Annotated in this window: 63 protein-coding genes and 2 other RNA genes (2 of these 65 only partly in view); 36 read left to right on the top strand and 29 right to left on the bottom strand. The window is 65.9% G+C overall.

Going from position 1 to position 54600, the window contains the following annotated elements; genetic code table 11:
• From P0Y59_07895 to P0Y59_07865, 7 genes are all read left to right on the top strand, one after another.
• On the top strand, positions 1–667 hold the 3' end of the coding sequence (locus tag P0Y59_07895) for a hypothetical protein (GenBank protein WEK01585.1). The gene continues 944 nt to the left of window position 1, outside the view; the window shows 667 of its 1611 coding nt (coding positions 945–1611); the start codon falls outside the window, past its left edge; the stop codon is at positions 665–667.
• A 40-nt stretch (positions 668–707) separates the two neighbouring features.
• Positions 708–1796, top strand: coding sequence for an XrtA-associated ATPase (locus P0Y59_07890; protein ID WEK01584.1), 1089 nt, complete (start codon positions 708–710; stop codon positions 1794–1796).
• A gap of 6 nt (positions 1797–1802) precedes the next feature.
• Positions 1803–2642 (top strand): DUF3473 domain-containing protein, encoded by an 840-nt coding sequence (locus P0Y59_07885; protein WEK01583.1) that lies wholly within the window; start codon positions 1803–1805, stop codon positions 2640–2642.
• Positions 2639–3712: a FemAB family PEP-CTERM system-associated protein gene (locus P0Y59_07880; protein ID WEK01582.1), complete on the top strand. Its 1074-nt coding sequence runs from the start codon at positions 2639–2641 to the stop codon at positions 3710–3712. Before P0Y59_07885 ends, P0Y59_07880 begins: the two co-directional genes overlap by 4 nt.
• Entirely contained in the window at positions 3712–4923 is a 1212-nt protein-coding gene (locus tag P0Y59_07875; GenBank protein ID WEK01581.1) for a TIGR03087 family PEP-CTERM/XrtA system glycosyltransferase, read from the top strand. The genes P0Y59_07880 and P0Y59_07875 overlap by 1 nt, the downstream gene beginning before the upstream one ends.
• Positions 4920–6467, top strand: a complete 1548-nt coding sequence (xrtA, locus tag P0Y59_07870; GenBank protein ID WEK01580.1) for an exosortase A — start codon at positions 4920–4922, stop codon at positions 6465–6467. Before P0Y59_07875 ends, xrtA begins: the two co-directional genes overlap by 4 nt.
• An 89-nt stretch (positions 6468–6556) precedes the next feature.
• Positions 6557–8449: an amidotransferase 1, exosortase A system-associated gene (locus P0Y59_07865; protein WEK01579.1), complete on the top strand. Its 1893-nt coding sequence runs from the start codon at positions 6557–6559 to the stop codon at positions 8447–8449.
• A gap of 169 nt (positions 8450–8618) precedes the next feature.
• On the opposite strand, the gene P0Y59_07860 is transcribed toward P0Y59_07865, so the two are convergent.
• From P0Y59_07860 to P0Y59_07850, 3 genes are all read right to left on the bottom strand, one after another.
• Entirely contained in the window at positions 8619–9050 is a 432-nt protein-coding gene (locus tag P0Y59_07860; GenBank protein ID WEK01578.1) for an MAPEG family protein, read from the bottom strand.
• Positions 9051–9228: 178 nt separating this feature from the next.
• Positions 9229–10278: a deoxyhypusine synthase gene (locus tag P0Y59_07855; GenBank protein WEK01577.1), complete on the bottom strand. Its 1050-nt coding sequence runs from the start codon at positions 10276–10278 to the stop codon at positions 9229–9231.
• A gap of 145 nt (positions 10279–10423) precedes the next feature.
• Entirely contained in the window at positions 10424–11644 is a 1221-nt protein-coding gene (locus tag P0Y59_07850; protein ID WEK01576.1) for a type III PLP-dependent enzyme, read from the bottom strand.
• 134 nt (positions 11645–11778) lie between these two features.
• Between P0Y59_07850 and P0Y59_07845 the strand changes: the two genes are divergently transcribed.
• Entirely contained in the window at positions 11779–12747 is a 969-nt protein-coding gene (locus P0Y59_07845) for a threonine/serine dehydratase (GenBank protein ID WEK01575.1), read from the top strand.
• Position 12748: 1 nt separating this feature from the next.
• Positions 12749–12949, top strand: coding sequence for a hypothetical protein (locus P0Y59_07840; GenBank protein WEK01574.1), 201 nt, complete (start codon positions 12749–12751; stop codon positions 12947–12949).
• A 112-nt stretch (positions 12950–13061) separates the two neighbouring features.
• On the opposite strand, the gene P0Y59_07835 is transcribed toward P0Y59_07840, so the two are convergent.
• Entirely contained in the window at positions 13062–13718 is a 657-nt protein-coding gene (locus tag P0Y59_07835; protein WEK02533.1) for an alpha/beta hydrolase, read from the bottom strand.
• Positions 13719–13827: 109 nt separating this feature from the next.
• Here P0Y59_07835 and P0Y59_07830 point away from each other — a divergent pair, with 109 nt between their 5' ends.
• The 6 genes from P0Y59_07830 (at position 13828) to ffs (ending at position 16927) form a co-directional block, all read left to right on the top strand.
• Positions 13828–14898 carry an aminotransferase class V-fold PLP-dependent enzyme gene (locus P0Y59_07830; protein ID WEK01573.1) on the top strand — a complete coding sequence of 357 codons (1071 nt, stop codon included), beginning with the start codon at positions 13828–13830 and terminating at the stop codon, positions 14896–14898.
• Positions 14895–15989 (top strand): cysteine desulfurase family protein, encoded by a 1095-nt coding sequence (locus P0Y59_07825; protein WEK02532.1) that lies wholly within the window; start codon positions 14895–14897, stop codon positions 15987–15989. Before P0Y59_07830 ends, P0Y59_07825 begins: the two co-directional genes overlap by 4 nt.
• Positions 15986–16318: a 2Fe-2S iron-sulfur cluster-binding protein gene (locus P0Y59_07820; protein WEK02531.1), complete on the top strand. Its 333-nt coding sequence runs from the start codon at positions 15986–15988 to the stop codon at positions 16316–16318. The genes P0Y59_07825 and P0Y59_07820 overlap by 4 nt, the downstream gene beginning before the upstream one ends.
• A 44-nt stretch (positions 16319–16362) precedes the next feature.
• On the top strand, positions 16363–16584 hold the full coding sequence (locus tag P0Y59_07815; protein WEK01572.1) for a hypothetical protein: 222 nt from the start codon (positions 16363–16365) through the stop codon (positions 16582–16584).
• A gap of 38 nt (positions 16585–16622) precedes the next feature.
• On the top strand, positions 16623–16790 hold the full coding sequence (locus tag P0Y59_07810; GenBank protein ID WEK01571.1) for a hypothetical protein: 168 nt from the start codon (positions 16623–16625) through the stop codon (positions 16788–16790).
• A 39-nt stretch (positions 16791–16829) separates the two neighbouring features.
• Positions 16830–16927: signal recognition particle sRNA small type (ffs, locus tag P0Y59_07805), an RNA gene on the top strand.
• Positions 16928–16930: 3 nt separating this feature from the next.
• Here ffs and P0Y59_07800 read toward each other — a convergent pair.
• On the bottom strand, positions 16931–17344 hold the full coding sequence (locus P0Y59_07800) for an NIPSNAP family protein (GenBank protein WEK01570.1): 414 nt from the start codon (positions 17342–17344) through the stop codon (positions 16931–16933).
• Positions 17345–17485: 141 nt separating this feature from the next.
• Between P0Y59_07800 and P0Y59_07795 the strand changes: the two genes are divergently transcribed.
• Positions 17486–19135, top strand: coding sequence for a DNA polymerase III subunit gamma/tau (locus tag P0Y59_07795; protein ID WEK01569.1), 1650 nt, complete (start codon positions 17486–17488; stop codon positions 19133–19135).
• On the top strand, positions 19135–19458 hold the full coding sequence (locus tag P0Y59_07790; protein ID WEK01568.1) for a YbaB/EbfC family nucleoid-associated protein: 324 nt from the start codon (positions 19135–19137) through the stop codon (positions 19456–19458). Before P0Y59_07795 ends, P0Y59_07790 begins: the two co-directional genes overlap by 1 nt.
• A gap of 55 nt (positions 19459–19513) precedes the next feature.
• Here the strand turns inward: P0Y59_07790 and mtgA are convergent, their stop codons facing one another.
• The 4 genes from mtgA to P0Y59_07770 all read right to left on the bottom strand — a co-directional run bounded on the left by mtgA (position 19514) and on the right by P0Y59_07770 (position 23540).
• Positions 19514–20209 (bottom strand): monofunctional biosynthetic peptidoglycan transglycosylase, encoded by a 696-nt coding sequence (gene mtgA / locus P0Y59_07785; protein WEK01567.1) that lies wholly within the window; start codon positions 20207–20209, stop codon positions 19514–19516.
• 150 nt (positions 20210–20359) lie between these two features.
• A complete protein-coding gene (locus tag P0Y59_07780) occupies positions 20360–21622 on the bottom strand; it encodes an NAD(P)/FAD-dependent oxidoreductase (GenBank protein WEK01566.1) in 1263 nt (420 codons plus the stop codon).
• 4 nt (positions 21623–21626) lie between these two features.
• Positions 21627–22532 carry an RNA polymerase sigma factor RpoH gene (rpoH, locus tag P0Y59_07775; GenBank protein WEK01565.1) on the bottom strand — a complete coding sequence of 302 codons (906 nt, stop codon included), beginning with the start codon at positions 22530–22532 and terminating at the stop codon, positions 21627–21629.
• Positions 22533–22589: 57 nt separating this feature from the next.
• On the bottom strand, positions 22590–23540 hold the full coding sequence (locus tag P0Y59_07770; protein WEK01564.1) for an RluA family pseudouridine synthase: 951 nt from the start codon (positions 23538–23540) through the stop codon (positions 22590–22592).
• Between the two features lie 17 nt (positions 23541–23557).
• Here P0Y59_07770 and P0Y59_07765 point away from each other — a divergent pair, with 17 nt between their 5' ends.
• Positions 23558–23956 (top strand): M67 family metallopeptidase, encoded by a 399-nt coding sequence (locus P0Y59_07765; protein WEK01563.1) that lies wholly within the window; start codon positions 23558–23560, stop codon positions 23954–23956.
• A gap of 383 nt (positions 23957–24339) precedes the next feature.
• On the opposite strand, the gene P0Y59_07760 is transcribed toward P0Y59_07765, so the two are convergent.
• The 3 genes from P0Y59_07760 to P0Y59_07750 form a co-directional block, all read right to left on the bottom strand.
• The gene (locus tag P0Y59_07760) at positions 24340–24744 is read right to left on the bottom strand and encodes a hypothetical protein (protein ID WEK01562.1); all 405 of its coding nucleotides are present in this window, start codon (positions 24742–24744) and stop codon (positions 24340–24342) included.
• A 70-nt stretch (positions 24745–24814) separates the two neighbouring features.
• Positions 24815–25279, bottom strand: coding sequence for an MEKHLA domain-containing protein (locus tag P0Y59_07755; protein WEK01561.1), 465 nt, complete (start codon positions 25277–25279; stop codon positions 24815–24817).
• 312 nt (positions 25280–25591) lie between these two features.
• Positions 25592–26373, bottom strand: a protein-coding gene (locus tag P0Y59_07750; protein WEK01560.1) for an IS5 family transposase whose coding sequence is annotated in 2 segments (ribosomal slippage) — positions 25592–26034 and positions 26034–26373 — 783 coding nt in all. Because the reading frame shifts where the segments join, the coding sequence is not laid out codon by codon here.
• Positions 26374–26394: 21 nt separating this feature from the next.
• On the opposite strand from P0Y59_07750, the gene P0Y59_07745 reads away from it, so the two are divergent.
• Positions 26395–26769: a hypothetical protein gene (locus P0Y59_07745; protein ID WEK01559.1), complete on the top strand. Its 375-nt coding sequence runs from the start codon at positions 26395–26397 to the stop codon at positions 26767–26769.
• A 58-nt stretch (positions 26770–26827) separates the two neighbouring features.
• On the opposite strand, the gene P0Y59_07740 is transcribed toward P0Y59_07745, so the two are convergent.
• Positions 26828–27070 (bottom strand): hypothetical protein, encoded by a 243-nt coding sequence (locus tag P0Y59_07740; GenBank protein ID WEK01558.1) that lies wholly within the window; start codon positions 27068–27070, stop codon positions 26828–26830.
• A gap of 226 nt (positions 27071–27296) precedes the next feature.
• Between P0Y59_07740 and P0Y59_07735 the strand changes: the two genes are divergently transcribed.
• The 9 genes from P0Y59_07735 (at position 27297) to P0Y59_07695 (ending at position 36791) form a co-directional block, all read left to right on the top strand.
• Entirely contained in the window at positions 27297–27944 is a 648-nt protein-coding gene (locus P0Y59_07735; GenBank protein ID WEK01557.1) for a histidine phosphotransferase family protein, read from the top strand.
• A 244-nt stretch (positions 27945–28188) separates the two neighbouring features.
• A complete protein-coding gene (locus tag P0Y59_07730; GenBank protein ID WEK01556.1) occupies positions 28189–30492 on the top strand; it encodes a chemotaxis protein CheW in 2304 nt (767 codons plus the stop codon).
• Positions 30492–30923, top strand: a complete 432-nt coding sequence (locus tag P0Y59_07725) for a chemotaxis protein CheW (GenBank protein ID WEK01555.1) — start codon at positions 30492–30494, stop codon at positions 30921–30923. Before P0Y59_07730 ends, P0Y59_07725 begins: the two co-directional genes overlap by 1 nt.
• Positions 30924–30998: 75 nt before the next feature.
• Positions 30999–31364, top strand: coding sequence for a response regulator (locus P0Y59_07720; protein WEK01554.1), 366 nt, complete (start codon positions 30999–31001; stop codon positions 31362–31364).
• 14 nt (positions 31365–31378) lie between these two features.
• Complete coding sequence (locus P0Y59_07715; protein ID WEK01553.1) at positions 31379–32449, top strand: chemotaxis protein CheB; 1071 nt, start codon at positions 31379–31381, stop codon at positions 32447–32449.
• Positions 32449–33297: a protein-glutamate O-methyltransferase CheR gene (locus tag P0Y59_07710; GenBank protein ID WEK01552.1), complete on the top strand. Its 849-nt coding sequence runs from the start codon at positions 32449–32451 to the stop codon at positions 33295–33297. Before P0Y59_07715 ends, P0Y59_07710 begins: the two co-directional genes overlap by 1 nt.
• A 43-nt stretch (positions 33298–33340) precedes the next feature.
• Positions 33341–34246: a DMT family transporter gene (locus P0Y59_07705; GenBank protein WEK01551.1), complete on the top strand. Its 906-nt coding sequence runs from the start codon at positions 33341–33343 to the stop codon at positions 34244–34246.
• Positions 34243–34932, top strand: a complete 690-nt coding sequence (locus P0Y59_07700; protein ID WEK01550.1) for an N-acetylmuramoyl-L-alanine amidase — start codon at positions 34243–34245, stop codon at positions 34930–34932. The genes P0Y59_07705 and P0Y59_07700 overlap by 4 nt, the downstream gene beginning before the upstream one ends.
• A gap of 191 nt (positions 34933–35123) precedes the next feature.
• Positions 35124–36791, top strand: coding sequence for an MFS transporter (locus P0Y59_07695; GenBank protein ID WEK02530.1), 1668 nt, complete (start codon positions 35124–35126; stop codon positions 36789–36791).
• Positions 36792–36836: 45 nt separating this feature from the next.
• Here P0Y59_07695 and P0Y59_07690 read toward each other — a convergent pair whose 3' ends face one another.
• Complete coding sequence (locus P0Y59_07690) at positions 36837–37478, bottom strand: 4'-phosphopantetheinyl transferase superfamily protein (protein ID WEK01549.1); 642 nt, start codon at positions 37476–37478, stop codon at positions 36837–36839.
• 16 nt (positions 37479–37494) lie between these two features.
• Complete coding sequence (locus P0Y59_07685; GenBank protein WEK01548.1) at positions 37495–41442, bottom strand: amino acid adenylation domain-containing protein; 3948 nt, start codon at positions 41440–41442, stop codon at positions 37495–37497.
• On the opposite strand from P0Y59_07685, the gene P0Y59_07680 reads away from it, so the two are divergent.
• The 5 genes from P0Y59_07680 (at position 41401) to P0Y59_07660 (ending at position 45093) form a co-directional block, all read left to right on the top strand.
• Positions 41401–41712 (top strand): hypothetical protein, encoded by a 312-nt coding sequence (locus P0Y59_07680; protein ID WEK01547.1) that lies wholly within the window; start codon positions 41401–41403, stop codon positions 41710–41712. The two genes, P0Y59_07685 and P0Y59_07680, sit on opposite strands and share 42 nt — an antisense overlap.
• A gap of 44 nt (positions 41713–41756) precedes the next feature.
• Positions 41757–42134, top strand: an RNA gene (gene rnpB / locus P0Y59_07675) — RNase P RNA component class A.
• Positions 42135–42198: 64 nt separating this feature from the next.
• The gene (locus tag P0Y59_07670) at positions 42199–44163 is read left to right on the top strand and encodes a hypothetical protein (GenBank protein WEK01546.1); all 1965 of its coding nucleotides are present in this window, start codon (positions 42199–42201) and stop codon (positions 44161–44163) included.
• A gap of 82 nt (positions 44164–44245) precedes the next feature.
• The gene (locus P0Y59_07665; protein WEK01545.1) at positions 44246–44788 is read left to right on the top strand and encodes a J domain-containing protein; all 543 of its coding nucleotides are present in this window, start codon (positions 44246–44248) and stop codon (positions 44786–44788) included.
• Positions 44785–45093, top strand: a complete 309-nt coding sequence (locus P0Y59_07660; protein WEK01544.1) for a hypothetical protein — start codon at positions 44785–44787, stop codon at positions 45091–45093. The genes P0Y59_07665 and P0Y59_07660 overlap by 4 nt, the downstream gene beginning before the upstream one ends.
• A gap of 6 nt (positions 45094–45099) precedes the next feature.
• On the opposite strand, the gene P0Y59_07655 is transcribed toward P0Y59_07660, so the two are convergent.
• The 10 genes from P0Y59_07655 to P0Y59_07610 form a co-directional block, all read right to left on the bottom strand.
• A complete protein-coding gene (locus tag P0Y59_07655) occupies positions 45100–45507 on the bottom strand; it encodes a SufE family protein (GenBank protein ID WEK01543.1) in 408 nt (135 codons plus the stop codon).
• A gap of 264 nt (positions 45508–45771) precedes the next feature.
• Positions 45772–46014, bottom strand: coding sequence for a hypothetical protein (locus P0Y59_07650; GenBank protein ID WEK01542.1), 243 nt, complete (start codon positions 46012–46014; stop codon positions 45772–45774).
• A 17-nt stretch (positions 46015–46031) separates the two neighbouring features.
• Positions 46032–46301 carry a hypothetical protein gene (locus P0Y59_07645; GenBank protein ID WEK01541.1) on the bottom strand — a complete coding sequence of 90 codons (270 nt, stop codon included), beginning with the start codon at positions 46299–46301 and terminating at the stop codon, positions 46032–46034.
• A gap of 177 nt (positions 46302–46478) precedes the next feature.
• The gene (locus P0Y59_07640; protein WEK01540.1) at positions 46479–46757 is read right to left on the bottom strand and encodes a hypothetical protein; all 279 of its coding nucleotides are present in this window, start codon (positions 46755–46757) and stop codon (positions 46479–46481) included.
• Between the two features lie 11 nt (positions 46758–46768).
• Positions 46769–47080, bottom strand: a complete 312-nt coding sequence (locus tag P0Y59_07635) for a hypothetical protein (GenBank protein WEK01539.1) — start codon at positions 47078–47080, stop codon at positions 46769–46771.
• Between the two features lie 25 nt (positions 47081–47105).
• Positions 47106–47396, bottom strand: a complete 291-nt coding sequence (locus tag P0Y59_07630) for a hypothetical protein (GenBank protein ID WEK01538.1) — start codon at positions 47394–47396, stop codon at positions 47106–47108.
• A 29-nt stretch (positions 47397–47425) separates the two neighbouring features.
• Positions 47426–47806, bottom strand: a complete 381-nt coding sequence (pspC, locus tag P0Y59_07625; protein ID WEK01537.1) for an envelope stress response membrane protein PspC — start codon at positions 47804–47806, stop codon at positions 47426–47428.
• 1 nt (position 47807) lies between these two features.
• Positions 47808–48074: an envelope stress response membrane protein PspB gene (gene pspB / locus P0Y59_07620; protein ID WEK01536.1), complete on the bottom strand. Its 267-nt coding sequence runs from the start codon at positions 48072–48074 to the stop codon at positions 47808–47810.
• A 1-nt stretch (position 48075) separates the two neighbouring features.
• On the bottom strand, positions 48076–48747 hold the full coding sequence (gene pspA / locus P0Y59_07615; protein ID WEK01535.1) for a phage shock protein PspA: 672 nt from the start codon (positions 48745–48747) through the stop codon (positions 48076–48078).
• A gap of 99 nt (positions 48748–48846) precedes the next feature.
• The gene (locus P0Y59_07610) at positions 48847–48993 is read right to left on the bottom strand and encodes a hypothetical protein (GenBank protein WEK01534.1); all 147 of its coding nucleotides are present in this window, start codon (positions 48991–48993) and stop codon (positions 48847–48849) included.
• Between the two features lie 176 nt (positions 48994–49169).
• Here P0Y59_07610 and pspF point away from each other — a divergent pair, with 176 nt between their 5' ends.
• Together pspF and P0Y59_07600 are read left to right on the top strand one after the other, a co-directional pair.
• Entirely contained in the window at positions 49170–50198 is a 1029-nt protein-coding gene (gene pspF, locus P0Y59_07605) for a phage shock protein operon transcriptional activator (GenBank protein ID WEK01533.1), read from the top strand.
• A gap of 89 nt (positions 50199–50287) precedes the next feature.
• Positions 50288–50890 (top strand): superoxide dismutase, encoded by a 603-nt coding sequence (locus tag P0Y59_07600; protein WEK01532.1) that lies wholly within the window; start codon positions 50288–50290, stop codon positions 50888–50890.
• A 41-nt stretch (positions 50891–50931) separates the two neighbouring features.
• Here the strand turns inward: P0Y59_07600 and P0Y59_07595 are convergent, their stop codons facing one another.
• The 3 genes from P0Y59_07595 to mtaB are packed head-to-tail and all read right to left on the bottom strand — an operon-like array spanning position 50932 to position 53709.
• The gene (locus P0Y59_07595; GenBank protein WEK01531.1) at positions 50932–51549 is read right to left on the bottom strand and encodes a septation protein A; all 618 of its coding nucleotides are present in this window, start codon (positions 51547–51549) and stop codon (positions 50932–50934) included.
• Positions 51539–52480, bottom strand: a complete 942-nt coding sequence (gene ftsY, locus P0Y59_07590) for a signal recognition particle-docking protein FtsY (GenBank protein ID WEK01530.1) — start codon at positions 52478–52480, stop codon at positions 51539–51541. The genes P0Y59_07595 and ftsY overlap by 11 nt, the downstream gene beginning before the upstream one ends.
• Entirely contained in the window at positions 52477–53709 is a 1233-nt protein-coding gene (mtaB, locus tag P0Y59_07585; protein WEK01529.1) for a tRNA (N(6)-L-threonylcarbamoyladenosine(37)-C(2))-methylthiotransferase MtaB, read from the bottom strand. The genes ftsY and mtaB overlap by 4 nt, the downstream gene beginning before the upstream one ends.
• Positions 53710–53732: 23 nt before the next feature.
• On the opposite strand from mtaB, the gene P0Y59_07580 reads away from it, so the two are divergent.
• On the top strand, positions 53733–54314 hold the full coding sequence (locus P0Y59_07580; GenBank protein ID WEK01528.1) for a DUF924 domain-containing protein: 582 nt from the start codon (positions 53733–53735) through the stop codon (positions 54312–54314).
• Here P0Y59_07580 and P0Y59_07575 read toward each other — a convergent pair.
• Positions 54289–54600, bottom strand: the final stretch of a protein-coding gene (locus P0Y59_07575; protein ID WEK01527.1) for an EAL domain-containing protein. 1329 nt of this gene lie beyond the right edge of the window; only the last 312 of its 1641 coding nucleotides appear in the window; its start codon lies off the right edge, out of view; the stop codon is at positions 54289–54291. The two genes, P0Y59_07580 and P0Y59_07575, sit on opposite strands and share 26 nt — an antisense overlap.

Raw genomic sequence — 54600 nt, 5'->3', positions numbered from 1 at the left:
GGCGCGCGTCGGCCGGCGCTATGGCGGCATGACCTATACCGGATCGTTCAGCTATGCGGCGAGCCGGTCGGTCGGGCTGCAGATCGGGGTGTACGACAGCGTCGATACCTTCGCGCGCCAGCTGCGCGACGGCATTGCCGGATTGCCGACCAGCTTCCTCGAGCAGCGCGACGCGTTCGGCCAGCAATTCTCGGGCTGCACCTATGGCGCGTCGAGCGGCGCGCCCGGCGGATGCCTGAACGGGATCTTCCAGTCGATCACCAGCTCAAGCTATCGTGCCAGGGGCGTCGACGCAGTGCTGACCGCCAATCGCGGGCCGCTCCAGTTCGGGGTCGGCGCCGGCTACGCCAACCGCCGCTTCTATGCGCCGGGCGGGACCGGCTTCACCATCAACGGGGTGACTGACGAAAGCTATTACGGCCAGGCCTTCGTCTCAGCCGCGATCGACCGGAATTCCGGGGTGACCGGCACGCTGTTCGCCAATTATTACCAGAGCGGAATCGGCAACGCGCCGGGCGTGCTGGGGACCGGGGCGACCGGGCAATATTACCATAATTTCGGCCGGATCGGGACGACGGCGTCGGTCGGGATCTATCAGTTCAGCCAGGAGGGAATGGACGATCAGGTTTCCGGCACGGCCCAGCTCGGGATGCGCTATCAATTCTGAAATACGTGGCGGCCTATGGTCGCGCGTTAGGACGGTGACAATGTACGACGACCATTATGGATTGAGCGGCCGGCCGTTCCAGCTTACGCCCGATCCGCGTTTCTGGTTCGATACCGCCACGCATCGCAAGGCGATGGCCTATCTCGGCTATGGGCTTGCCCAGGGCGAGGGGTTCATCGTCATTACCGGCGATGTCGGCGCGGGCAAGACGACGCTGGTCGGCCATCTGATGGCGACGGTCGACCGCGAGCGGCTGCACATCGTCAAGATCGTCTCCACCCAGATCGAGGCGGACGACCTGCTGCGTCTGGTGGCGGATGGGCTGGAGGTCGACAGCGCGGGCATGACCAAGGCGCAGCTGCTGACCGCGATCGAGCGCGGGCTGCACGCGATGGCGCGGTCGGGGCGGCGCACACTGCTGATCGTCGACGAGGCGCAGGCACTGCCCGTCTCTGCGCTGGAGGAGTTGCGCATGCTCTCCAACTTCCAGGCGGGCGGTCACGCGCTGCTCCAGATCTTCCTGCTTGGCCAGCCCGAGTTCCGCGAACGGCTTCATGGATCCGACCGGCTCGAACAGCTGCGCCAGCGCGTGATCGCGATGCACCATCTCGATCCGATGGGCCCGGAAGAGGTCGAGCCCTATATGGTCCACCGGCTTTCAGTGGTCGGCTGGCAGGGACGGCCGCGCTTCACGCCGGAGGCTTTCGAGGCGATCTACAGGGGATCGGACGGCGTGCCACGGCGGCTGAACCAGCTTGCCGGGCGGGTGCTGCTGTTCGGGGCGATCGAGCAGCTCGACACGATCGACGGGCGCGCGGTTGCCTCGGTGATCGCCGACATGGCGGGCGATGCGCCGGTGGCGAAGCCTGTTTTTGCCACTGACCGGGCGCCGATGCGGGTTGTCGACACGACCCCCGACAGCGCCGCGCCGCCGCCGGTCGAGCCGGCGCGCCAGAAGGATGTTCCCGCGACGCCGGGTGACGCTGCGCTTGCCGCGCGCCTGGCGGCGCTCGAGGCGCGGGTCCAGGACCAGGACGCGGTGATGCGCCGGGTGCTGACCCTGCTGGTCGACTGGGTCGAGGGCGAGCAGCAGCCCGACCTTGAGTCGGTGCGCGCGGTCAGCCGGTAGCGGATCATGCGCAATGCCCTTTCAGTCGATGTCGAGGACTGGTTCCAGGTCGGCGCCTTCGAGAAGGTGATCGACAAGGCCGACTGGGATTCGCTCGCGCCGCGCGTCGAGCGGAATACCGACGCGGTGCTCGCGCTGTTCGGCGAGAGCGGGGTGAAAGGGACCTTCTTCACGCTCGGCTGGGTGGCGCAGCGCTATCCGGCGCTGATCCGGCGGATCGTCGAGCAGGGGCATGAGCTGGCAAGCCATGGCTGGGACCATCAGCGGGTCTTCACCATGGACGCGGCGCAGTTCCGCGCCGATCTCGCCCGGTCGCGCAAAGTGCTGGAGGATGCGGGCGGCGTAGCGGTGACGGGCTATCGCGCGCCGAGCTTCTCGATCGACAAGCGCACCCCCTGGGCTCACCCGGTGCTGGCTGAGGAGGGCTATGCCTATTCGTCCAGCGTCGCGCCGGTGCGGCACGACCATTATGGCTGGCCCGAGGCGCCGCGCTTCGCGTTCCGGCCGGTGGCAGATGCTGCGCTGATCGAGGTGCCGGTGACGATCGCCGATATCGGCGGGCGCAGGCTCGCGACCGGCGGCGGGTTCTTCCGGCTGTTTCCGGCGGCGCTGACCAACTATGCGATCCGGCAGGTGGCGGGCGAGGGGCATCCGGCGGTCTTCTATTTCCATCCCTGGGAGATCGATCCCGGCCAGCCGCGGGTGGCCAATGCGCCGGTCAGGTCGAAGCTCCGCCACTACAGCCGGCTCGGCGCGATGGCGGGCAAGCTCCGGACGCTGATCAGACGGCATGACTGGGGCCGGATGGATGCGGTGGTCGCCGAAGCCCGTATCGGGATGGCGTGAACATGCCGCTCGTCTCGGCGCCGCTAGGGCTGCGCGCTGTCGACCTGCGCGACGCGGCGGAGCTAGCGCGGCTCGACTCGTTCGTGCGCGCGCACCCGGAAGGCACGCCGTTCCATCTGCCGGCGTGGAGCGCGGCGGTCGCGAAAGGCTGCGGGCAGCGCAGCCACACGCTGGTGGCAGAGCGCGCCAACGGGTCGCTGGCGGCGATGCTGCCGCTGACCGAGGTGCGATCGCCCTTGTTCGGCAAGGCACTCGTCTCGAACGGTTTTGCGGTCGGCGGGGGAATCCTTGCCGAGAGCGACGATGCGGTCCGGCCGCTGGGCGAGGCCGCCTGGGCCCTGGCCGAGAAGCTCGGCTGTCCGACACTGGAGATTCGCGGTGGTCCGGTCGAGGGGCCTGAATGGATTCGCGACGGCGAGACCTATCTTGGCTTCGTGCGCCCGCTCGCAGTATCCGAAGAGGCTGAACTGGCCGCCATTCCGCGCAAGCAGCGCGCCGAGGTCCGCAAGAGCCTCGACATCGATCTTGAGGTTTCGGTCGGGCGTCATGATGCCGACCTGAGGGCACATTATGCCGTCTATGCCGAGTCGGTGCGCAACCTGGGCACCCCGGTGTTTCCGGCGACGCTGTTCCGGTCTGTCCTGAAGGAATTCGGGGAGTCTGCGGATATCCTGACGATCCGATCGGGAGGGAAACCGGTGGCGAGCGTGCTGAGCCTGTACATGGACGGCACCGTCTATCCCTATTGGGGCGGGGGGACTCAGGGGGCGCGCGCGCTTCGGGCCAATGACCGAATGTATTTCGCGCTGATGGCGCATGCCAGGGCCAAAGGCTGCACGCGTTTCGACTTCGGACGCTCAAAGACTGGAACCGGACCTGCCGCATTCAAGAAGAACTGGGGTTTCCAGGGTGTTCCCTTGATGTATGCTAAGCGCGCGGCGGCCGGGGAAACGCCGCGCGAAATCAACCCGTTGAATCCGCGCTATCGATTCCAGGTCGAGGCGTGGAAGAAGCTGCCGCTTTGGGTCGCGAACGGGATTGGGCCGCACATTTCCAGAGGACTCGGCTGATGGGCGACATCCTGTTCCTGGCGCATCGCGTGCCCTATCCGCCGGATCGGGGCGACAAGATCCGCGGGTTCAACATCCTGAAGTTCCTGTCGGCGCGCAAACGGGTCCATCTGATCGCGTTCGCCGACGACACGCGCGACATGAAGCAGAAGAGCGGACTGGCGAAATTCACCGGCAACCGATCGATCATCTGGCGTTCCAAGCCGCGCGCGGTGGCGGCGCTGGAGGCGATCTTCACGCGCAAGCCAGTATCGCTGACGGCATTCGAGAACCGTCCGCTCCGCGAGCAGGTCGAGCGGATCCTGTCGGCGCATTCGATCGACACGATCTACGTCTATTCGAGCCAGATGGCGCAATATCTGCCGTCGCGGCCGCGGCAGCGCGTGATCATGGATTTCTGCGACATGGATTCGGCGAAGTTCACCGCTTACGCGAAGACCGCCAAGGGCCCGACGGCGTGGTTCATGAAGCGCGAGGCGAAGATGCTGTTCAGCCACGAGCGCGCCGTCGCCAAGATCGCCGATGCCAGCCTGTTCGTCAGCGCGGCCGAGGCGGAGCTGTTCAGGTCGAAGACCGGCGCCGAGCGGGTGCATGTCGTGGAGAACGGCATCGATACCGAATTCTTCGATCCGGTCGCCCATTTCAAGCGGATCGACACGACCGGCGAGCTGATGGTCTTCACCGGCCAGATGGATTACCGCCCGAATATCGAGGCCGTGACCTGGTTCGTCGAGACGATCCTGCCGCATGTCCGCATACGCCACCCGCAGGCACGTTTCGCGATCGTCGGGCGCAACCCGACTGAAGCGGTGAGGGCGCTGGCGAAGCAGCCGGGCGTGATCGTCACGGGCGAGGTCGCCGATGTGCGCGGCTGGCTGGCGGCGGCATCGGTCGTCGTCGCGCCGCTGAAGTTGGCGCGCGGCGTGCAGAACAAGGTGCTCGAGGCGATGGCGATGGCGCGCCCGGTCGTCGCTTCGGCCGCCGCGGCCGAGGGGATCGACCATGGCGGTACGATCCGCACCGGTGCGACGGTCGGCGAGATCGCCGAGGAAGTGATCGCCGTGCTGGACAATCCGACTTCGGCGAGCGTCATGGGCCGCGAGGCACGCGAGCAGGTGCAGAAGCGCTATAGCTGGCAGGCATGTCTGGCGCCGCTCGACTCGATCCTGGGAATCCGGGTGAAGGCACCGCCGAAGAGGTCGGCTGCATGACCGTCGCATTCCCGGCGGCCGAGGTCGCGGCCGGGAACAAGGCGCGCGGATTCGATGCCCATTGGCGGCGTCACGCGACGATCCTTGCCGGGGCCGCGATCGCGCTGTTGCTGCTGTTCCGGGCCGACACCGCCGATCTTGCGCGCATCTGGTGGACCAGCACGACCTTCGGGCATTGCCTGTTCATCGCCCCGGTCATCGGCTGGCTGGTGTGGCAGCGCCGGATGGAGCTTGCGCAGCTGACGCCGGTCGCGTGGTGGCCGGGGCTTGCGCTAGTCGCCGTCGGCGGATTCGGCTGGCTGCTCGGCGACGCGGCGGGTGTCGCGCTGGCGCGGCATCTCGGGCTGGTGATCATGCTCCAGGGCGCGGTCGTGACGATCCTTGGCCCCAATGTCGCCCGGGGGCTGCTGTTCCCGCTGTGCTACGCCTTCTTCATGGTGCCGTTCGGCGAGGGGCTTGAAGGGCCGCTCCAGACAGTTACCGTCGAGATGGTGATGCCGCTGCTGCATCTGTTCGGTGTGCCGGCACATGTCGATGGCGTACTCATCACCATCCCCAACGGCTATTTCGAGGTGGCCGAGGCCTGTTCCGGCGCGAAATTCGTCATCGCGATGATCGCCTATGGCACGCTGGTGGCGAATGTCTGCTTCACCTCCTGGACCCGGCGCGCGATCTTCATGATCGTCGCGCTGATCGTGCCGGTCATCGCCAACGGCCTGCGCGCGTTCGGGACGATCTATGCGGCGTACCTCACCTCGGTGGAGCGGGCGACGGGCATGGACCATATCGTCTATGGCTGGGTGTTCTTCGGCGTGGTGATGGCGGCGGTGCTGGCGATCGGCTGGCGCTGGTTCGACCGAGCGCCGGATGCGCCGGTGTTCGACCCCGCGCGATTGCAGGCCGAACCGAAGCGGCGGATCGACGCGCTGGTCGCGGCGGCACTGGTGCTGACCGCCGCCGGCATCTTCCCGGCCTGGTCGGCCGCGATCGCGGGGCGGGCGCAGGCACTGCCGAACGCGATCACGCTGCCGGAGGTGCCCGGCTGGCACCGCGCGCCGATGAGCGTGCGCGCGCCCTGGGCACCCTATTATCCGGGTGCGGACCATTATCTGATCGGGCGGTACGAGAATGGCCGGGGCGATGCCGTTGACCTTGCCGTGGCGGTGTATGGCAGCCAGCATGAAGGCAAGGAACTGGTGTCGTTCGGCGTCGGCGCGATCCGCGAGGACGATGTCTGGGTACGCATCGAGGACCTGCCCGATATCGCGGGCGGATCGGTCATCCGGGCGACCGCGCCGGGGCCGGTCGAGCGCCGGATCGCCACCTGGTACCGGGTCGGCGACGTGGTGACTCACGATGACCGGGCGGTGAAGCTCGAAACGCTCAAGGCACGGTTGCTCGGCGGGCCACAGCGGGCAGTGGCGGTGCATGTCTCGGCCGAGGTGATGCCGGGCCGCGATCCGCGCGCCGCCATCGAGGCCTTTCTCGCCGCGCTGGGGCCGATCGACGTGCTGGCGGATCGCAGCGCGGGCATGCCGCGCTGAGCCGGCGGCGATTTGGGGCGCGTCGAGCTTGTCGAAGCATCGTGCTTCCTGTCTAGCAGACGGGTGACGAAGGGGTGGGGACTTAACTGATGTGCGGCATCGCCGGGATCTTCTATCCCGCCACGCCCAAGCCGGTCGATCCGGCCCGAATCGCCGCCATGGCGGACGCCCAGGCGCATCGCGGGCCCGATGGATCGGGCGTGTGGACCGCACCGGGCGTCGGGCTGGGGCATCGCCGCCTGTCGATCATCGACGTTGCGGGCAGCCCGCAGCCAATGGCCAGCGCCGATGGCTCGCTGACCGTCACCTATAATGGCGAAATCTATAATTTCGCCGAGCTGCGCGCCGAACTGCAGGCGCTTGGCGCGATCTTCGTCACCAGGGGCGATACCGAGGTGTTGCTCCATGGCTGGGCGCTCTGGGGACCAACAATGCTCGACCGGCTGAACGGCATGTTCGCCTTCGCGCTGCATGATGCGCGAAGGCAGAGCCTGTTCCTGGCGCGCGACCGGCTCGGGGTGAAGCCGCTCCATTATGTCGAACTGTCGGACGGCGGCGTTGCCTTCGCGTCCGAACTTAAGGGCCTGCTTGCCCATCCGCTGCTGCGACGCTCGCCCGATATCCGCGCGGTCGAGGATTATATGGCGTTTGGCTATGTGCCGGACGATGCCTGCCTGATCGCAGGCGTGAAGAAACTGCCCGGCGGCCATTCGCTGCTGCTCGAACGGGGCAAGTCGCTTCCCGCGCCGTCGCGCTGGTGGGATGTCGATTTCTCGCGGCGGGCTACCGGCAAGCAGAAGGCGCTTGAAGAGGAACTGGTCGAGCGGCTGCGCGAGGCAGTGACCTCGCGGATGGTTTCGGACGTGCCGCTCGGTGCATTCCTGTCAGGCGGGGTCGACAGCTCCGCGGTGGTCGCGCTGATGGCCGAAGCGTCGAAGCGCGCGGTGAAGACCTGCACGATCGGGTTCGACGAGGCAGGGCACGACGAACGATCCTATGCGAACGAGATCGCCAGGCGCTTCGCCACGGAGCATCGCGAACGCGTGGTGGCGGCGGATGATTTCGCGTTGATCGACACGCTCGTTGCCAGCTTTGACGAACCCTTTGCCGATGCGTCTGCGCTGGCGACCTACCGCGTATGCGAACTGGCCCGCGAGAATGTGACGGTGGCCCTTTCCGGCGACGGCGCTGACGAAGCGTTCGCCGGATATCGTCGCTACAAGTTCCAGGCGGCCGAGGAACGCGTGCGGGCGCTGTTGCCGCCCTCGATCAGGGCAGGTACGTTCGGGGCGCTCGGGCGCTTCTATCCCAAGGCCGACTGGGCGCCGCAACGGCTGCGGGCGAAGACGACGCTGCTCGCGCTCGCCGAGGACGGCGCGGAGGCCTATGCGCGATCAGTCGGCGTGACGACGCCGACGCTGCGCGGGCTGCTCTTTTCCGATGAGGCGAAGCGGGCGCTGGGCGGTCACCGTGCCGAAGACCGCTATGTCCGAAGCATGCGCGATGCGCCCGCGCGCGATGCGATCGACCGCGCGCAATATGCCGATTTCCAGCACTGGCTGCCCGGCGACATCCTGACCAAGGCTGACCGGACCAGCATGGCGGTGAGCCTTGAGGCACGCGAACCGCTGCTCGATTACCGGCTCGTCGAATTCGCGGCCAGCCTGCCCGTCTCGATGCGGCTCAGGCGCGGGCAGGGCAAATGGCTGATGAAGAAGGCGATGGAGCGCTATCTGCCGCGCGACATCCTGTATCGGCCCAAGATGGGCTTCGTCACGCCGATCAGCGCCTGGTTCCGCGGGCCGCTGGCGGGAGAGGCGGCGGCGCTGGCGAAATCGCGTGTACTGACCGGCACCGGCTGGTTCGATCCGCGCGCGATCGAGCGGATCGCGGCCGACCACCGCGCCGGTCGCGCAGAGCACGGCCGGACGTTGTGGCAGCTGGTAATGCTCGAACGATCGATGGCGCGGCTGTTCGGGTAGGCCGACGCGTTTCTATTCCCCCCGTTCGTCCCGAGTGCCGTCGAGTATGTCGAGACGGCGCATCGAGGGAGGCGTGTTGCGCACTCCAACTGTGCCTCGATACGGGCCCTCGATATGCCTTCGGCTACTCGATCCTTACTCGGCACGAACGGGTGGAATGAAGTGTCGCTCAAAACACGATCATCGCCGCATGGAGAGTCAGCGCGATCAGGCAGAGGGTGGCGAGGGTGAAGATCGAGAAGCGGACGATCACCCGGTTTACCGTCACCTGCACGATGCTGTGCACCACGCGCAGGCCGACATAGGCCCAGGCGATCGTCAGGTTGATGCCGCCGCCGGCGCCGAGCAGCGCCAGGGTGAGAGCGACGGCGTAGAACAGAGTCGGCTGTTCCATCAGGTGGTTGTAATTGTCCGCCGGCCATTGCGCCTGGGGCGGGATGATCGCCTTCAGGTCAGCACCATTGCCGCCGACGAGGTTCTTCGTGTCGATCTTCGCGGCGTTCATCGCCGGAATTCGCTTCGCGTACATCCAGAGCCACATCACGAGGCTCCAGGCGATCAGCGCGACGACGGGCGCGAGAATCGGGCTGTGGTCAGTCATTTCGGCAACTCCCCCTTTGTGCTGGGACGAGGCTGCCTCAATCGTGACGGGTGCGCAACTTTCAATGATGTCAGTAGTTGAAATGGACAGGGGCCCGAAGCCCGGCAATGTTGCCGCGCTCCAGACCCCTCCACCAGTCGCTCAAAACTCCTCCCAGTTCCGGGCAGGAGCCAAGATATCAGTCGAAGCTGGCGCCCCAGCGGCGCTTGGTGCGGTTCTTCCACAGGCCGCGGTGATAGGCGTCCGAGGCGAGGAGCGGCATCACGCTGCCGGCCTCGGCGAACACCATCTGCTCGATGCCGGTGTTGACCTTGCCCCAGCTTGCAGCTTCCTGCAGCGTCGAGGACGAGCAGGCGCCGTCGCGCACGTCGGCGACGGTGATCTGGACCGCGTATTTGTGGACCTGAACGTCGTCATGGCCGAGGATTTCGGCGCAGACCACGGTATCCTGGATGAAGTTCTTCGGCACGCCGCCGCCGATCATCAGCAGACCGGTGGTGCCAGCCTTGATCTTGATGTCGGTCAGCTCGCGGAAGTCCGCAATGGCGTCGAGCACCATGTACGGCTTGCCTTCCCTGGCGCGGTCGACCTGATGCTTGACCAGGCCGAAGCCGGCCGAGCTATCGACGAAGGCCGGGCAGAAGATCGGCACGTCATGCTCATAGGCGAGCTTGACCAGGCTGTTGTCCTTCTTGCCGTTCTCGACGAGATATTTGCCCATCGCGCGGATGAACTCGCGGCTTGAATAGGGACGTGCTTCGAGCGAGTTGGCGATCTCATAGATCGTGTGGTCGCAATCCTGGAGCTGCTCTTCGTCGATGTACGTGTCGTAGATCCGATCGATCAGCAGCGAACGCAGCGTGTCGTCGTCCGGCACTTCGAGCGCCTGATAATGCTTGTGGCCAAGGCCTTCGAAGAAATCCATGTCGACGATCGACGCGCCGGTCGCGACCACGCCGTCGATCATGTTGTTGCGCAGTAGCTCGGCATAGAGATCCATGCAGCCGCCGGCCGACGTGGAGCCGGCGATCACCAGGAAGATCGAGCAATCGGGATCGGCGAGCATCTGGTTGTAGATGTCGGTCGCGCGGCCGAGATCGCGGCTGGTGAAGCTCATCTTCTTCATCGCGTCGACGATCGGGCGCGCGTCGAACTTGGTGATGTCGATATGCTCGACCTGAGTCGAAAGCAGCTCTGCCTTGCGGGTGTCGTTGATGGTTTCGGTCATTGGTCGCTCCATAAATTCCCCTCCCGCTTGCGGGAGGGGCTAGGGGAGGGCATGTCGCCGCAACCCCAATGAATACAAATACAGGCCCTCCCCCGACCCCTCCCGCAAGCGGGAGGGGGGAAGAACGACCGGTAATAAGTGCTGGTTACAGCGTGACGACGTTCGAAGCGACCTCGCGCTCGTCGCCGAGGTACAGCGACGCCATCGGCTCGTCGGAGACGATCACCGTCTCGTCCGATCCGAAGCCGTTGAACGCAGTGCGCATCGCCGAGCCATAAGCGCCGAGCATACCGATCTCGATATAGTCGCCGGCACCGATGTCGGCTGGCAGCATGAACGGACCGGCCATGTGATCCATGTCGTCGCAGGTCGGGCCGTAGAAGCTGAATTCCATCAGCTTGGCCCGGCTGTCCGGCTCGCGCAGCAGCTCGACCGGGAAGCGCCAGCCAATATGCGCCGCATCGAACAACGCGCCATAGGCACCGTCGTTGATGTAGAGCTCATCGCCACGGCGACGCTCGACCCGTACGATCAGCGAACTGTACTCGGCGCACAGTGCACGGCCGGGCTCGCACCACAGTTCGGACGAGTAGCTGACCGGCAGGCTTTCGAATGCGCGGTGGATCGTCTCGAAATAGCGCTCGAGCGGAGGAGGCTCCATGCCCGGATAGGTCGAGGGGAAGCCGCCGCCGACGTCGATGACGTCGACCGTGACCGCCGCATCGACGATCGCCGCGCGGACACGCTCCATTGCCTGGGCATAAGCCTCGGGCGTCATCGCCTGGGAGCCGACATGGAAGCAGATGCCAAGGGCATCGGCAGCCTGGCGTGCGGCGAACAGCAGCGCCTTGGTCTCGCCCGGCGCCGCGCCGAACTTCGACGCGAGGCTGAGCTTCGAATGCTCCGAGGATACGCGCAGGCGGACGCACAGCGTCAGATCCTGAGCTGACCGGGTCGCGCGGACGATCTTGTCCAGTTCCTCGATCGAATCGAGCGAGAAGACGCGGACGCCGTGCGTGAAATACGCCTCCTCGATCGCTTCCTCGGCCTTGACCGGGTGCATGAAGCACAGGGTCGCGCCGGGAATGGTGCGGGAGACGAGCCGGACCTCGGCGATCGAGGCCACGTCGTAATGCGTGATTCCGCTCTCCCACAGGACCTTCAGCAGGTCCGGCGAGGGATTGGCCTTCACGGCATACATCGAGCGGCCCGGAAACTTCTCCACGAAGAAGCGGGCGGCACGCGATGCGGCGTGCGGGCGAATGAGCGTTACCGGCTGAACCGGTCCGTGCTTAGCGATCTCGAAACCGCGGGTCGCGGTCGAAAGGGTGGTCGCTAACCCCAGCGCGCTATGATGCTTGTGCAACTCAAGGGACCTCCAAGTGCCTGATGGCGGACGAAAGCTGCCTTGCGGTTGGAAGTCCCATGGGGCAGCGGGAAGCGCGAAATAGGGTCGACTTTCTCCAATGTAAAGTGGAATTGGACCCACGGAGACGTAATGTGACATTTGTGCGACAACCTACCCGTGCCGGCGTGCGTGACGCGGCAGCCAAGATCGCGGCGATCCTGCCGCCATCGCCGCTGTTCGTCGTGGAAATTCGTGGAATTCCAGTGGCTTTCAAGGCTGAGTCGCTGCAGCCGATCGGCGCGTTCAAGCTGCGCGGGGCATGGCATCGGCTCACCGCAATCGACGGAGAATCGCGCGCGAAAGGCGTCGTGGCTTTCTCTTCGGGGAATCATGCGCAGGGCGTGGCCTGGGCGGCGAAGCGGCTGGGCATGCCAGCGGTAATCGTGATGCCGGCCGACGCGCCGAAATCGAAGCGCGACGGGACTCTGGCCCTGGGGGCGGAGGTGGTCGACTACGACCGTGCGACCCAGAGCCGGGAGACGATCGCAGCGCGACTCGCCGAGGCGCGCGGCGCGGTGCTGGTGCCGAGCTTCGACGATCCCTGGATCATCGAAGGGCAGGGTAGCGCCGGAATCGAAGCGTCGGCGCAGATGGTCGAGCGTGGACTGGGCGAGCCTGTCCAGGCGATCGTGCCGTGCGGCGGCGGCGGGCTGGCGGCGGGAATCACGCTTGGCCTGCGCGACGCGTTCATCACCGTGGCCGAGCCGGAAGGCTGGGACGATATGCGGCGGTCGCTCGAGGCCGGCTGGATCGAGCCGGTCGGCCCGAATCCACCGCGCACGGCGTGCGACGCGTTGCAGACCACGCTTGTCTCTCCGCTGACTTTCGACGTGCTGTCGCGGCGCGGGGTGCAGGGCGTGGCGGTGAGCGAAGCAGAGATTCGGACGGCGCAGCGCTGGGCGGCGGAACAGTTGCGTCTGGTGGTCGAGCCCGGTGGCGCGGTGGCGCTCGCCGCGCTGCTGGCGGGGAAGGTCGAGCTGACTCAGGGGACGCTGGTTACCCTCTCGGGCGGAAATGTGGATCTTGCGGCCTATGGCGCCGTGCTGGCCGGGAGCGAATAGGATGGGCGGCTATTACGGTACATTGGGCGGCGTGGCCCAGGCGATGGCGGCCTCCGCCCCGGCGATCAGCATGCTCGCGGTGTTCGCGCTGGTGCTTGGCGGTGTCGCGCTCTGGGTGAAGAAGGGCGATCGGCAGAAGGCCGTGCTGATGTTGGTGCTGGCAGTGGTGATCTTCGCCAACGTGGTGATCTGGACGCTCTAAATCCTTCTCTCATCGGGAGAAGGTGGTGCGTAGCGCCGGATGAGGGTGTCTGAGCACCACCCTCATCCTCCCGCCGCTTCTTCCCTCTCCCGCCGGGAAAGGGGAAGAGGAATCACCGAATCGGGGAGTTCGGATCGAGGCGCATGTCGAGATAATGATCCACCGAGCCCATCAGTTCGGGCATCTCATGCTCGAAGAAGTGGTTCGCCTTGGGAATCGTGTCGTGATGGATCGTGATGTGCTTCTGCGTGCGCAGCTTGTCGACCAGCTTCTGGGTCGCAAGCGGGGTCACGACCTCATCCGACTCGCCCTGGATGATGATGCCGGAGGCAGGGCACGGGGCGAGGAAGGTGAAGTCGTACATGTTCGCGGGCGGCGCGATCGAGATGAAACCACGGATTTCCGGGCGGCGCATCAGGAGCTGCATGCCGATCCAGGCGCCGAAGCTCACCCCGGCGATCCAGGTGGTCGATGCCTCGGGATGGAAGCTCTGCACCCAGTCGAGCGCGCTCGCCGCATCGGACAGTTCGCCGACGCCGTTGTCGAACGTGCCCTGGCTCTTGCCGACGCCGCGGAAGTTGAAGCGCAGCGTGGCGAAGCCGCGGCGCTGGAACGTCTTGTAGAGTTCCTGCACGATGCGGTTGTTCATCGTGCCGCCCGAGGACGGGTGCGGATGCAGGATCATGGCGACCGGCGCGCGCGGGCGCGGCGCGGGAGCAAAACGACCTTCGAGACGGCCGTCGGGGCCGGGGAAAATGACTTCTGGCATGTGACCTGCTGACAAAAATTCGGTGAGCGCGTGGGCCGCGCGGAATTGGGCGCTATATAGGCATCGAGCGCCCTGGCGCAATCATTCTGCCTTTTGGAGACCGCAGGGCTTGGCCGACCGCATCTATCTCGATCATGCAGCGACGACGCCGATGCTGCCCGAAGCGGTGGCGGCGATGGCTGAGGGCATGGCGCGCTGGGCCAATCCGTCGTCCCCGCATGCCGAGGGACGCGCGGCCCGCGCGGCGCTCGAGGACGCGCGGGCACGGATCGCCGCTGCCTATGGCTGGGCCGGGGAGACGATCCTCACCAGCGGGGCAAGCGAATCGCTGGGGATCGCGCTGAACCGCTCAGTTGCTGATCGGCGGGCGATCTCCGCAGTGGAGCATGATTCGGTGATGCGAGTCGCGCTGGATGCGACGGTGCTGCCCGTGGATTCGACCGGTGTCATCGATGGCACGGCGCTGGCGGATGTGCTTGGGGTAGCGGGGCGTATCCTGGTCGCGGTGCAATGGGCCAACAGCGAGACGGGCGTGCGCCAGCCGGTCGCGGCGATTGCCGAAGCGGTCCATGCCGCCGGCGGCCTGTTGCTGGTCGACGCGGCGCAGATGCCGGGCGGGGCTGATCCGGCGGTGGCGGCTCATGCGGATTTCGTCGCCATCTCCGCGCACAAGCGCGGCGGGCCGCCGGGTGTGGGCGGGTTGCTGGTGCGCGATGTCGCCACGCTGATACCGACCGGCGGGCAGGAACGCGGCTATCGCGCGGGGACAGAGAATTTGCCCGGCGCGCTTGGCTTCGCTGCGGCGCTGGGCGTGCCGGAGGATGTCGGACGCCTGGCTGCGCTTCGGTCGAAGCTGGACGATGCCCTGTCGCGCTCGGGCGGCGAGGTGGTGGCGCAGGGCCAGCATCCAGCGATCGGCGCTTATCGAATGCGCGGGCTGGCCGCGACGACTCAGTTGATCCGGTTCGACATGGCGGGGATCGCCGTGTCGGCGGGCAGTGCCTGCTCCTCGGGCAGCATGAAGCCGAGCCATGTGCTGGGCGCGATGGGGTGGAGCGTCGATACATCCCGCGAGGTGGTGCGGGTCAGTTTCGGGCGGTCCACCACCGAGGCCGATATCGACGCGTTCATCGCCGAATGGCGCAGCGTGTCGCGCGCGGCGCGGGCGTTCGCGGCATGATCTATCTCGATTATCAGGCGACGACGCCGCTCGCGCCCGAGGCGCTGGCCGCGATGCTGCCCTGGCTTCAGGGCCAGCACGCCAACCCGCATTCGGCGCACGCGCCGGGGAGGGCGGCAAAGGCTGCTGTCGAGGTGGCGCGGGATGTGGTGGCGGCGCTGTTGCCTGTGGGCGGCTCGGTAGGCTTCACCGGTGGGGCGACCGAGGCGATCAACTGGGCACTGAAAGGCGTGGGGCAGGGCGGCATCATCACCCTGGCAACGGAACATGCCGCGACGCTCGATACGGTCGAAGCGCTCGCCCGGGCGGGGCAGGCGGTGACGGTGCTGCCCGTGGGAAAGGACGGGCTGGTCGACCTCGACGCGGCGCGGGCGGCGATCCGGCCCGGAACGGCGCTGGTCTCGGCCATGCTGGTCAATAACGAGATCGGCGTGATCCAGCCGATCGCCGAGCTTGCCGCGATCGCCCATGAGGCAGGGGCGCTGTTCCTGTGCGATGCGGTGCAGGGTTATGGCCGGATGGAGATTCCGCCTGCGTGCGACCTGATCGCGATCTCGGCGCACAAGATCCATGGACCGAAGGGAATCGGCGCGCTGTGGATCCGCGACGGCGTGGCGATCGAGCCGCTGCTTCATGGCGGCGGGCAGGAGGCGTCGGGGCGTTCGGGCACGCTGTCGCCCGCGCTGTGCGCCGGTTTCGGCGCGGCCGCACGGCTCGCTGCCGATTATGGTGGCGACGACGCGGCTCATGTCGCCGAGCTGTGGGACACGGCCCGCGAACGGCTGGGCGGTGACTGGATGATCAACGGGTCGATCGAGCAACGCTATCATGGCAATCTCAATATTCGCCGCGACGGGCTCGACGTGAATCGATTGATGTCCGAATTGCGCGATATTGCCTTTTCGGCCGGCTCGGCCTGTGCCAGCGGATCGGGACGGTCGAGCCACGTGCTGCGCGCGATCGGACTAAGCGAGGCGCAGGCCCGGTCGAGCATCCGGCTCGGCTTCGGGCGCTATACGACGGAAGAGGAACTGGTGATCGCCATCGACCGGATTGCCGCGGCCGCCGCCGCACAGCGGATCGCGGCCTGATGCTCGTCCGCTTCGTCCGGATCGACGGATCGGTCAGCCAGGTCGAGGCGAAGTCGGGCGACCGGCTGCTCGAGGTAGCCCAGGCCGATGGGCAGCCGCTCGAGGGCACGTGCGAGGGGCAGATGGCCTGCTCGACCTGTCATGTCATCGTCGACGCGGCGGATTTCGACCGGCTGCCGCGCGCAAGCGAGGATGAGGAGGATATGCTCGATCTCGCGGCCGGTGCGTCGCGGACCAGCCGGCTCTCCTGCCAGATCTGGCTGGACGACACGCTCGATGGACTGACGGTACGGATTCCCGGTGAGGTTCGGAACATGCAGGGCCGTTGATCATTTCGTTCCCGTGCCTTGACGGCACGGAGGAGACGATACCCATGAAGATATTGGCATTGATGGCCGCAGGCCTGATCGGCGCGGCCGCCCTTACCCCCTTGCCGGCTATGGCGTCGGGCAGCGGCCAGACCGTGGTGCATGAACGGACCACCGTTCGCCACGTGAGCCGCGGCGATCGCGGGCGCTGGAAGACGGTCTGCCGCACCGAGTGGCGCCACCATCAGCGCAAGCGGGTCTGCCGCAAGGTCCGCGTTCGCAGGTAAAATCACTTTCCGGGAGATTCTTCTAGGAAAGGAAGACGATGAAACTGATCGCCCTTATGTCAGCCGCGGCGCTTGCCGCGGCAGCGATGGCCCCGGTTGCGGCGACCGCCGCGCCGCATCACGGCGGGTGGAAGACGGTCTGCAAGACCGGCTGGCACCATGGCCACAAGACCCGTGAATGCCACAAGGTGCGCACCCGCTGGTAAAGCGGGCTTGATCAGTCCGCCCGGCTCCCCCATATGGCCCGCGGGAGTCGGGCGGACGTGGTCGTCGCCAACCCGGTCAGATCCGGAAGGAAGCAGCCGCAACGATTTCGCCGCGGGTCGTTCCGGCTCCCACCCTCAGATCATTCGAACGGCGGCGAATAGTCAGTCAGGCGCATGGTACGCATGTCGATGCCGCCCATGATCGGCGCATCGGGCGATACGGTTTCGCGCTTGATCTTCGCCCACTCGGCATCGGCCATGAACGCTGCCCAGCGCGCCTTCATCGCCTCCTCGTCCGGCCAGCGCAGCATGTAGACGAATTCCGGCTTGCCGTCGTGATCTGCCTCCCAGGTCGCCACGATGTCGAAGTCGTACCGTCGCATGATGCGCATCGCATGCTCGGCGAATCGCTTGTGGAATATCGCCTTGCTTGCGGGATTCAGCTGATAGGCGCGCATTTGATACAGCGGCTGTGCGGTTGCCGCCGAGACTGTGGCCATCGGCGATATGATCGCGGCACACGCCGCTAGGATGTACAGGATCAGTCGATACATGGGCTACTCCCTGCTCTTTGGCGCAGGTGTCGGCGATCGGACGAGATCTGGTCAAGGGCATTGAAACCACGCGTCACGCCTGCCTCGAATTGTCGACCGAACCCTTCGACATCGCGCGTTCCGATGCCTAGATAGACCGCAATGTCCGACTCCTTCGATCTTGGCGAACCGCCCCAGCCCGCGAAAGCCGAGGTCTATCGCGTCCTCGCGCGCAAATACCGGCCGCAGACCTTTGCCGAGCTGATCGGCCAGGATGCGATGGTCACCACGCTCGCCAACGCGATCAAGCGCGGGCGGCTGGCTCATGCATTCCTGCTGACCGGCGTGCGCGGGGTGGGCAAGACCTCGACGGCGCGGCTGATCGCCAAGGCGCTGAACTGCATCGGGCCCGACGGCAATGGCGGGCCGACGATCGACCCCTGCGGCGTGTGCGAGCCGTGCCGCGCCATCGCCGAAGGGCGGCATATCGATGTGATCGAAATGGATGCCGCCAGCCATACCGGCGTCGACGATGTCCGCGAGATCATCGACGCGTCGCGCTATTCGGCGGTGTCGGCGCGGTTCAAGATCTACATCGTCGACGAAGTGCACATGCTGTCGAAGAACGCGTTCAACGCGCTGCTCAAGACGCTTGAGGAGCCGCCGGCGCATGTGAAGTTCCTGTTCGCCACGACCGAGGTGAACAAGGTGCCGGTGACGGTGCTGTCGCGCTGCCAGAGGTTCGACCTGCGACGCATTCCGGCGGAGAAGCTGGCCGAGCATTTCGCGCGGGTGTCCGAGGCGGAGGGCGTGGAGGCCGAACCCGAGGCGCTGGCGCTGATCGCGCGGGCGGCGGAAGGATCGGCGCGCGACGGTCTGTCGATCCTCGACCAAGCGATCGCTCATGCTGGCATCGAGGGCGAGGGCGTGAAGGCCGGCGCGGTGCGCGAGATGCTTGGCTTGTCCGATCGGGGCGCGACGCGCGACCTGTTCGGGCTGGTGCTGAGCGGCGATGGGCAGGGCGCGCTTGCGGCGCTTCGGCGGCAATATGATTTCGGGGTCGATCCGCTTGGCGTGCTGCGCGCGCTGCTCGAGACGGTGCATGCGACGACGCTGGTGAAGCTGGGAACCGTGCCTGAAGCAGGGCAGGCGACGGAGGAGCGCGAAGCGCTGGCTGAATGGGCCGGGAAGCTGAGCTTCGCGTCGCTTCACCGGCTGTGGCAGCTGTTGCTGAAGGGTCATGACGAGGTCGCGCGCGCGGCGTTGCCGATCGAGGCGTGCGAAATGGCGCTGCTGCGGCTGATCCACGCCTCGACACTGCCCGATCCGGGCGAACTGGCGCGGATGATCGCGAACGGCGCGCCGATGGGTGGCGCGGCGCCTGCCGCGCCCGCGCCGCGCGCGGAAGTCCAGCCTGCCGAGGCGAACCTGCCCAACTCGATCCGCGACCTGATCGCGTTCCTTGAGGACAAGGGCGAGCATACGCTGGCGGTGAAGATGGCGCGGAGCGCCAGCGTGGTGCGTTTTGCCGCGCCGGAGCTGGTGTTGAGCTCCTCCCGGCCGCTGCCGGTGGACCTGATCCGGGACCTGAATATCGAACTGAAGCGGCTCACCGGCAAGCCGTGGAAGGTCACGTCGGAGGACGCGCAGGGCGAGCCGACGATCCGCGAAGTGGAAGAGGCGAAGCGCGAGGCGATGCGCGCCGCCATCCTCGACACGCCGGTCGTCAAGGCGGCGTTCGAGACGTTTCCCGATGCCGAATTTCCCGAAAGCGAACTCGACCGCCTGATGGCGGCACAACGGAGCGTATGATGAAGAGTATCGAAGACATCATGGCCATGGCGCAGAACGTCCAGGCCGAATTGACCAAGGCGCAGGCCGGTCTCGACGCGATCGAGGTCGAGGGCGCGGCCGGTGGCGGGCTGGTCAAGGTCAAGGCCTCGGCCAAGGGCCGGATCATCGGCGTCGATATCAACGAATCGCTGCTCGCGGCGAGCGAGAAGCAGATGCTTGAAGACCTGATCGTCGCTGCGTTCAACGACGCCAAGGCGAAGGCGGATGCAGCGTCGAGCGCTGAAATGTCCAAGATGACCAGCGGCATCCCGCTGCCGCCGGGGTTCAAGCTGCCCTTTTAAGGGAGCGTCCAGAGGTCGCGGCGTGGCATTTTCCGCTTCTCCGGGAGAGAAGCGGCTATCGCAGACAGGCGTCGAGACCGTCGTTGCGAACCACGCCGACCCGTCGCGAGATCGTGTTGCCGTGCCGGCGCGTGAAACCGCGGGGGTCGATGGCCGCGCGCTTCTTGGGGAGCGGCAGGACGGCGGCGATGCGGCCTGCCTCGGCGGGCGTCATGGTCGACGCGTCATGGCCGAAATAGCGGATCGAGCCGGCGTTGACGCCGTACGTGCCGATCCCCGTCTCCGCGACGTTGAGATAGACCTCCATGATCCGCCTCTTGCCCCAGATCGTCTCGATCAGGACGGTGAAATAGGCCTCGAGCGCCTTGCGCGCATAGCCGCCGCCCTGGATCAGGAAGACGTTCTTCGCGGTCTGCTGGCTGATGGTCGAGCCGCCACGGATCCGGCCGCCGCGGGCGTTGCGCTGATACGCCTTCTCGATCGCGGCGATGTCGAAGCCATGATGAGTGCAGAAACCTGAATCCTCCCCCGCGATCGCGGCGCGCGGCATGTCGGGATCGATGCGGGAGAGGGGCATCCAGGCCTTGGTGATGCCATGCCCCGCGACCGCGTCGCCGAGCATGGTCAACGTGACCGGCGGCGGCACGAAGCGATAGAGCAGCACGATCAGCAGCGACAGCAGGACGAAGGCGCCGATCGCCTTGAAGAACCAGCCGACGAGACGGCGCAGGAATGAACGACGGCGAGGCATGTCGGGTACTGGTTCCGTAGTGGCAGGGGGAAGCTCTAGCGCAGGTCGGCCGCTGGGTTGAATCGGAGCGCGTTGCGCGCCGGGAGGCCGCGCGGCGGGGGCAGCCCCGAATTCCGATGGCGGCCCCCGTTCGTCGCTCATTCGCCGCTTCTAGGCGAGGGATGCGGGCGCGGTAAACCGGCTTCGAAAGGGGAGCGTTCCGATCACTGCCTCAGCCGCCGCCACGCCGGTCTGGAAAGCACCGTGGGCGGTGGAGAAATCATGAGTCGAGCAGGCCTCCCCGGCGAAGAACAGCCGGTCCTCGACAGGGGCCGCCAGCACGGCGCGTTGCGGTGCCGCACCGACATGGGCGTGGGAATAGGAGCCGTGGATGTGCGGCTCGGCGCGCCAGCGGGTCGCCTCGACGGGGGTAAGGCGCGCGCGCCAGTCGCTGCCGAACAGGGCGACCAGTTCGCCGATCGCGAAATCGGCTGCCGCGTCGTCACCATCGATTTCGAGCCCTTCGGCGCAGTCCCCGCCGAAGAAGCATTCGATCAGCGGCAGGCCGAACGGGCCGAGGCGATAGCTTGCGGTACAGGCGCTATACGGGTTGCCGATGAGATGGCCGTTATCGGGCAGGTCGACTCCGTCAACGCGAAGGAAGACCTTGTCGGCCAGACCCAGCGGGAGCGCGGTGGCCGCCGCGTGCTTGTCGGGCAGGGGCGGATCGAAAGTGATGCGTTCCCCGGTGAGCATCGTCGGCGGTACGCAGACGATGACGCGACGGGTTTCGATGGTGCCGCGGCTGGTCTCGACGCGGACCGTCTGCGCGCGGTGGTCGATATGGGTGACGATGGTGTCGAGCCGGACGGCAAGCCCCTCGGCGTGGCGGGCGACCAGCGTGCCATATCCTTCATGCACTGCCCAATTGTCCTCGGTCGCCGAGTTCTCATAGGCAGCCCAGTCGTGGAGCGACACATGCGAGAGCGGCGCGCCATTGACGTAGCCCGAGACAGCGTCGATCAGCGGGCGCCAGGGATCGTCGGGGGCGATGAACGCCGAAAGGGGCTGGTCCGGGCCGGTGAGCGCGGCATGGGCTGCTTCCTCCCAGCGCATCCATGCCTCGTGATAGGCATGGCGCTCGGCAGGGGGGAAGCCGAGGTCGCGCCACTGCGTGCTCCAGTTGGCGGGCGAGCGATCGACGGTGAAGCCATAGTGCCCGGCGAGCTCGGTCCACGGATTGCGCCTGGCCGAGTGGAGCCAGCCGCAGCCCAGATCGACCGTCATGTCTTCGATACGCACGCTATGCGCCCTGCCGCCGAGGCGGTTGCCCGCCTCGACCAGCAGGACATCAAGCCCAGCCTCGTGGAGCCGCCGCGCAGCGGCGATCCCGGCCGCGCCGGCGCCGACGACGACCGCGTCAGCACCGGCCACGGGTTCAGGCCGCGACCAGCATCCGCTTGTCGCCCGCGAGGCGCATCATCGCCTTTTGCAGCTTCTCGAACGCGCGCACCTCGATCTGACGCACACGCTCGCGGCTGACGCCATATACCTGGCTCAGTTCCTCAAGGGTCTTGGGATCGTCGGTCAGGCGGCGCTCGGTCAGGATGTGCTTCTCGCGCTCATTGAGGTCGTCCATCGCCGAGACAAGCATGTCGTGGCGCACGTCGGCTTCCTGAGCGTCGGCGACGACCGAATCCTGCAAGGGCGCGTCATCAGCGAGCCAATCCTGCCACTGACCTTCGCCATCCTCCCGCATCGGCACGTTGAGCGACGTGTCGCCGCCCATCGACATGCGGCGGTTCATGCTGGTGACCTCTTCTTCGGTCACCCCCAGATCCTTGGCGATCTTGGCGAGATGTTCAGGGCTGAGATCGCCGTCCTCGAACGCGTCGAGCTTCGACTTCATCCGGCGCAGGTTGAAGAACAGCTTCTTCTGCGCGGCGGTGGTGCCCATCTTCACCAGGCTCCACGAGCGCAGGATGAATTCCTGGATCGAGGCGCGGATCCACCACATCGCATAGGTCGCGAGACGGAAGCCGCGATCGGCCTCGAACTTCTTCACGCCCTGCATCAGGCCGATATTGCCCTCCGAGATCAGCTCGGACACGGGCAGGCCATAGCCGCGATACCCCATCGCGATCTTCGCGACGAGGCGGAGGTGCGAGGTGACGAGCTGCGCCGCCGCGTCGGTGTCGCCATGCTCCTCGAAGCGCTTGGCGAGCATATATTCCTGCTCGGGCGCGAGGATCGGAAACTTCTTGATCTCGGACAGATAGCGGTTGAGGCTTGCCTCTCCACCGAGTGCGGGGATCGTCGCCGGGACGTTGCTGCCGCTTGCCATGATCAAATCTCCCTTACCTGAGCGTGGTCCCTATAAAGAGGCGACGCGCGCTTGAACCTAACCGTAGAGTCTATCGAACAGTTCCTGCATGTCGGCAGGCATTTCGCTATCGAATGCCATAGGCTTGCTTTCGACGGGGTGAATGAACCCCAGCCGGGCCGCGTGCAATGCCTGTCGACGGAAATCCAACGTTTCCAATATTGGCCGGTGGACTGGTTTTGTTCTACCATATGTCGGGTCCCCGATCAAGGGATTCCCGATCGACGCCATGTGAACGCGGACCTGGTGGGTGCGCCCGGTCTCGAGCCGGCACTCGACCAGAGCAGCATCCTTCAGCCGTTCAAGCGTCGTATAGTGAGTGACCGCGCGCTTGCCGTGCGGCTGGATCGCGATCTTCTTGCGGTTCGCCGGCGACCGCGCGAGCGGCGCGTCGATGGTGCCCGCGGCGGGCAGGGGACGACCAGTGACGATCGCCTTGTAGCGGCGATCGATGCTGTGGTCGTGGAACTGCTTCGCAAGGCCCTCATGCGCCCGGTCGGTCTTGGCCGCGACCATCAGGCCGGACGTGTCCTTGTCGATGCGGTGGACGATGCCCGGCCGCGCCACGCCGCCGATGCCCGACAAGCGCCCGGCGCAATGGTGGAGCAGCGCGTTGACCAGCGTCCCGTCGAGATTGCCCGCCGCCGGGTGGACGACCAGCCCGGGCTGCTTGTCGATCACGATCAGGTGATCGTCCTCGAACACGATGTTCAGCGCGATATCCTGCGCCTCGTTGTGCGCGGGGGTGGGCGCCGGGACGGCGACGGTGAAGATGCTGCCGGCGAGTGCCTTGCGCGACGGGTCGCGGGCGAGGGCGCCGGCTTCGTCGCTGACCGCACCCGAGGCGATCAGGACCTTCAGGCGCTCGCGTGACATGGTCGGCACGGCATCCGCCAGAGCGCGATCGAGACGCCAGCCACCGGCCTCGTCCGAGATGCGCGCTTCGATATTTGTAACCCCCCGATCCATGCCGTAGCGATGTGGGAATGGGGTACGGAATTTCAAGCACTCTCCTGGCGAGACTGCTAACCGAAGCGGAAAATTCCCCGCATGCGGAGGTTTGCGGGCTGTTGTTCGGCACCGCGACGCTGATCGAGGTTGTCGAAGCCTGCACGAACGTGGCGCCGGAGCCGGCGCGGGCGTTCGAGATCGATCCGGTCGCGCTGTTCGCGGCCCATCGGCGCGCGCGTGGTGGCGGGCCGCAGCTGGTCGGCCATTATCATTCGCATCCCTCCGGCGAGCCAGTGCCTTCGGCGCGCGATGCCGCGCAGGCGATGGGGGACGGGGCGTTGTGGCTGATCCTGACGGCGCGCGCGGCGCGGTTGTGGCGGACGGATCGTGTCGGGGTATTCGAGGCAGTTGGGCTTGCCGTCGAAGATGCGTGAAGTAAAACGCACAGGGTTCCATGAAAATTGCGCAGTAAAGTGGGATTTTCGCCAGCCGATGTCGACCCCGATTTTCTCGGCTCGCGCCGCTATCGCCTGAGTAGTGATACAGACAATGCGGCTTTGCCACACCAGGCGTGCCGAACCTAATCGTCATGATGCAGCGTGCTCGTACCGCAATAGCCATCGTCCATTTCCCTATTTATGAGAATTGATCGCGGCGATTGTCGCTCTTCCTGGCAGTCGCGAATGCGCGGGCATGAATTGGGCGCTGTTCATCGCTGGCGGGGTTCGACCTGGCAGGGTGAGCTGACCGATGCGTTGGCATCGAGGTGAATGGGGTAGGTGACCGTGTCGATGAGGCGGTCAAGGAAACTGGCGGGTCAATCCGGTGTGCGGGTGGGGCGGACCCGCTTGGGTTTGGGGCGCCATTCTTCCGGCCGACGATTGCGCAGCCAGCGAAGCGCGACCTTCGGATCGGCGAGGATATAGTGCCGGCAGTCGACATGACGGGGCGTGGCGCCGTTGCGGCCGAAGACGCGCTCGGCCAGATACTCATAGCCGACCGCGCGCCGGAACATGGTCGGTTCCGCCAGCCCGGCATGGTCGCCCCGGCCCATCGCGACCGCGAGACCGAACTCAGAATATCGATCGAGCCAGCGGTACAAGGTGGCGATACTCACCGAAAACACCTCGGCCAGATCGGCATTGTCGGCGCCGAGCCGGCAGAGCAGGCGCGCTTGCCGGGCAAAGGCGGGGTCGTAGCGGGTGGGGCGTCCTCTTTTCATGGGACGAGGATGGTATGGTTTCGCCGAGGGTTGAATCGATGCCGAGTCTATGCGGTGCGGGGAGCGTGTCTCAGATGTCTCGCCACGCCGAGAAGACTGCGGCCTGGCCGTGCCGGTCGCCGGTTTCGTCGATCAACTGCCAGATGATCCCATTCTCGATTTGAAAGCGGCGGCCGGACTTCGCGACGCGTATCCCGGCATAGTCCACAACGAAGCCCTTGCGCGAAACCTCGTCCAGCAAATGCTGGCGCGCGGCGCGGTCGGGCGCTTCGGCTGACAGGCGCGAGGGCAGGGTGACGAATTCGTCCCAATGATATTCGAAGCAAGCCTGGGCGGTGCGATTGGCGTAGATGAAGCGAGGGTCGACCTCCATATTGTGTGCGAGCAATGCAAAGGGGGCGTGGTCGTAGAGCCAATCGGGACCTTGGTTCTCCAGGTTGAGAGGTGTTCCGACGAGGCGGGCGTAGCTGCCAACGACAAGGTCAAAGAAATCGCAGTCGAAGGAAAGGTCTGCGAGAAGGTGTGTGGTTTTCATTCTCATGAGGCAACCTCACACCGTTGCTGGTGCACCCAAAGCCCGGTCCCGCTGCTTCGGCACTACGCCAGGCCGCTGAGAGTAGGAGGGGTGCCTACTCAGTTACGCCACCGCTGGGTACCTTTAGCTCACTTGAGCGGACCGTCGCCAGAATTCCAAGTGGGCGGTGGGAATGTAATGAAACTCGCTTACATTTGTGGAGTTGCGACGGCGTCCCTGCCATTGATAGACTGGCGCCGTAATTCTATCGCAGGCCTCATTCGCGCGGTTCATCCTTCGATTGCGGTCCGGATCGATGATAGAGGCAAGCTCCTAGGCTGCGTGGACAAATTTGAGCCAGTATCTGGCCGTGGCAAGATGGACCATAGCGAGGAAGTTGTTGGCCAATTGATCATAGCGGGTGGCGGTGGCCCGGTTGATTTTGAGGTGGCCGAACATGCGTTCGATGCGGTTCCGCTGCTTGTAGAGCGCCCGGTCATACTCGATTTTCACACGGCGGTTTGATCTGCCGGGGATGACGGCCTCGATCTTCCGTTCGGCAAGGTCGGCACGGATGGCGCCAGCATCGTAGCCCTTGTCGGCAAGCAGCGCGACCGGTGCCCGCTCTGGCAGGCCGATGAGGTCATCATACGCCTTGCAGTCTGCTGCCTCACCGACCGTCAGGTGGAAGGCGAGCGGTCTTCCGAGGGCATCAGCCAGACAGTGAAGTTTACTGGTGAACCCGCCCCGCGAGCGGCCAAGAGCGCGTCGATGAGCCCCCCTTTTCCGCCCGCTGCCGAGACGTGGGCGCGAACGGTGGTGCTGTCGATGCTGTAGTGGCCGCTATCCGCCATGATCTCGGCCAGCGTCACCGCCACGGTTTCCCAGACCCCGGCTTCGCTCCATCGCCGGAACCGCCGATAGATGGTGTTCCAACTGCCATATTTGGGCGGCACGTCGCGCCACTGAGCGCCGCAACGAAGTCGCCAGAGGATGCCATTGATGATCGAGCGGTTCTGTCCGGGCGGCCTGCCTCGACCACGGTTTCCAGGCACGATGGGCAGCGAGCCCTTCAGAGCGCGCCATTCCGCTTCTGTGAGATCGCCCTTGCTCAAGCCTGCCTCCAAAAAGCAGCCTTGAATCAATTGATCCAGACCTCGTCAATGTCATTTGCGATCCGGTCTTTACCGTTGGTCACCTGTGCTGATAGCTTGCCGCTGATGGATAAGAAGCCCGGCTACAATGCCCTGATGGATGAAGTGTGCGTTGGACGCGGATGGTGTGGAGGTATCGTCGATGGACAACCTTCGCACGTAGACGACTTCATCCCTGAAAGCGGTCCGGTTACCGCTGACCAGTTTGTCGACTGGCTCTTCATGGCCGACGGCATGGATCCGAAAGATGATCCATCAAAATGGCAAAAGCACAAACAAGGCCTGCGGGAGGCCTTCATTCGTCATATGGGGCATGACGTTGTTGATGCGTCGCTGTTGAAATGGGCGCTCGACTGACGATGGGTCTCGCGGTGAGGAATTTTTCCACGCAGTCTAGGGTCCAGACTCAATCAGCCTATAAGCGGCTGACCGTCAGTGACGTCGAGGCGTAGCGTAGGATGTATGGTTTTTCGGGAGGCTTCCCCGCCGGCTCCTCGTTGCCGAAGAAGGCGACATAGCAGTCATAGGCGTTGATTTCGTCGTCGAGCCAGCAGTGGACAACGACCCCGTATTCCGGGTCACCTTGCTCAAGACCGTCATAGCGAACGGGAGTTCCAGGCGGCAGGTATGGGCCTAACGTGGCTTCATCTTCGGTCATGATCTGCCTTCACTTTTCAACGCCGTCATAGCCAGAACGCGACTGCGGTACGACAATCTGCTCGTCGATGTACGGAAATCGATGGGATGACGGCCCCGGGGAGGCAGCGGGGACTGACCCGGAGCGGGGGCAAGGCACATCATCGCGATGCATGTGTGCGACTTGCGCATGGGCGTCGGCATCGCCAGAAGAGCGACAGCCAATTTGCCCGGAGCATATCCATTCCATGACCATCAGCCCGGTCGATTTCGCGAGTCTCCTCTGTTCGCGCCTGTGCCACGACCTGCTGAGCCCGGTGGGCGCGCTCAACAACGGCCTGGAACTGCTTGCCGACGAGCATGATCCGGAAATGCGGCAGCGTTGCCTGGAACTGCTCGCGGAGAGCGCCAAGGCATCGGCCAACAAGCTTAAATTCTTCCGCCTGGCGTTCGGCGCGGCGGGCGGATTTGGCGAGACGGTCGATTCGCGCGAGGCGCGGGCGGCGATCGAGGGGCTGTTCGGCGACAATCACCGGGTCAATCTCGGCTGGCTGGTCGAGGACGCGACCCTGCCCAAGGCAGCGATCAAGGTGCTGCTCAACCTGGCGCTGATCGGTGGGGATGCGCTGATCCGGGGCGGCCAGCTCGATGTCGGGGCCGAGGTGGTCGAGGGGCAGGTCGAGATCGTGGTGCGCGCCGACGGGCCGCGCATCGTGCTCGACAACGAGCTTCGCACCACGCTGCAAAGCGGCCAGCAGGGCGATACGATGATCACGCCGCGCGCCGCCGCTGCCTATCTGGTCCATTCGCTGGTCGCCGAGGGCGGGGGGACGGTGCAGGTTTCCGATCCCGGGGAGCCGGTGCTGCTGTTCGGGGCGGCGTTCCGGGCCGAGTGAGCCCTATTTGACCTCTCCTCTTTTCAGAGGACGGGGGGCGTCTTTACACTGAGACAAAGAGTCGTTTCACGAAGGCCGAAGCGGCGAGCGGGGCATCGAGCCCCGCTCGCCGCTGCCCCACCCCCGACCCCTCCCCTGAAGGGGAGGGGCTTATAAAAGGGATGGGGATCGGTTCAAACCGTCCGCCGATTAAACGCCCCTTTAACCAATCCTTGCCATGGTCGCCGCGCATCCCCGGGGGCCCATGGACGATCTTCTTCAGGAATTCATCGCCGAGACGCGCGAGACGCTTGAAGCGCTCTCGGGCGAGATTGTCGCGTGGGAGGCTTCTCCCGACGATCGCGACCGGCTCGATGCCATTTTCCGCTTCGTGCACACGGTCAAGGGAAGCTGCGGCTTCCTCGATCTGCCGCGTCTCGCGCGGCTCAGCCATGCCGCCGAGGATGTGCTCGCCGCGGTACGGTCAGGCGACCGGATACCGGATACGAGGCTGGTCAACGCGGTGCTCGCCATTGTCGACCGGATCGGCGAGATCGTCGAGGCGATCGATGCCGGCGTGCCGCTCGACGATACCGGCGAGGAAATGCTGATCGCCGCGCTGGAGGAAGGCGCGGCGGTGCCGGCCCAGGCGGCAGTCCCGATCGCCTCGCGCAACCCCGCCCGGAGCGTCCGGCTGAACGTCGACCTGCTCGACCGGATGATGAGCGGCATGTCCGACATGGTGCTTGCCCGCAACGAGCTGGCACGGCGGCTGCGCGACGATGGCGCCGATCCAACGGTCGAAGCCGCGCTGGAGCGGCTGTCGCTGACCGTCGCGGAGATGCGCGATACCGTCACCCGCACGCGCATGCAGAAGATCGATGCGCTGTTCTCCGCCCTGCCGCGCATGGTGCGCGATACGGCGGCCGAGCTTGGCAAGTCGGTGACGCTGCATGTCGAGGGGAGCGACGTCGAGCTCGATCGCGAGATGATCGAGATGATGCGCGACCCGCTCGTCCATATCGTCCGCAACGCGATCGACCATGGCCTGGAGGCACCGGCCGAGCGGCGGGCGCTGGGCAAGCGCGAAAATGGGCGGCTGACCGTGTCCGCGCGGCAATCGGGCAACCAGATCATCATCGAGATCGCGGACGACGGGCGCGGTATCGACACCGACCGGCTGATTGCCAAGATCGCCGGCAGCGGCGGGCGCAGCACGAAGGAACTGGACGCGCTGAGCGAGAAGGCGAAGCTCGCTTTGGTGTTCGAGCCGGGCGTTTCGACCAAGGATTCAGTTACCGCGATTTCCGGGCGGGGCGTCGGCATGGACGTGGTCCGCGCCAATGTTGAGCAGATCGGCGGTCGAATCGAGCTTTCCAACACGCCCGGCAAGGGTTTGCGTCTCTGCATCCATGTGCCGCTGACGCTGTCGATCATCGCGACGATCGGCGTGGGCGTGGGCGGGCAGCGCTTCGCGATCTCGCGCCAGGCGATCGAGGAGATCGTCCGGGTCGGCGGCGACGCGATCCGGGTCGACATGCTCGGCGGCACGGCCGCCACGACAGTGCGCGATCGTCGCATGCCGCTGGTCGATCTGGGCGGGCTGCTGGGTCTCCCGGGGGGCAACGACGCGGGAATGCTGGTGATCGTCGGTGTCCCGGGCGGCAGCTATGCGCTGGCGGTCGATTCAGTGCTCGACCATGAGGAACTGGTGATCAAGCCGGCGGCGCCTGCGGTGATGGCGACCGGCGTCTATGCGGGGCAGACCCTGCCTGACAGCGGACTGCCGATGCTGCTGCTCGATTGCGCCGGCATCGCGACGGTCGCCGGGCTTCAGTTCGGGCGCGAAGTCGCGGTCGACGACGTGATCGAGGAGGCGCAGGCGCCGGCCGTGTCGGCCCTGTTGTTCGACGATCTCGACGGCGTGCGCCGTCTCGTGCCGTTGACGATCATCGACCGGATCGAGCCGGTGCCCGTGGATTCGATTCGCTTCTCGGGCGGGCGGCTGCGGCTTTCGGTCGAGGGCCGGATCATTCCGCTGGCGGTGCAGGGCGAATGGGATCGTCGTCCGTCCGTCTCCGTGCTGCGGCTGCGCGACGGCGACGCGGAGATCGGCTACGCCATCGGGGAGGCGCTCGACATCGTCAGCCTGCCCGACACGGTCGTTCCCGCCAGGGAAGCCGGGCCGGTGGCGGGTGTCGTCTCGATCGACGGGGATCAGATCGAACTGCTCGACCTCCACTGGCTGTTCGCGACTCACGGGGCCGACCTCGGCAACGGCACGCCCCCGGTGTGCCTGATCGACGGCGCCGAATCCGACTGGATGAAGACGTTTCTCAAGCCAGTGCTGGAGGGGGCCGGCTATCGTGTCGCGACCAAGCTGAAGGCCGGGGAGATCGCGGCGGTGGTGCTGACCATGGGGGCCTCGCCGCCGGTGGCGCACCGCGACGTGCCGGTGGTCCGGCTGCGCCGCGACCGCGCCGTCGACGATGCGGCGGACACAAGCATCTATCGTTACGACCGGGACGGCCTGCTCGCCGCCCTTGCCCAGTCGGCGGGAGGCCGCTGATGCCCGACCTGTTCCTCATCGCGCATATCGCCGGCCGGGCCGTCGCCATCGAATCCCGACAGGTCGAATCGGTCGTGGATATCGGCGCGGTCGTGCCCGTTCCGGGCGCCGACCGGCAGGTGCGGGGCCTTGCCGCGCTGCGCAGCCGGGTGGTGACCGTGATCGACACGCATGCCGTGCTGGGACTGCCGCCGCCCGAAATCGCGGCGACGCGCGCGGTCATCACGCTCGTCGAGGGGCATCATTATGCGATCCTCGTCGATTCCCTCGAGGATGTGGCGCCGTTCGATCTCGCGCCGCTCTCGCCGGGGATCATGCTCGATCAGGGCTGGCGGGCGACCGGCTGCGGCATCGTGGAGCGGGCCGGCGAGCCGATCCTGGCGATCGACCTGCGCGCGCTGGTGCCCGGCCTCGCCGCGGTCGCGGCGTGAAACGCGAATTAACCCGAAGCTCATGTATTTACGGCAGACAGGCCGCCTGAAGGGGCGGGAACGGGGTAAGAATCGATGAAGACGTGTCTCGTGGTGGACGATTCCAAGGTGATCCGGAAGGTGGCGCGGCACATCCTGGAGACACTCAACTTCCAGGTTTCCGAAGCAGGTGACGGGCGCGAGGCGCTCGACAGCTGCCTGGCGTCGACCCCCGATGTGGTGTTGCTCGACTGGAACATGCCGGTGATGAGCGGCATGGATTTCCTGCGCGCGCTGCGGGACAGCAGGCTGTCGCACCGGCCCAAGGTCGTTTTCTGCACCACCGAGAACGGCATGGCGCATATCCGCGCAGCGATCGAGGCGGGTGCCGACGAATATGTGATGAAGCCGTTCGATCGCGAGACGCTGGAGAGCAAGCTTCAGATCGTCGGCATGGCCTGAAAGGGCTGTCGGCAATGCCCCTGGGATCACCCCTCGCCACTGGCCGGCTCGTCGAGAGCCGGGACCGGCCGCGTATCCTGATCGTCGATGATTCGGTGGTCGCCCGCGCAGTGATCGCCCGCGCGATCGACCTGAGCGGCAAGTTCGCCGTGGCTGGCGCCGTGCCGCACGCAAAGGCGGCGCTCGCCTTTCTGCAGGCGCAGCAGGTCGACGGGATCCTGCTCGATATCGAGATGCCGGGCATGAGCGGCCTGACCGCGCTGCCTGAGTTGATCGCGGCCAGTGCCGGGGCCAAGGTTCTGGTCGTGTCGTCGGCCTGTGGTGACGGTGCCGCGGCCACGATCGAGGCCTTGTCGCTCGGCGCGGCCGATACGCTGGTGAAGCCCGATATCGGCGATTTTGCGGGCCGTTTCTCGGCGGTGCTCGAGGAGAAGCTGACTCGCCTGTTCGAAACCACGCATGCTTCCCCCGGCGACATGCCGCTCGCGACCGATCGGGCCGGCGGCGGATTCGATATCGTGGCGATCGGCGCCTCGACCGGCGGCATCCATGCGCTGAGCCTCCTGCTTCGCGAGATTCCGTCGAGCTTCCAGCTGCCGATCCTGATCACCCAGCATCTGCCCGACAGCTTCATGCCCTATTTCGCGGCGCAGGTGGCGGTGCTGGCCCGCCGCCCCTGCGACGTCGCGACCGATCATATGCGAATCCGTCCGGGCCGGGTGATCATCGCTTCAGGCACCGCGCATATCCGTTGCGTCGGCACCAGCGACGGCGCCGCCATCCGGCTTTCCAGCGATCCGTCGAAGAGCGGGTGCATGCCGTCGGTCGACCCGATGTTCGACAGCCTTGCCGAGGTGTTCGGGTCGCGCGCTCTGGGCATCGTGCTGAGCGGCATGGGCCGCGACGGGGCCGACGGGGCACAGCATATCGTCGACCGTGGCGGCAGCGTCGTGGTGCAGGACCAGGCGAGCTCGGTCGTATGGGGCATGCCGGGCGCGGTGGCGACCAACGGCACCGCCTGCGCGATCATGCCGCCGACGGATATCGGAAAAATGGTGGCGTCGCGCCGGAGGCCCGGATGTTGATGCCTGCACCTCACACACGGCCCGCTGGCGCTCTCAACGTGCTTGCCGCCCTGCTCGAATCGCGCACCGGCCAGCAGATCGCGGCCAATCGCGAATGGCGCATCGAGACCGCGCTGAAGCCGCTGATGCGCGACCGCGGGCACGAGACGCTCGACGATCTGGTCGGCGAAGTGCTGCGCTCGCCCGGTGTGGGCGACCAGGTGGTCGACGCGCTGCTCAACCAGGAAAGCTCCTTCTTCCGCGACGCGGCGGTGCTCGACATGATCGCTGACGCGGTCGATGCGATGCGCGCCGAAGGCCTCAGCCGTCGCATCCGTATCTGGTCGGCCGGCTGCTCGCTCGGCCAGGAGCCGCTGTCGCTGGCGATGCTGTTCACCGAGCGCGATACGGCGACCGGCGCGGTCTCGCCCGAGATCGTCGCGACCGACGTGTCGGAAGCAGCGCTCGCACGGGCGCGTGCCGGACGCTATTCGCAGTTCGAGATCCAGCGCGGCCTCCCGATCCGCCGGATGATGCAATGGTTCGATCCGGTGGGCGGGGACTGGATCGCGAAGCCGGAACTCGTCCGGCAGATCTCGTTCCGCAAGCTCAACCTGGTCGCCGATCCGCTGCCGATCGGCCGGTTCGACATCATCCTGTGCCGCAACGTGCTGCTCTATCTCTCGGCCTCGCTGCGCACCCGCGTGTTCGACCGGCTGGCCGAGGTGGCGCGGCCGGGGGCGTTGCTGGTGCTCGGCGCCGGAGAGACGGTGATCGGGCAGACCGGGGCGTTCCGCCCGAGCCCGCGCTACCGCGGACTCTACGAGCCGACCGGCGTGGCGGCGCGAGAGACTGCCGTCGCCGTCTGATCGGCGGTTTACATTCGCGGGGACAGGCCGCAAGCGGCCCGTCATGGGGCAGGCGATTTCCAGTGAGGGGCAGGCAAGAGGTTTCGGCGCGCGCGACCTGATCGTCGTGGCCGCGATGAACATCCTGTGGGGTCTCAACATCATTGCCGTGAAGATGGCGGTGAGCGAGATCGCGCCGCTGACCGCGGGCTTCCTTCGGCAGGCGCTTGTCCTGCTCGTCTGCCTCGGCTCGCTCCGGATCATCGCGGGCCGGATGTGGGCCCTGACCGCGCTCGGCATGCTGTCGGGGGGCGCCTTCTACGTCGCGACCAACCTGTCGCTTTCGATCACGCACAATGTCGGTGCGCTGGCCATCGCCGGGCAACTGGGCGTGCCGTTCTCGCTGTTGCTGGCGATTGTCGTGTTTCGGGAAAAGATCCACCTGCCGCGGATTGCCGGCATCGCCCTGTCGGTCGCCGGCGTGGGCCTGCTGGTGTTCGACCCGACCATGGTCAATGAAATTCCCGGGCTTGCGCTGACCGCGCTGGCGAGCTTCATCTGGGCGATCTGCTCGCTGATCCAGCGCAAGCTGATCGGCGTGCCCGTGCTGACCATCTATGCGTGGATCGGCCTTTGGGGATCGATCATCCTCGGCACGATCGCCCTCGCCGTCGAACCGGAGGCAATGCGCTCGATCCCCCATATTCCGCTGAAGACGTTCGGCTGGGTCGTCTTTTCAGCGGTCGGATCGTCAGTGATGGGGCAGGGGGCGATGTCGTGGCTGCTGCAGCGCCACCCGGTCAGTGTCGTCACGCCGCTGACCCTGGCCTCGCCGGTCATCGCCGTGTTTGCGACCGGCTGGTATTTCGACACGCCACCGACCATGCTTATGCTGACCGGCGGTGCTATCGCGATGATCGGGGTTGCGATCGTCACGATCAGGACCGCACGCGCAGGGGATACACCATGACGATCATCGATACGCCGTCGCCCAATTTCGACGAGCGGACGCTAGGGATCTCGATGATCGTCCTGCACTATACCGGCATGAAGGACGCGCAGTCGGCGATCGACCGGCTGCGCGACCCGGAGGCGAAGGTCTCGGCGCATTATCTGGTCGCCGAGGACGGCACGGTGCTTCGCATGGTCGCCGAGGACAAGCGCGCCTGGCACGCCGGCAAGTCGCGCTGGCGAGGGATCGAGGACGTCAACAGCGCGAGCATCGGGATCGAGATAGTCAATCCGGGCCATGAGTTCGGCTACCAGCCTTTTCCCGAGCAGCAGATCGACGCGCTGGTGCCGCTGGTCGCGACGATCAAGGAGCGCCATGGTATCACGCGCGGCAATGTCGTCGGCCATTCGGACATCGCCCCGCCGCGGAAACAGGATCCGGGCGAGCTGTTCCCCTGGAATAGGCTTGCCCGACTGCGCCTTGCGCTGCCGCGGCCGACCAGGAACCTGATGGATCCGATGTGGACCGACGCCGGCTTCCTGATCGCGCTGGAGCGGTTCGGGTACGACGTCTCGAACAAGCTCGCCGCGGTGGTGGCGTTCCAGCGGCGGTTCCGCCCGGAACTGCTTGATGGCGAGATCGACGGCGAGTGCCGGTCGATCCTGCTGGCGCTGTTGCTGCCGAAGCCGGCCGGGGACGACTAGAAATCCTTGATGCTGCCGGTGTGAAACGCGAAGGGCCGCTTTGGCGAGGTGGTCGCCATTGAACTGCCGCTGACATTGCCCCCTCAGGCATCCCGCGCGCTATGAAACCTGCCTCCTCCGGCTCGAAGATCAGCGGCGATTATGGCATGACGAGGCTTGGCATCGCGGGCGGCTTGCCGCAACGACATGCCATGCCAGCCACCGCGCCCGACTCCGCCAGGCCAGCCTCGGCTTTCTCGATCCCGATCTTCCGCGAGGTATGGATCGCCAACCTCGCGTCCAATTTCGGCGGCCTGATTCAATCGGTCGGTGCGTCGTGGATGATGGTGTCGCTGGCCAGCTCCCCGCAATTCGTCGCCCTGGTGCAGGCATCGACCACCTTGCCGATCATGCTGCTTTCGCTCTGGGCCGGCGCGGTTGCCGACAATCTCGACCGCCGGCTCGTCATGCTCTGGGCGCAGAGCTTCATGCTGGTCGTATCGGCGGGGCTTGCCGTCTGTGCCTGGCTGGGGTTGCTCAGTCCCTGGCTGCTGCTCGGCTTCACCTTCCTGATCGGCTGCGGCACGGCGGTCAACGGGCCGGCCTGGCAGGCTTCGGTGGGGGATATGGTGCCCCGGCCGGTGTTGCCCGGCGCAATCGCGTTCAACTCGATGGGCTTCAACATCGCGCGCAGCGTCGGCCCCGCGATCGGCGGGTTGATCGTCGCGGCGGCGGGGGCGGCGGCCGCCTTCCTGGCCAATGCGGTGAGCTATGTCGGGCTGATCGTCGTGCTCGCGCGCTGGCGACCCGAAATCCCCCCGCGGCTGCTGCCGCGCGAGCGGCTCGGCGTCGCGATGGGGGCGGGGCTGCGCTACGTCGCGATGTCGCCCAACCTGCGCGTCGTCATGGTGCGCGCCTGCCTTTTCGGCCTGGCGGCGAGCGCGGTGCCGGCGCTGATGCCGCTCATCGCGCGCGACCTGATGGGCGGCGGCGCGCTGACCTTCGGCGTGCTGCTCGGAGGTTTCGGCATCGGTGCGGTGGGTGGCGCGCTGGCGAGCGGCCGGCTGCGGCAGCGCCTATCCAACGAACGAATCGTGCTGATCGGGGCGATCGCACTCGCGCTTGGCGCGGCGGCGACCGCTGCCAGCCCCTATATGGCCGCGACCATCCCGGCGCTGATGCTGGCCGGCGCGGGCTGGGTGCTGTCCCTGTCGACCTTCAACGTGACCGTTCAGATGGCGTCACCGCGCTGGGTCGTGGCGCGTGGCCTGGCGCTTTACCAGATGACGGCTTTTGGCGGCATGGCTGCCGGAAGCTGGCTGTTCGGCGTGATCGCGGAAGACCACGGGGTATCCACCGCCCTCCTCGTCGCGGCGGCCGTGCAGGTCGCCGGCGCGCTGCTGGGCTTCCGGATCCCGCTGCCGCAGGTGGAACAGCTCAATCTCGATCCGCTCAGCCGATGGACCGAGCCGGAGACGGTTGTCCCGATCGAATCGCGCAGCGGCCCGGTGGTGATCACGATCGAATACAGGATCGCGCAGAAGGACATCGTCACCTTCCTGCGAGTCATGGGCGAACGCAGCCGCATCCGCCGGCGCGACGGCGCGCGGCACTGGACGCTGCTGCGCGATCTCGGCGATCCGCTGCTCTGGGTCGAGCGCTATCATGTGGCGACCTGGCTTGATTATGTACGGCACAACCAGCGGCGCACGCATGCGGATGCGGACAACAGCGCCGACCTCGCGGCGTTGCACGAAGGGCCGGCACCGCCGGTCGTCCACCGCATGATCGAACGGCAGACCGGATCCCTGCCGTTCACTCGCGCACCCGGATCGCGCGAGATGTCGGGGCCGATGATCGATCCGAGCGGATCGGTCTAGCCGGAACCGCTGAAGCAGATCGGGAATGAGATCGGCGGCGGGCCGTCAGCTTTCCGCCGCGATGGCCAGGGCGTGCGCCGCGTCGTTCAGGATGCGGATTTCGCAGCGGGAGATGCCATCAGCACACCGGACCAGCAGTTCTCCGTGCGATCGCCATGTCTCGATGCGGGCTGGATCGGCCAGGCTGGCGCGCCCCAGCCTCTTCGCATGCGCTTCCTTCGCGATCCATCGGAACAGCCGCTCGATCGGCTCCTCGTTCTTGAAAGCCGAGTGCTCGGCAGCGGTGAACAGGTCGAGGGGGAGGGCGGCCGTGGCGAGCGGTTCGACATCGATGCCCACCGGGGCGCGGGAGAGCGCTATGGCGCAGAACGGCCATTGCCCCGCCAGGCTGATATGCCAGCCGTCAGGGACGACGACGACGGGGGCACCAAGTCGCGAGCGTTCGATCCGTATCAGGTCCGGATGCTCGCCGGTTGCCGTCGCGACAAGCAGCCTGGCCAGTCGCCGCCGCAGGCCGCGCATTCCGGCGTCGGGCCGTTTCGCGAGGTCAGTCAGGTCATCCGGCAACAGGCTGGCACGGGCCACCATCGTCGGCGTGGCGGGACGGTCGAGGCGGACCGACCAGGCGACCGGCGCATCGGGTGCGCGCGGCAACGAATCCAGCGTATCGGAAAGCCAGGTCGCCATAGTCGGATCGCCAGGCTCAGATCGATCGCGCAAGCCGGGCAGGGGCTCCTTCCCAGGATGTGCCGGGAGGCAAGGTCTCTCCCTTCATGATGACCGACAGATCGCCAAGCTGAGCATCAGCGCCGATATCGGCGTCGTACAGCACGATCGCGTAGGAGCCGATCGACGCCCGGTCGCCTACCGTTACGCCGCTGACCTTCATGACCCGGTCCTCGAACAGGTGAGTCTGAAGCCCTGAAAGATCGTTGAGCGCGACATCGTCGCCGATCGTGACGAGATCATGCTCGGTGAGATCAGTCGTATCGAGATAGCAGCGCTTGCCGATGCGGCAGCCGAGAAGACGAAGATAGGCGGGCAGCCACGGCGTGCCGCGCAACGGTTCAAGCAGGTTCGGCACCGCGAGATTCTCGAAGGTCGCCGTCACCAGCTCGGTCCGCCAGACAAAGGTGCTCCACAGGGGCTGGGTGGTCGGCTTGTAGACCCCCATGACGAGCCATTTGAGCAGGACCACCGCCAGCCCGCAGGCGAGCGCGAAGCCGATATAGAGGAAGGGGAAGGCGATCAGGATCAGCAGCCCGCCGTTGCGCAGGTCGTCGAGCTCGCCGACGATCGACAACAGGACGCTGAACAGCGCGATGAAGACCGTGAGCGACAGCGTGACGCGGACTGCCTCGATCGCGAGGCGGGTCATCACCAGGCGCGGGCCGGGGTTGAAGCGCGCGCCTTCGTCGAACAGCCCGACCGTCTGGCGAACTGGCAGCGAAATCGGCGGCGACCCGAACCAGGTCCCGTCGGGGCGCTCCGCGCCGCCATCCTCGGGCGGCTTTGACAGGACGCCGATGAGCACGCCGTCGCCGATCGTCGCGCCGGTCGGCAGCAATGCCGAATTGCCGATGAACGACCGTCGGCCGATACGGGTATGGGCCAGGCGGATCGCGCCCGGCTCGACCCGCGCCGCGCCGAACAATACCGCGTCGGCGATGAAGCTCTCGGCACCGATATCGACGAGGTCGGGAACGATCGCGGCCGCGGTCGAAATCTCCGCACGACGCCCGACCTTCACGCCGAGCGCCCGGTACCAGGGCACGACATAGAGCGTCGCATAGATCGGATGCAGCAGCCGGAGCGCGAGGTCGTTGATCTGCTGGACGAACCAGAAGCGAACATAGAACCAGCTGTCCGTCGCGTAGCGCCCGGGCTTCACGCGTCCCAGGATCAGCCGCTTGGCCGCGACGGTGAGCACGCACATCAGCAGCACGTAGGTGGTCGCCAGTACCGGCGAGATCAGGAGATAGGTGTAGCTTTCGCTGCGCCAGTCGATTTCGATCATCGCGACGAGGCCCGGCGCGATCGGCAGGATCGCGACGAGCGGCAGGATCAGGGCCGCCAGCATGAGCGCGATATTCACCAGCAGGCGCCCGGTCGCCGATACCGGCGCGACGGGCTCCAGCGGTGAAACGGTACCGACCCGCTGGGCCGGCGATCCGTCCCAGCGTTCGCCCGCAGGGATGCGCGCGCCAACGGGCAAGGCGGACAGATCCTCAAGCACGGAACCTTCCTCCAGGACGGATCCACGACCGACCACGGCCATCGATCCGACAAAGGCGCCGGCGCCGATCTCGGCCGATCCAAGCCGCAGCAACCCGCGCTCGACCGAGCTGGTTGCCAGCATGGCATAATCGCTGATGATCGCCCGCGGGCCGATCGTCACCAGATCAGCCGCATCGATATTGCCGCGTCCGATAAAGGCATCGGTGCCGACGCGCGCGCCAAGGAGCCGGTAATAAACGCGGATCATGGGCGTGCCGGCGAGATAGGGTGTCGCGATCACTTCGGAGAAGCGGCGAACGAACCACCAGCGGAAATAATAGCTGCCCCAGAGCGGATAATCGCCCGCGCGGAACCGTCCGATCACCAGCCATTTGACGATGACGGACGCGATCATGGCCAGCGGGGGGATGAAGACGAAGCTGAATCCGCTCAGCAACAGCGCCGTCACCCGATCCACCTGATCGGCCATTCGGGTATAAGCGAGATAGGGGAAGAACCATTGCAGTCCGGCGACCGTGAAGATCGGGATCAGCGCGATCGTCTGGGCCAATCCGCACAGCCAGCGCTTCCAGGCGACGATCCTGTGGAACGGCAGCTCCTCGGCCTGCTCCACGGGTGCCTGGCTGCCTATCCGCGTGGCCAGCGCGCGGATGTTCGATGCAGCGTACAGGTCCTGGATGGAGACGCCCTCGAGCCCCGGGGCAGTACGGATGGCCGAAACGAGACGGGCGACCTTCAGCGAATGGCCGCCCAGATCCTCGAAGATGTCGTCGAGAACGGAAACCTTCTGCGGGGCGAACGACTCGCTCCAGATCGCGTGAAGCGTGGCTTCAAGCGGGGTTGCCGGCTCGACCGTCTCGCGCGTCGTGTCCACAAGCATGGCGGGACGCTGAAGTGCCTTGCGGTCGACTTTGCCCGACGCAGGCAGGGTCGGCAGCGAGGGCAGGATCTCATAGGCCGCCGGGCGCATATAATTGGGAAGCCGGTCGCGGACCCGGGCCTTGGCGTCGTCGAGGTCGATCCGGGCGTTCGCGCGCGCCACCAGGAACGCCGCGAGGAATTCCGAACCATCGTCGTCGCGGAAGAGATGGACAACGGCCTGCGCGACGGCCGCGTCTTCGGCGAGGACAGCCTCGATCTCGGCGAGCTCGACGCGAAAGCCCCGGATCTTCACCTGGGTATCGATTCGCCCGATGAATTCGATATCGCCGACCGCGTCGAGACGAACCAGGTCGCCGGAGCGATAAATGAGCGCGGTCTGGCCGTCGGGGCCCTCGAACGGGGTCTGGACGAACTTTTCCGCCGTCAGGTCCGGCCGCCCGACATAGCCTGCCCCGACACCAGGCCCGCCAATCACGAGTTCGCCTTCAGCACCGGCCGCCACCGGCCATAGCGCTTCGTCGACGATCCATGCGGTGTAGCCGGGTAGCGGCCGTCCGATCGTGACCCGGCGCCCGGGCTGCACCTCGGTCCATGTCGCGGTGACGGTCGTCTCGGTCGGCCCATAGGTATTGAGGATGCGCCGCCCCGGCCGTGCCCATCGTTCCACGAGATCGGGTGGACAGGCCTCACCGCCGAGATTCAGCAGGCGAAGCGCCGGCATGTCGATATCGACCAGGGTGAGGAGCGACGGCACGACATGCCACACCGTCACAGCCTCGCGCGCGAGCACGAGCGCCATGTCCGGCCCTGCCTTTGCCAGCGCTTCCGATGCGACCAGCAGCTCAGCGCCGACGAAGAACGCGCTCCACATCGTCTCGACCGACATGTCGAACGCAAGGCTGAAGCCGCCGAAGACGAGGTCCTTGCCGTCGAGCGCCAGGATGGCGCTCTCCGACCGGACCAGATGGCAGGCGTTGCGGTGCGTGATCATCACGCCCTTCGGCCTGCCGGTCGTGCCCGAGGTGTAGATGATATAGGCGAGATCGTCGGGGCTTGCCTCGGTTTCGTGCCTGCCGAGCGAGTCAGCCTCCAGCGCGGCGAGGTCGCCCAGCATGGCGTCGACGGACAGGCTGCGGATCGGCATCGCCGCGGCGCGTTCCGTCTCCGTGACGACTAGGACGGCGCCGCTGTCCTCGATGATGTAGTCGATCCGGTCCTGCGGATAGGCCCAGTCGACCGGAACGTAGCAGGCGCCGCACCACAGGGTGCCGAGGATCGCCATATATTGGTCGAGCCCGCGCGGAAGGCAGAGGACGACGCGATCGCCATGTCGCACGCCCATCGACTGCAGCATCCGGGCGAAACGCAACGCCCGCTGGTGCAACTCCATGTAGCTGAGCGCGGCACGCCGGCTGTTTTCCAGGTTGTCACCCAGCAGGCGGACGGCGGTACGGGAGAAATGCCGACGGTAGCTTGCCTCGAACATCTCATGGAGGAGCTCGTCGCGCGCATAGGGTTCGTCGTCGCGCAAGGCGGGAGAGGGCGCGATGGGCGCGAATATTTTCACGGGAAGATCGGCTTCCAAGACTTTGTCACCATGAAGTTGATTGATTTGGCTGACCACGACCGCGCCTCTTTTCAGGTTCTTCTTGCCGTCTCGGACATCGTGACAGGCGGCTACCGCCGCCTGCATGCGCAGCGAAGATTCTGTCCTCTGACGATTCCGGTTGGTAAACTCCTCATCGGACAAAGCAAAGAATGCGAACGCACCGTCGTGGTCCTATCGGCGGATAGCAGCTAAAAGTTCGTTTGGTTCGCGGCCCCGGCTGGACTAAGGGGCTCCTGCCAGAGGGTCGGGCGGCCGCGTCACGCGTCAGCGTGCCGAGGAAAGTCCGGGCTCCGCGAAACGACGGTGCCGGGTAACGCCCGGCGGGGGCGACCCCAGGGAAAGTGCCACAGAGAGCAGACGGCGAAGGCTTCGGCCCCGCCACGGTGAAAGGGTGCGGCAAGAGCGCACCGCGCGACTGGTAACAGGAGCGGCACGGCAAACCCCACCGGGAGCAAGACCGAATAGGGGCGGCATGGGACTTCGGTTCCGGGGCATCGTTTCTGCCCGTCGCCCGGGTTGGTTGCTTGAGCCGGCATGCAAATGCCGGCCTAGAGGAATGGTCGCCCATCCCTGAAAAGGGTGGACAGAACCCGGCTTACAGACCCTCTGGCATTTTTGCGAAACCCTTCTTTACGCTGCGATATTTCCGTCGCATATCTTGCGAGAGGTGGGGATGTCATGCGGATACTTAAGGTCAGCATAGCGAGCATGGCCCTGATCGGCGCCGCGTCGCCGATCGCCGCGCAGCAGGCGGCCACCACTATCCAGCAGGATTTCGAGGCGGCGGCCGCGCTTGACGCAGGCAGCGATAAACAGGCGGCGCTCAACGCCTGGGAAGCGCTGGAACGCCGGACGATGAAGAATCGGCGTAGCCATGCGATCGTGCTGGTGCGCAAGAGTGCGGCATTGCTGGAACTGGATCGCAAGGACGAAGCGGTAGCGGCGGCGCGTGCCGGCCTCGCGGGATTGCCAGCCGATGACGCGTCGCTGAGCGAGGATCGCTACCGCGCGTATATTAACCTGGCGCGTATCGCGCAGGGGGCGGTCGACTATGCCAGCGCGATGGCCGCCTATCGCGACGCGGCGTCGGCGAGTGACGGTGTGGCCAATCGTTTCGTGGCGCTGCTCGGTCTCATTCAGACGGCTACTTTCGTCGATCCGGCGGTCGCCGCGGATGCGCTTGGCAAGACGAAGGCGCTCATTGCGACGACCAAGACCGACTCGGTCGTCGCGGCGGAGTTTGCCCGGCGTGAAGGGTTGCTGCTGCTCAACGATGGCGATTTCGCGGGAGCGCGTGTCAAGTCCGCTGAAGCCGTCAAACTTCTGGGCGGGCTGACGACGCGTGTCGATCTGCGGGATGTATCAGCGCGTTCCGACACCGCGATCGCGGCGTTGTTGGCGGGCGATGGGGACTCGGCGCGGAAATACATGGCCTATACCGGTGCCGGCCGTTTGCCGGAGGGATCGTTCGATCCCGCGGTGCAGATGAAGGCGCCCTCCTGTGGCGGGGAGGGTGGCCTCAAGCCGGATGACATGGCCGTGGTGGAATTCAGCATCGGCGATGACGGGACGGTCACTACCAGTACCCCGATCTACGCGGCCGGGGGTGGTCCCGTCGCGCTCGAGTTCGCCCGTGCGGCGTTGGGCTGGTCATGGACACCCGAGCAGGTGAAGGCGCTGCCCCGATTCTTCCGGTACAATATCCGGATCGAGATGCGGTGCTCGACCGAGTTCCAGCGCCCCTCGATCGGCGATTTTCTGTCGGCCAGCCTGGAAAGCTGGATGACGGAAAAGCGCCTGCCGGTTCCGGCGGCGGACCACACGTCCGATGCGGTCGCCTTGCCTCGACAGCGTGCCGCGCTCGCTGCCGCGGAGGCGAAAGGGGCTGAGTCGATCGAAGTACTGCCGCCGCTCTATCGCCTGATGCGCAATGTGGTGGTGCCGCGCGAGGAGACGAACGTTCTCGCGCGCCGCGCCCTTGCTATCGCAGACGCAAACGGCGTGCCGCCGGTTCCGCGTCTGGCGCTGGATATCGTGGAGCGGGGCACGGCCCGCGCCGCCGGCAAGCGCGGGGGTGACTTTGCGCGTGCCGCCATGCCACTCCTGTCGCAACCGCTCTACACCGGAAATCCGCAGGCGCGATCGGTGGTGCGGTTGCTGATCGCGGACGCTGACGAGCGTTCGGCGGGGTCGCGGACCCGCGAACTGCTGCATCAGGTCGCCGACGATCAAGCGCTGGCGGCGAATGATCCGATGCGGGTGGGGGCGCTCGTCCGCATCGCCTCGATCGAGCAGCAATCCGGAAACGCGGCAGCCGCGCGTGAAGCGTTCGAGCGATCGGGGCTCGCCGCCAACCAGTGCGGTATCATAGATTCCGCGCCGAAGCTCCTTCACGCGGGCGGAGTCTATCCGCAGGAAGCGACGGCTTGGGGCTTTGAGGGCTGGACCCAGACCCAGTTCGATGTCGCCGCGGACGGACGCGTGGTCAACGAGCGCGCGGTGCTCAGCTATCCCCCATTCGTCTTCACCAAGGCGGGGGTGCGCACCATGGCCGGTGCCCGATACGCCAAGAGCTATCGTCCGGACGGATCGCTTGGCTGCGGCGCCAGCACCCAGCGGGTCAGATTCCTTTTCGGCAGGTAGAATTCGGCTGTTGATCACGCGCGGGGGCGATAATCGCCAATCTCGCGGTTGCGCTCCCGATAGCTTCGCCTATGTCGAGCCAATGGCGCGTTCCTCCTCCCGATCGGTCGACTGGGGTTTTCCCCGCTGGCGCGGCTATGGTGCCGGGCGCGAGGCGACGACGGTTCGGCTGTGCGACCGGCATGGCTGCGACTCGCCGGGCAATTGCCCGGCGCCGAAATCGCCCAACAGCCCGGATCGCTGGTATTTCTGCCAGGATCACGCGGCCGAATATAATCGCGGCTGGAATTATTTCGAAGGCCTGACCGCGGAAGAGGCCGCCAAGCGCGAAGCGGACGAGACGCGGACGGCGGACGGCTATGCCGAAGCGAAGCATTATGGCTGGACCGGTCCGGGCGACGGCAGCCGCTCGCGCGACGAGATGCGCGCGCTCGAACTGCTCGAACTGGACGCCGATGCCGATTTCGACGCGGTGCGCGTCGCGTGGCGCCGCCTTGCGAAATCCTGCCATCCCGATGTGCGTCCCGGCGACAAGGAAGCGGCGGCACGTTTCCAGGCGATCCAGGCAGCTTATGACGTGCTGCGCGCCGCCGAGGATGCGCGGCAGTGGAAGCCTGCCGGTTGAAGTCCGTCCGCTCGGACTGGTCGAGCACCCTGCTGCTCTGCAAAAAATGTTCGAAGAAGCTGGATGGCGGGTTCGGGCCGAAAGGCCGGACGCCGCTCGCCAAGGCGTTGCGCCAGCATCTCGGATTAAAAAAGGGCCGCAAGGGCAGGGCCGGGATCGTCGAGGTCAAATGCCTGGGTATCTGCCCGCGAGGTGCTGTGACCGTAATCGACGGCGCGGCCCCCGGCGAATGGATGCTGGTGAAGGCAGGTGCCGATCTTGATGCGGTGGCTGAGGCGGTTGGCCTTGCCGATGACCAGCGCTGAGGTGCCTCAGCCGCTGTAGCGCGCAGCCGTTCCGCGGATCAGCGCGATCATGTTCGGAATCCCCTGGGTACGGTTCGAGCTGAGCTGGTTCTTCAGGTCGAAGGGGGCCAGTGCCGCCTCGATCTCGGTCGTCAGGATCGCGGCTGGAGCCTGATCCTGCACCGTCAGCAGGACCAGCGCGATGATCCCCTTGGTGATCGCGGCATTGGAATCCGCGAGGAAGTGCAGCGTGCCGTCTTCCCGGACGGTGGGATAGACCCATACCGAGGCGGAGCAGCCGCGGACCAGGGTGGTATCGGTCTTCAGCGCCTCCGGCATCGGTTCCAGGTCCTTGCCCAGATCGATCAGCAGGCGATAGCGGTCGTCGGCGTCGAGGAAGCCGTATTCGTCTTGCAGGTCGGTCAGGCTTGGCATGCGATGCGCGCTAGGGCCTGTGTGGGTCAAAATCAAACGTCGAAGTCTTGATTTCCCGGCGAAGGGCCCGGGATCCAGCGGGGGATGTCCGTGCCCGCAGGCAATGTCCGTTTCCTACCGCTCCCCGAGGGGAACCCGGCTTTCGCCGGGGAAGATGGAATAAACCCCACTCCCGGGTCACCGCGCCGCTTCGCACCTAGGGGAATGCGTCGGCGGCGCGGTGGATGCCGGCTTGGGTCCGGCATTGGGGGCATGGGGGGCAGTTCAGAGATCCACGCCGGCAGCAATCGCCTCGAGCTTGCGGATGCGTTCCTTGAGGTCGGCGATCTCGATGCGGGCGCTGGCATTGGGGAGGGAAGGCGTGGTGTGCATGTCGCCCTGGACGGTCAGTTCCTGGTGCTTCAGGGCGAGCCAGCCGCGCCAGCCGTTGAGGGTGGCGTAGGTCAGCATGCCGAGGCCAGCGAGCGTCGCCCCGGCGATGGTGATGTAGAAGTTCGGATCGGTCATGATCCCTGCTCCTTCGGTCAAGTGCGGTCGCGCAGCTTTTCGATCTCGCGATCGAGGCGTGCGCCGCTGGTGTCGTTTTCGGTGGCAAGTCGTTCGAGGACTGCGAGGCGTTCCTTCATGGCCTGAAGTTCATCACGCAGTCGCCGGTTCTCGGCCTGGGCGGCGGCATCGTCCTGGGGGCTATAGCCTCCGCCCTTGCGGTCCCGGACGACACCGAAGCGGGCGCGAAGGACGCTGCCGACCGTCACGGTGATGACGATGAGGGCGACCATTTCAAACGGGTTCATTTATTCCAACTCCCTGGTGTGGCGGGAAACGAAAATGGTTGGTTCAGAGGGCCTTGCCGGCCTCACGTTCAAGGCGGCGGCGGGGGGCATCGACCCTCTCGCAGAGGTACACGGCAACACCACCGATGGCGGTCATCACGGCGAGGAAGATAATCATACCAGATCCTTCTCTTCAAATCAGTTGAGCGGCGGGCGATCGCGGAGTTGCTCGATCTCGGCGGCGACATCGATGCCGCGGTCGGTGACGATGCGCTCCAGGACGCGGACCCGTTGTTCGAGGCGTTCGGTGTGGGCAGCATATTGCGCTGCCTTCTCGGCTGCCTGGGCGTTCATGGCGTTGGCCATTTTTTCCTTGTGCTTCAGGCTGATCCGGTAGGTCTCGTAGAGCAGCCCGCCGACGACGGGGATGCCAACGACCACGACGGCCAGCATGAAGATCGTGAAACCATTCAACATGGGGAGGTTCCTCAGTTCTGGCCGCGAAGGGCCTCGATCTCGCGGGCGGTACGCTCGGCGGGATCGGTGGCGATGCGTTCGAGGACGGCGATCCGCTCCTCAAGGCGGGAAACCTGACCCACCAGCCGCTCGTTCTCAGTCGAGAGCAGGTGGATCTTGCGTTCCGCATCGGGGCCGGCGTCGTCAGCGTAGCGATCGCGGTGCCGGCGCTCGCGCCGGGTCTCGATCGGAAGGCCGTGCCGTGCCCTGATCCACATCTTCGCGATACCACCGAAGATACCGAGGGCGATGATCGCGAGGACGAAAACTTGACCGTTGTGCATCGTTCTAACTCCTGAAACCGCGCGGTCAGCGCAGCTCGTCGATGGCGCGGGCGGTGCGCTCGGCCGGATCGGTGGCAATGCGTTCAAGCACTGCGATCCGTTCCTCCAGCCGGCTGATCTGGCCCGCCTGGCGCTCATTCTCCGTGGTGAGCAGCTGGATCTTGCGGTCGGCGTCGGGGGCTCCCTTCGCCGTCTTGCCTGACCACTCATCCTCCAGAGGATAACCGTGGCGGGCGCGGACCCAGTTGTTGATGATCCAGCCGGCATAGGAGATCGCGATGATGGCGATTACGAAGCCTGGTCCACCCCAAGTCATTGTCTTTCTCCCTGTTCGCCCCGGATCGATCAGCGAAGGCTGTCGATCTCGTCGGCGAGGCGGCTGTTGCGGCTGGTGTACATCATCTCGATGTCGGCGAGCCGGCGGTCGATGTCGCGGAACTTGGAGCGGACCTCAGCGGTCGAGCGCTTCGGGTTCGAGCGGACACCCTGCCAGAACTTCGCATCCTCCGGGGTCTCGTACAGGCCGTAGGGCTTGGCTTCGGCCATCCAGGCGACCACCCAATAGGCGATCAGGGTCCAGGGGAAGCCACCGGCGACGGTGAGCAGGACGGCGCCGACGCGGACCCAGGTGACATCGACCCCGGTATAGTCGGCGATCCCGGAGCAGACGCCCAGCCATTTGCGGTTCTGCTTGTCGAGGTAGAATTTGGTGCGGCTTGCGGACATCTCAGTTGCTCCTGGGGAGGTCGTTGCTGGTCGAAGGCGTCATCGTGCCGGGGCGCCACTCGGGGTGGTCGGCAGCGACGATGCGCTCCACGGTATTCAGGCGGTCTTCGAGGCGGCGGGCGAGATAGTGGAGCTCGTCCAGCAGGTTCTCGTCCTCGGTGGTGATCTTGGGCGCCTGCTTCCACTTGGTGACGTAATGGAGGATCACCCATGGCATTCCGATGAACAGGATGCTGCAGACGATCGCGGGGATAAGGACATCTTCCATCTCAGGCGTCCTTCGATCCGGCGGCGCGGGCCTTCATCGCGGCGAGTTCCGCCTCGACCTTCTCGCTTGCCTTCAGCTCAGCGATTTCCTCTTCGAGGCTCTTCGGGGCGCCCATGCCGGCGACTTCGGCGCGGCCCTCGGCCATGTCGACGCGGCGCTCCATGATCTCGAAGCGCGAGAACGCGTCCTGGATCTTCGGGCCGGCATACATTTCGCGGAGCCGGAAGCGGTTCTGCGCGGTCTCGAGCCGGGTGACGATCGAGTTCTGCCGGGTGCGGGCCTCGCGGAGCTTGGTCTGCAGCTTGTTGATGTCCTCTTCCGAGGCCTTGAGCGCCTCGTCGAGCACGCCGATCTCGCCGCCGAGCTGGGCGGCCATGTCGACTGCCTTCTGCTTCTCGACCAGGGCCGCCTTGGCCAGATCCTCGCGGCCCTTCGACAGCGCCAGCTCGGCCTTTTCGGTCCAGCTTTCCTGAAGCGTCTCGAGCTTAGAGATGTGACGGCGCATTTCCTTCTGGTCGGCGATGGTGCGCGCTGCGGAAGCGCGAACCTCGACCAGGGTCTCCTCCATCTCGAGGATGATCATGCGGATCATCTTGGCGGGGTCTTCCGCCTTGTCGAGCAGGTCAGTGAAGTTGGCGGCGATGATGTCGCGGGTTCGGGAGAAAATGCCCATCTCGAAAACTCTCCTATTGGGTACGCAGGATACTGGGTGAAGGGTTGAAGGGGGCCGGGGCGGTGCAAGGGATACCGCCCCGGCCGGCACCGCCTGGGGTCAGGCGGCGGTCTGGGTGTAGAGGACCGCGGGAGCGGCCTGGGCCGGCGCGACGGCGCCGAGCAGGAAGGTGGAGCCGAGCACGATCGAGCAGGCGATGGCTGCGACGGTGTGGCGGAGGTCGCGGGCTTTGTAGTTGTTGTTCATTGTCGTGGTTCCCTGAAACTGGTTGTCGGTGGCGCCCCGTGGGGCAGATGCCTGAAGTATTGCAGGGAGCGTGCCAGTTTTAAAAAACCCGGTTTTCCGCCATTTTCGGCTGAACGGGCGATGAACCGCATTAAAGCATCTTGCCAAGCCTTGGGATTTTACGCCAAGCCTTGGGCATGGATCGCACTACCCAGGTCATCGGCCAGTCGAACGTTTTTCTGGAGACGCTTGAGCGGGCCAGCCGCGCCGCCGCGCTTGACCGCCCCGTGCTGGTGATCGGCGAGCGGGGCACTGGCAAGGAACTGGTTGCCGAGCGTCTGCACCGCCTGTCGCCGCGCTGGGACCAGCCGCTGGTGGTGATGAACTGCGCAGCCTTGCCCGAGACGCTGATCGAGGCCGAACTGTTCGGGCATGAGGCCGGGGCGTTCACCGGCGCGACCAAGTCGCGGGTCGGGCGTTTCGAGGAAGCGCATCGCGGGACCCTGTTCCTTGACGAACTCGGCACGCTTTCGATGGGCGCGCAGGAGCGGCTGCTGCGCGCGGTGGAATATGGCGAGATCACCCGGATCGGCTCGTCGCGGCCGTTGCAGGTCGATGTTCGCATCGTCGCGGCGACCAACGAGAACCTGCCCGACAAGGTCGCGCGGCATCAGTTCCGCGCCGACCTGCTCGACCGGCTCTCGTTCGAAGTGGTGACCTTGCCGCCGTTGCGCGCCCGGCCGGGCGACGTGCTGGTGCTGGCCGAGCATTTCGGGCGTCGCATGGCATCTGAGATGGGGTTTGGCGACTGGCCCGGTTTCGGGCCGAATGCGGTTGCGGCGCTGGTCGACTATCAATGGCCGGGCAATGTGCGCGAGTTGCGCAACGTGGTCGAACGCGCGGTCTATCGCTGGGAAGAGGCAGGTCCCATCGAGGCGATCGAGTTCGATCCGTTTCATTCGCCCTATCGCCCGGCACCCGCGGGGGCGTCCTTCGCTGTTGCGCCGGCTGCGGTGGCCGTGCCGGAAAGCGCCGCACCGGAAGAGGCAGGGGAGGAATCGTCCGACTTCAAGACGCGCATTGCGCGGTTCGAGCGGGACCTGCTGACCAAGGCACTGGCCGAGCATCGCTTCAACCAGCGGGCTACGGCGGAAGCGCTGGGGCTGAGCTACGACCAGCTTCGCCATGCGTTGAAACGCCATGGGCTTATTTCGGCCGGCGCCTGACGGAATCGGTTGCGTAACGAGGTCTTCGGACCCATTTCACCCGCTCGGCGTTGCGTCAGTGACCCGCGCATTTCCAAGGAGGATGACTCATGGCTTTCGAACTGCCCCCGCTTCCCTACGCCTATGACGCGCTGGAGCCGACCATCAACGAAGAGACGATGAAGTTCCATCACGACAAGCACCACAAGGCCTATACCGACAAGCTCAACGAGGGCGTCGAGAAAGACCCCGCGCTGGCAGGCAAGACGATCGAGGAGATCCTCGCGGTGATCTCGACCCAGCCACCGCTGGTGCGCAACAATGGCGGCGGTTTCTGGAACCACGCCTTTTTCTGGAAGATCATGACGCCGGGTGGCGGCGCGCCATCGGGCAAGCTGGCCGAGGCGATCGACGCCTATGGCGGCCTCGACAAGCTGAAGGAAGATTTCAACACCAAGGGCGCTGGCCAGTTCGGCTCCGGCTGGGCCTGGGTGGTTGCCGATTCCGACGGCAAGCTGTCGATCGCCAGCACGCCGAACCAGGACAACCCGCTGATGGACGACGCGGCCGTGAAGGGCACGCCGATCCTGGGCAATGACGTGTGGGAGCACGCTTATTACCTGACCTATCGCAACGATCGCGCCGCTTATCTGAAGGCCTGGTGGGACGTGGTGAACTGGGACGAGGCAGGTCGCATCTACGACGCGATCTGACCCTTCTTTCCTCCCCGTGGCTAAGCCATGGGGGGGATTTTCTAGCCTTCCGGCGGGATTGGCGGTTCCTGCCCGGTATTGAGGCCGTGCTTCATCAGCATCGGCACGTTCGCGATGGCGAAGACCATGGTCAGCGGAATGGCGCCCCATAGCTTGAACGCGACCCAGACATCGGTGGTGGTATTGCGCCAGACCATCTCGTTCAGCACCGCCATGAAGACGAAGAAGATCGCCCAGTTGATCGTCAGCTTGCGCCATCCCGTTTCGGTGAGGCCGGGATACGCAGCCTCAAGCAGCGACTGGAGCAGCGGGCGGCCCGTCACCAGGCCGAACGTCAGGATCGCCGCGAAGCTTGCGTAGACGAAGGTCGGCTTGACCTTGATGAAGGTCTCGTCGTGGAAATAGAGCGTCAGCCCGCCGAACACGAGCACGAGCGTTCCCGTCATCCACAGCATCGGGGAGATGCGGCCGGTCTTCCAGCGGGAGAGGACCATCGCGATGGCGCTCGCCACCATGAAGGCGGCGGTCGCGGCGAGCAGGCGGGCAATCTGCGGGCCGCTGCTCACGAAATTGACGATGAAGAACACCGCCAGCGGCGCGATGTCGATCGCGAGGCGGAGACCGGGGCCGATCGGTGGATTCTTGGGATTACTTGCCATTGCGGACCCCTTCCACACCAGCGATGATCCGCGCAACCTCGGTCGCGTCGAACGGCCTCAGATCGCCCATGCCCTCGCCGACGCCGATGGCATGGATCGGCAGGCCGTATTTCTCCGCCGCGGCGACGAGCACGCCGCCGCGTGCGGTGCCGTCTAGCTTGGTCATGATAAGGCCGGTGACGCCGGCGAATTCCTTGAACACCTCGATCTGGTTGAGCGCGTTCTGGCCGGTCGTGGCATCGAGCACGAGCAGGATGTCGTGGGGCGATTCCGGATTGATGCGCCCAAGCACGCGGCGGATCTTGGATAGCTCGTCCATCAGCTCGCGCTTGTTCTGCAGGCGTCCGGCGGTGTCGACGATCAGGGCGTCGATGCCGGTCGCGGTCGCCTGCTTGACCGCCTCATAGACGATCCCGGCCGCATCGCCGCCTTCGTTGCCCGACACGATCGGTACGCCGACCCGCCCGGCCCAGGTGGCGAGCTGGCCGATCGCAGCGGCGCGGAAGGTGTCGCCGGCGGCGAGCATCACCCCGTAGTCCTGCTCGGTGAGATAATGAGCGAGCTTGGCGATGGTCGTCGTCTTGCCTGACCCGTTGACGCCAATGACCAGGATCACCTGCGGGCGCGGGAACGCCTCGATCTCGAGCGGCCTGGCGACCTTGGCCAGGACCTTCTCGATTTCCTCGGCCACGACCAGCCGGATGCCAAGCTCCTCCATGTTGCGCTCGAAGCTGCCCTCGGCGAGGCGGGCGCGGATTCGCGCCGCGGTTTCCGGGCCGAGATCTGAGGCGATGAGCGCTTCCTCGATCTCGTCGAGCGTCGCATCGTCAAGTCTCGCGGTGCCGAGCCCGGCGAGGTTGCCGAGCAGCCGGTCGGAGGTGCGTTTGAAGCCGCCGAGCAATTTGTCGTGCCAGCTTGGTGTGGTGCTCATGCAGGGGTTCCGGTGAGAGATGTGGCGCTGGCGCCGGTGATGAGGATAGGTTGAACGGCGCCGATATCGCCTGGCGGATTCCACCGCACTTCGGCGAACGCTGGAACATGGCCACGGTCCCCGGGGCGTTCGACCAATACGGGCTGGACGGTGCCGACCAGGCTTTGCAGCCACGCCGTACGCCGAGTCGAGCCAGCGTCGCGCAGCAAGGCGGCGCGGCGCTTGCGTAGTTCGGGTTCGATCTGCGGCATCCGGGCGGCGGGCGTGCCCTCGCGTGGCGAATAGGGGAAGATGTGCGGATGGACGATGTCGCAATCGTCGATCAGCGCGAGGCTGTTGCGAAACATTGCCTCGGTTTCGGTGGGGAAACCGGCGATGAGGTCAGCACCGATCGCGATGTCGGGGCGGGCAGCCTTGAGGCGCTCGACCACGCGAACGCTCTCACTGCGGTTGTGGCGGCGCTTCATGCGCTTCAGGATCATGTCGTCACCGGCCTGGAGCGAAAGATGGACATGCGGCATCATCCGCGGTTCGCCGGTGAGCAAGTCGAACAGCCGGTCGTCGATCTCGATCGAATCGAGCGACGACAGGCGCAGGCGCTCCAGCTTCGGGACATGGTCGAGAATCCGTTCCACCAGCATGCCGAGCGAGGGCGTGCCGGGAAGGTCGGGGCCGTAGCTGGTGAGGTCGACCCCGGTCAGCACCACCTCGCGATAGCCGCCATCGACCAGGGCCTTGATCCGGTCGATCACGCCGCCCGCCGGGACCGAGCGGCTGTTGCCGCGGCCAAACGGAATCGTGCAGAAGGTGCAGCGATGGTCGCAGCCATTCTGCACCTCGACAAAGGCGCGGGCATGCGACGCGAAGGCGGCGGCGAGATGCGGCGCGGTCTCGCGCACCTGCATGATGTCGCCGACCAGTATCTCGTCACGGGATTCCCAGGCTTCTTTCTTCAGCTTCTCCGCATTGCCGATCACCCGATCGACCTCGGGCATGGCGGCGAAGCCCTTCGGATCGATCTGCGCGGCGCAGCCGGTCACCACGATCTGAGCGCCGGGCCGGTCGCGGCGGGCGCGGCGGATGGCGCTGCGCGTCTCGCGCACTGCGGTGCTGGTCACGGCGCAGCTATTGACGACGACCAAGTCCCGCCCGTCGACAAGCGCGCGGATCGTCTCGCTTTCAGCGATGTTGAGGCGGCAGCCCAGGCTGATAATATCGGGCTCAGCCATGAGGGAGGCCGGAACGGTGGTACATGCGCGGTGATCTAGGGGCGGGTTCGGGCGAAGTCCATGAAAAGGCCCGCACGGTGCTTTCCTTCTGGTTCGATGAGGTCCCGGCGAAGAAGCGCTTCGCCAGGGACGAAGCGCTGGACCGGCAGATCGCCGAACGATTCGGCGCGATGCGCGACGATGTGCTGGCGCGTGATGCAAGAGGCTGGCGGGACGATTCCGAGCCCCTGCTCGCGGCGATCATCCTGCTCGACCAATTCTCGCGCAATATGCATCGCGACACGGCGGAAGCCTTTGCCGGGGATGCCCTGGCGCTGGATCTGGCGCGGGAGGCGATCGAGAAGGGATGGGACGAACGCCTCGATCCCGACGAGCGGCGACCCTTCCTCTACATGCCCCTGATGCATGCGGAGAATCGCGAGGCGCAGACTCTCTCGGTGGCGTGTTTCGAGCAGCTCGGGAACGAGGAGCATCTGTTCTACGCGCTCGATCATGCCGAGGTGATCGCCCGGTTCGGGCGTTTCCCGTCGCGCAACGCAGCGCTCGGGCGGCAATCGACGCCTGCGGAGGAGGTTTATCTCAGCCGGCCAGGCGCTGGGTGGTAGCTGGGCCGGCAGCGCCTTCCTTGGCATCGGCCGCGGGCGGCTGGAGCAGCAGGCGCTTTTCGGCGAGCAGGCGGCGGGTGTTGGTGATGCTCATTGGGCGGCCATAGAGATAGCCCTGGCCTTTGGAGCAGCCGAGCGTGCGGAGCCGCTCCTCGATCGAGGCGTCCTCGATGCCCTCTGCCGTGATCGGGAGGTTGAGGCTGTCGCCGAGCCGGGTGATCGCGTTGACGATCGCGGCGCTTTCCGAATTCTCGTTGATCGACATGATGAAGCTCTTGTCGATCTT

Source organism: Candidatus Sphingomonas phytovorans (assembly GCA_029202385.1).
Classification (GTDB): Bacteria; Pseudomonadota; Alphaproteobacteria; order Sphingomonadales; family Sphingomonadaceae; genus Sphingomonas; species Sphingomonas phytovorans.
This window is presented reverse-complemented; position numbering and strand designations above follow the sequence as displayed.

Excerpts from the sequence above, each read along its gene's own strand:
- P0Y59_07890 (WEK01584.1), top strand. The coding sequence starts at position 708 with ATGTACGACGACCATTATGGATTGAGCGGCCGGCCGTTCCAGCTTACG.
- P0Y59_07885 (WEK01583.1), top strand. The coding sequence starts at position 1,803 with ATGCGCAATGCCCTTTCAGTCGATGTCGAGGACTGGTTCCAGGTCGGC.
- P0Y59_07875 (WEK01581.1), top strand. The coding sequence starts at position 3,712 with ATGGGCGACATCCTGTTCCTGGCGCATCGCGTGCCCTATCCGCCGGAT.
- xrtA (WEK01580.1), top strand. The coding sequence starts at position 4,920 with ATGACCGTCGCATTCCCGGCGGCCGAGGTCGCGGCCGGGAACAAGGCG.
- P0Y59_07865 (WEK01579.1), top strand. The coding sequence starts at position 6,557 with ATGTGCGGCATCGCCGGGATCTTCTATCCCGCCACGCCCAAGCCGGTC.
- P0Y59_07860 (WEK01578.1), bottom strand. The coding sequence starts at position 9,050 with ATGACTGACCACAGCCCGATTCTCGCGCCCGTCGTCGCGCTGATCGCC.
- P0Y59_07855 (WEK01577.1), bottom strand. The coding sequence starts at position 10,278 with ATGACCGAAACCATCAACGACACCCGCAAGGCAGAGCTGCTTTCGACT.
- P0Y59_07840 (WEK01574.1), top strand. The coding sequence starts at position 12,749 with ATGGGCGGCTATTACGGTACATTGGGCGGCGTGGCCCAGGCGATGGCG.
- P0Y59_07835 (WEK02533.1), bottom strand. The coding sequence starts at position 13,718 with ATGCCAGAAGTCATTTTCCCCGGCCCCGACGGCCGTCTCGAAGGTCGT.
- P0Y59_07825 (WEK02532.1), top strand. The coding sequence starts at position 14,895 with ATGATCTATCTCGATTATCAGGCGACGACGCCGCTCGCGCCCGAGGCG.
- P0Y59_07815 (WEK01572.1), top strand. The coding sequence starts at position 16,363 with ATGAAGATATTGGCATTGATGGCCGCAGGCCTGATCGGCGCGGCCGCC.
- P0Y59_07810 (WEK01571.1), top strand. The coding sequence starts at position 16,623 with ATGAAACTGATCGCCCTTATGTCAGCCGCGGCGCTTGCCGCGGCAGCG.
- P0Y59_07800 (WEK01570.1), bottom strand. The coding sequence starts at position 17,344 with ATGTATCGACTGATCCTGTACATCCTAGCGGCGTGTGCCGCGATCATA.
- P0Y59_07795 (WEK01569.1), top strand. The coding sequence starts at position 17,486 with ATGTCCGACTCCTTCGATCTTGGCGAACCGCCCCAGCCCGCGAAAGCC.
- P0Y59_07790 (WEK01568.1), top strand. The coding sequence starts at position 19,135 with ATGAAGAGTATCGAAGACATCATGGCCATGGCGCAGAACGTCCAGGCC.
- mtgA (WEK01567.1), bottom strand. The coding sequence starts at position 20,209 with ATGCCTCGCCGTCGTTCATTCCTGCGCCGTCTCGTCGGCTGGTTCTTC.
- rpoH (WEK01565.1), bottom strand. The coding sequence starts at position 22,532 with ATGGCAAGCGGCAGCAACGTCCCGGCGACGATCCCCGCACTCGGTGGA.
- P0Y59_07770 (WEK01564.1), bottom strand. The coding sequence starts at position 23,540 with ATGGATCGGGGGGTTACAAATATCGAAGCGCGCATCTCGGACGAGGCC.
- P0Y59_07765 (WEK01563.1), top strand. The coding sequence starts at position 23,558 with ATGGGGTACGGAATTTCAAGCACTCTCCTGGCGAGACTGCTAACCGAA.
- P0Y59_07760 (WEK01562.1), bottom strand. The coding sequence starts at position 24,744 with ATGAAAAGAGGACGCCCCACCCGCTACGACCCCGCCTTTGCCCGGCAA.
- P0Y59_07755 (WEK01561.1), bottom strand. The coding sequence starts at position 25,279 with ATGAAAACCACACACCTTCTCGCAGACCTTTCCTTCGACTGCGATTTC.
- P0Y59_07740 (WEK01558.1), bottom strand. The coding sequence starts at position 27,070 with ATGACCGAAGATGAAGCCACGTTAGGCCCATACCTGCCGCCTGGAACT.
- P0Y59_07735 (WEK01557.1), top strand. The coding sequence starts at position 27,297 with ATGACCATCAGCCCGGTCGATTTCGCGAGTCTCCTCTGTTCGCGCCTG.
- P0Y59_07730 (WEK01556.1), top strand. The coding sequence starts at position 28,189 with ATGGACGATCTTCTTCAGGAATTCATCGCCGAGACGCGCGAGACGCTT.
- P0Y59_07725 (WEK01555.1), top strand. The coding sequence starts at position 30,492 with ATGCCCGACCTGTTCCTCATCGCGCATATCGCCGGCCGGGCCGTCGCC.
- P0Y59_07720 (WEK01554.1), top strand. The coding sequence starts at position 30,999 with ATGAAGACGTGTCTCGTGGTGGACGATTCCAAGGTGATCCGGAAGGTG.
- P0Y59_07715 (WEK01553.1), top strand. The coding sequence starts at position 31,379 with ATGCCCCTGGGATCACCCCTCGCCACTGGCCGGCTCGTCGAGAGCCGG.
- P0Y59_07710 (WEK01552.1), top strand. The coding sequence starts at position 32,449 with ATGCCTGCACCTCACACACGGCCCGCTGGCGCTCTCAACGTGCTTGCC.
- P0Y59_07705 (WEK01551.1), top strand. The coding sequence starts at position 33,341 with ATGGGGCAGGCGATTTCCAGTGAGGGGCAGGCAAGAGGTTTCGGCGCG.
- P0Y59_07700 (WEK01550.1), top strand. The coding sequence starts at position 34,243 with ATGACGATCATCGATACGCCGTCGCCCAATTTCGACGAGCGGACGCTA.
- P0Y59_07695 (WEK02530.1), top strand. The coding sequence starts at position 35,124 with ATGCCAGCCACCGCGCCCGACTCCGCCAGGCCAGCCTCGGCTTTCTCG.
- P0Y59_07690 (WEK01549.1), bottom strand. The coding sequence starts at position 37,478 with ATGGCGACCTGGCTTTCCGATACGCTGGATTCGTTGCCGCGCGCACCC.
- P0Y59_07680 (WEK01547.1), top strand. The coding sequence starts at position 41,401 with ATGGAGGAGCTCGTCGCGCGCATAGGGTTCGTCGTCGCGCAAGGCGGG.
- P0Y59_07670 (WEK01546.1), top strand. The coding sequence starts at position 42,199 with ATGCGGATACTTAAGGTCAGCATAGCGAGCATGGCCCTGATCGGCGCC.
- P0Y59_07665 (WEK01545.1), top strand. The coding sequence starts at position 44,246 with ATGGCGCGTTCCTCCTCCCGATCGGTCGACTGGGGTTTTCCCCGCTGG.
- P0Y59_07655 (WEK01543.1), bottom strand. The coding sequence starts at position 45,507 with ATGCCAAGCCTGACCGACCTGCAAGACGAATACGGCTTCCTCGACGCC.
- P0Y59_07650 (WEK01542.1), bottom strand. The coding sequence starts at position 46,014 with ATGACCGATCCGAACTTCTACATCACCATCGCCGGGGCGACGCTCGCT.
- P0Y59_07645 (WEK01541.1), bottom strand. The coding sequence starts at position 46,301 with ATGAACCCGTTTGAAATGGTCGCCCTCATCGTCATCACCGTGACGGTC.
- P0Y59_07640 (WEK01540.1), bottom strand. The coding sequence starts at position 46,757 with ATGTTGAATGGTTTCACGATCTTCATGCTGGCCGTCGTGGTCGTTGGC.
- P0Y59_07635 (WEK01539.1), bottom strand. The coding sequence starts at position 47,080 with ATGCACAACGGTCAAGTTTTCGTCCTCGCGATCATCGCCCTCGGTATC.
- P0Y59_07630 (WEK01538.1), bottom strand. The coding sequence starts at position 47,396 with ATGACTTGGGGTGGACCAGGCTTCGTAATCGCCATCATCGCGATCTCC.
- pspC (WEK01537.1), bottom strand. The coding sequence starts at position 47,806 with ATGTCCGCAAGCCGCACCAAATTCTACCTCGACAAGCAGAACCGCAAA.
- pspB (WEK01536.1), bottom strand. The coding sequence starts at position 48,074 with ATGGAAGATGTCCTTATCCCCGCGATCGTCTGCAGCATCCTGTTCATC.
- pspA (WEK01535.1), bottom strand. The coding sequence starts at position 48,747 with ATGGGCATTTTCTCCCGAACCCGCGACATCATCGCCGCCAACTTCACT.
- P0Y59_07610 (WEK01534.1), bottom strand. The coding sequence starts at position 48,993 with ATGAACAACAACTACAAAGCCCGCGACCTCCGCCACACCGTCGCAGCC.
- pspF (WEK01533.1), top strand. The coding sequence starts at position 49,170 with ATGGATCGCACTACCCAGGTCATCGGCCAGTCGAACGTTTTTCTGGAG.
- P0Y59_07600 (WEK01532.1), top strand. The coding sequence starts at position 50,288 with ATGGCTTTCGAACTGCCCCCGCTTCCCTACGCCTATGACGCGCTGGAG.
- P0Y59_07595 (WEK01531.1), bottom strand. The coding sequence starts at position 51,549 with ATGGCAAGTAATCCCAAGAATCCACCGATCGGCCCCGGTCTCCGCCTC.
- ftsY (WEK01530.1), bottom strand. The coding sequence starts at position 52,480 with ATGAGCACCACACCAAGCTGGCACGACAAATTGCTCGGCGGCTTCAAA.
- mtaB (WEK01529.1), bottom strand. The coding sequence starts at position 53,709 with ATGGCTGAGCCCGATATTATCAGCCTGGGCTGCCGCCTCAACATCGCT.
- P0Y59_07580 (WEK01528.1), top strand. The coding sequence starts at position 53,733 with ATGCGCGGTGATCTAGGGGCGGGTTCGGGCGAAGTCCATGAAAAGGCC.